Annotated in this window: 54 protein-coding genes, 3 tRNA genes and 1 other RNA gene (1 of these 58 only partly in view); 29 read left to right on the top strand and 29 right to left on the bottom strand. The window is 70.2% G+C overall.

Annotation, left to right across the window (positions count from 1 at the left end):
• A protein-coding gene (gene recO / locus M3B01_RS01520; RefSeq protein ID WP_259789097.1) for a DNA repair protein RecO crosses the window boundary here: on the top strand, nucleotides 1–644 show its 3' portion. It extends 88 nt beyond the left edge of the window; 644 of the gene's 732 nt are visible here — the last part of the coding sequence; the start codon falls outside the window, past its left edge; its stop codon occupies nucleotides 642–644.
• Between the two features lie 148 nt (nucleotides 645–792).
• Nucleotides 793–1,695, top strand: coding sequence for an isoprenyl transferase (locus tag M3B01_RS01515; RefSeq protein WP_259789095.1), 903 nt, complete (start codon nucleotides 793–795; stop codon nucleotides 1,693–1,695).
• Here M3B01_RS01515 and M3B01_RS01510 read toward each other — a convergent pair.
• From M3B01_RS01510 to M3B01_RS01490, 5 genes are read right to left on the bottom strand one after another with little or no spacing between them, the layout of a single operon-like run.
• On the bottom strand, nucleotides 1,626–2,246 hold the full coding sequence (locus tag M3B01_RS01510) for a DedA family protein (RefSeq protein WP_259789132.1): 621 nt from the start codon (nucleotides 2,244–2,246) through the stop codon (nucleotides 1,626–1,628). The genes M3B01_RS01515 and M3B01_RS01510 overlap by 70 nt on opposite strands.
• Entirely contained in the window at nucleotides 2,246–2,674 is a 429-nt protein-coding gene (locus M3B01_RS01505) for a Fur family transcriptional regulator (RefSeq protein WP_259789093.1), read from the bottom strand. The genes M3B01_RS01510 and M3B01_RS01505 overlap by 1 nt, the downstream gene beginning before the upstream one ends.
• 33 nt (nucleotides 2,675–2,707) lie before the next feature.
• Entirely contained in the window at nucleotides 2,708–3,694 is a 987-nt protein-coding gene (locus tag M3B01_RS01500; protein WP_259789092.1) for a metal ABC transporter permease, read from the bottom strand.
• Nucleotides 3,691–4,455 carry a metal ABC transporter ATP-binding protein gene (locus M3B01_RS01495; protein ID WP_259789091.1) on the bottom strand — a complete coding sequence of 255 codons (765 nt, stop codon included), beginning with the start codon at nucleotides 4,453–4,455 and terminating at the stop codon, nucleotides 3,691–3,693. Before M3B01_RS01495 ends, M3B01_RS01500 begins: the two co-directional genes overlap by 4 nt.
• Entirely contained in the window at nucleotides 4,452–5,417 is a 966-nt protein-coding gene (locus M3B01_RS01490; protein WP_259789090.1) for a metal ABC transporter substrate-binding protein, read from the bottom strand. The genes M3B01_RS01495 and M3B01_RS01490 overlap by 4 nt, the downstream gene beginning before the upstream one ends.
• 137 nt (nucleotides 5,418–5,554) lie before the next feature.
• Here M3B01_RS01490 and M3B01_RS01485 point away from each other — a divergent pair, with 137 nt between their 5' ends.
• Nucleotides 5,555–6,946 carry a glycine--tRNA ligase gene (locus tag M3B01_RS01485; protein ID WP_259789089.1) on the top strand — a complete coding sequence of 464 codons (1,392 nt, stop codon included), beginning with the start codon at nucleotides 5,555–5,557 and terminating at the stop codon, nucleotides 6,944–6,946.
• 108 nt (nucleotides 6,947–7,054) lie between these two features.
• Here the strand turns inward: M3B01_RS01485 and M3B01_RS01480 are convergent, their stop codons facing one another.
• Nucleotides 7,055–7,612, bottom strand: coding sequence for a GNAT family N-acetyltransferase (locus M3B01_RS01480; RefSeq protein WP_259789088.1), 558 nt, complete (start codon nucleotides 7,610–7,612; stop codon nucleotides 7,055–7,057).
• Nucleotides 7,613–7,646: 34 nt separating this feature from the next.
• Nucleotides 7,647–8,678 (bottom strand): LLM class flavin-dependent oxidoreductase, encoded by a 1,032-nt coding sequence (locus M3B01_RS01475; protein ID WP_259789087.1) that lies wholly within the window; start codon nucleotides 8,676–8,678, stop codon nucleotides 7,647–7,649.
• A 224-nt stretch (nucleotides 8,679–8,902) separates the two neighbouring features.
• Here M3B01_RS01475 and dusB point away from each other — a divergent pair, with 224 nt between their 5' ends.
• The 3 genes from dusB to dnaG are packed head-to-tail and all read left to right on the top strand — an operon-like array spanning nucleotide 8,903 to nucleotide 13,496.
• Nucleotides 8,903–10,147: a tRNA dihydrouridine synthase DusB gene (dusB, locus tag M3B01_RS01470; RefSeq protein WP_259789086.1), complete on the top strand. Its 1,245-nt coding sequence runs from the start codon at nucleotides 8,903–8,905 to the stop codon at nucleotides 10,145–10,147.
• A gap of 3 nt (nucleotides 10,148–10,150) precedes the next feature.
• Entirely contained in the window at nucleotides 10,151–11,458 is a 1,308-nt protein-coding gene (locus tag M3B01_RS01465; RefSeq protein WP_259789085.1) for a deoxyguanosinetriphosphate triphosphohydrolase, read from the top strand.
• A gap of 4 nt (nucleotides 11,459–11,462) precedes the next feature.
• Nucleotides 11,463–13,496: a DNA primase gene (dnaG, locus tag M3B01_RS01460; RefSeq protein WP_259789084.1), complete on the top strand. Its 2,034-nt coding sequence runs from the start codon at nucleotides 11,463–11,465 to the stop codon at nucleotides 13,494–13,496.
• Between the two features lie 15 nt (nucleotides 13,497–13,511).
• Here dnaG and M3B01_RS01455 read toward each other — a convergent pair whose 3' ends face one another.
• Entirely contained in the window at nucleotides 13,512–14,603 is a 1,092-nt protein-coding gene (locus M3B01_RS01455) for a M48 family metallopeptidase (RefSeq protein WP_259789083.1), read from the bottom strand.
• 417 nt (nucleotides 14,604–15,020) lie between these two features.
• On the opposite strand from M3B01_RS01455, the gene M3B01_RS01450 reads away from it, so the two are divergent.
• The 3 genes from M3B01_RS01450 (at nucleotide 15,021) to M3B01_RS01440 (ending at nucleotide 17,583) form a co-directional block, all read left to right on the top strand.
• Nucleotides 15,021–15,779 carry a DsbA family protein gene (locus M3B01_RS01450; protein ID WP_259789082.1) on the top strand — a complete coding sequence of 253 codons (759 nt, stop codon included), beginning with the start codon at nucleotides 15,021–15,023 and terminating at the stop codon, nucleotides 15,777–15,779.
• A 1,069-nt stretch (nucleotides 15,780–16,848) separates the two neighbouring features.
• Complete coding sequence (locus tag M3B01_RS01445) at nucleotides 16,849–17,325, top strand: DUF2975 domain-containing protein (protein ID WP_259789081.1); 477 nt, start codon at nucleotides 16,849–16,851, stop codon at nucleotides 17,323–17,325.
• 3 nt (nucleotides 17,326–17,328) lie between these two features.
• Complete coding sequence (locus M3B01_RS01440; RefSeq protein WP_259789080.1) at nucleotides 17,329–17,583, top strand: helix-turn-helix transcriptional regulator; 255 nt, start codon at nucleotides 17,329–17,331, stop codon at nucleotides 17,581–17,583.
• A gap of 245 nt (nucleotides 17,584–17,828) precedes the next feature.
• Here M3B01_RS01440 and M3B01_RS01435 read toward each other — a convergent pair whose 3' ends face one another.
• Nucleotides 17,829–19,061: an MFS transporter gene (locus M3B01_RS01435; protein WP_259789131.1), complete on the bottom strand. Its 1,233-nt coding sequence runs from the start codon at nucleotides 19,059–19,061 to the stop codon at nucleotides 17,829–17,831.
• Between the two features lie 190 nt (nucleotides 19,062–19,251).
• Here M3B01_RS01435 and M3B01_RS01430 point away from each other — a divergent pair, with 190 nt between their 5' ends.
• Together M3B01_RS01430 and M3B01_RS01425 are read left to right on the top strand one after the other, a co-directional pair.
• Nucleotides 19,252–19,611: a ClpX C4-type zinc finger protein gene (locus M3B01_RS01430; RefSeq protein WP_259789079.1), complete on the top strand. Its 360-nt coding sequence runs from the start codon at nucleotides 19,252–19,254 to the stop codon at nucleotides 19,609–19,611.
• 225 nt (nucleotides 19,612–19,836) lie between these two features.
• On the top strand, nucleotides 19,837–19,995 hold the full coding sequence (locus tag M3B01_RS01425; RefSeq protein ID WP_259789078.1) for a hypothetical protein: 159 nt from the start codon (nucleotides 19,837–19,839) through the stop codon (nucleotides 19,993–19,995).
• Here M3B01_RS01425 and M3B01_RS14670 read toward each other — a convergent pair.
• The 3 genes from M3B01_RS14670 to M3B01_RS01415 form a co-directional block, all read right to left on the bottom strand.
• The gene (locus M3B01_RS14670) at nucleotides 19,920–20,501 is read right to left on the bottom strand and encodes a DUF4232 domain-containing protein (protein ID WP_396123322.1); all 582 of its coding nucleotides are present in this window, start codon (nucleotides 20,499–20,501) and stop codon (nucleotides 19,920–19,922) included. The two genes, M3B01_RS01425 and M3B01_RS14670, sit on opposite strands and share 76 nt — an antisense overlap.
• Before the next feature lie 71 nt (nucleotides 20,502–20,572).
• Nucleotides 20,573–20,649, bottom strand: a tRNA-Ile gene (locus M3B01_RS01420).
• A 46-nt stretch (nucleotides 20,650–20,695) separates the two neighbouring features.
• Nucleotides 20,696–21,958, bottom strand: coding sequence for a glycosyl hydrolase (locus tag M3B01_RS01415; protein ID WP_259789077.1), 1,263 nt, complete (start codon nucleotides 21,956–21,958; stop codon nucleotides 20,696–20,698).
• A gap of 207 nt (nucleotides 21,959–22,165) precedes the next feature.
• On the opposite strand from M3B01_RS01415, the gene M3B01_RS01410 reads away from it, so the two are divergent.
• From M3B01_RS01410 to M3B01_RS01390, 5 genes are all read left to right on the top strand, one after another.
• Nucleotides 22,166–23,299: a LacI family DNA-binding transcriptional regulator gene (locus tag M3B01_RS01410; RefSeq protein WP_259789076.1), complete on the top strand. Its 1,134-nt coding sequence runs from the start codon at nucleotides 22,166–22,168 to the stop codon at nucleotides 23,297–23,299.
• 66 nt (nucleotides 23,300–23,365) lie between these two features.
• A tRNA-Asn gene (locus tag M3B01_RS01405) sits at nucleotides 23,366–23,441 on the top strand.
• 66 nt (nucleotides 23,442–23,507) lie between these two features.
• Entirely contained in the window at nucleotides 23,508–23,996 is a 489-nt protein-coding gene (locus tag M3B01_RS01400) for an OsmC family protein (RefSeq protein ID WP_259789075.1), read from the top strand.
• A complete protein-coding gene (locus tag M3B01_RS01395) occupies nucleotides 23,993–24,481 on the top strand; it encodes a peptide deformylase (RefSeq protein WP_259789074.1) in 489 nt (162 codons plus the stop codon). The genes M3B01_RS01400 and M3B01_RS01395 overlap by 4 nt, the downstream gene beginning before the upstream one ends.
• A gap of 86 nt (nucleotides 24,482–24,567) precedes the next feature.
• Nucleotides 24,568–25,059, top strand: coding sequence for a DUF3145 domain-containing protein (locus M3B01_RS01390; protein WP_259789073.1), 492 nt, complete (start codon nucleotides 24,568–24,570; stop codon nucleotides 25,057–25,059).
• 9 nt (nucleotides 25,060–25,068) lie between these two features.
• Here M3B01_RS01390 and M3B01_RS01385 read toward each other — a convergent pair whose 3' ends face one another.
• The 5 genes from M3B01_RS01385 to aceE form a co-directional block, all read right to left on the bottom strand.
• Entirely contained in the window at nucleotides 25,069–26,310 is a 1,242-nt protein-coding gene (locus M3B01_RS01385) for a beta-ketoacyl synthase (RefSeq protein ID WP_193865895.1), read from the bottom strand.
• Nucleotides 26,311–26,404: 94 nt separating this feature from the next.
• Nucleotides 26,405–26,653, bottom strand: a complete 249-nt coding sequence (locus M3B01_RS01380) for an acyl carrier protein (RefSeq protein ID WP_017822459.1) — start codon at nucleotides 26,651–26,653, stop codon at nucleotides 26,405–26,407.
• Between the two features lie 91 nt (nucleotides 26,654–26,744).
• Nucleotides 26,745–27,746, bottom strand: coding sequence for a beta-ketoacyl-ACP synthase III (locus tag M3B01_RS01375; RefSeq protein ID WP_259789072.1), 1,002 nt, complete (start codon nucleotides 27,744–27,746; stop codon nucleotides 26,745–26,747).
• A gap of 1 nt (nucleotide 27,747) precedes the next feature.
• Nucleotides 27,748–28,728, bottom strand: a complete 981-nt coding sequence (locus tag M3B01_RS01370; RefSeq protein WP_259789070.1) for an ACP S-malonyltransferase — start codon at nucleotides 28,726–28,728, stop codon at nucleotides 27,748–27,750.
• Nucleotides 28,729–28,845: 117 nt separating this feature from the next.
• Nucleotides 28,846–31,590, bottom strand: coding sequence for a pyruvate dehydrogenase (acetyl-transferring), homodimeric type (aceE, locus tag M3B01_RS01365; RefSeq protein ID WP_259789069.1), 2,745 nt, complete (start codon nucleotides 31,588–31,590; stop codon nucleotides 28,846–28,848).
• 247 nt (nucleotides 31,591–31,837) lie between these two features.
• On the opposite strand from aceE, the gene M3B01_RS01360 reads away from it, so the two are divergent.
• On the top strand, nucleotides 31,838–32,254 hold the full coding sequence (locus M3B01_RS01360; protein WP_193865891.1) for a DUF3052 domain-containing protein: 417 nt from the start codon (nucleotides 31,838–31,840) through the stop codon (nucleotides 32,252–32,254).
• A gap of 76 nt (nucleotides 32,255–32,330) precedes the next feature.
• Nucleotides 32,331–32,407 (top strand) — tRNA-Val (locus M3B01_RS01355).
• 127 nt (nucleotides 32,408–32,534) lie between these two features.
• Here M3B01_RS01355 and M3B01_RS01350 read toward each other — a convergent pair.
• Nucleotides 32,535–32,762, bottom strand: coding sequence for a hypothetical protein (locus tag M3B01_RS01350; RefSeq protein WP_193865890.1), 228 nt, complete (start codon nucleotides 32,760–32,762; stop codon nucleotides 32,535–32,537).
• Between the two features lie 52 nt (nucleotides 32,763–32,814).
• Nucleotides 32,815–33,966: an MFS transporter gene (locus M3B01_RS01345; protein WP_259789068.1), complete on the bottom strand. Its 1,152-nt coding sequence runs from the start codon at nucleotides 33,964–33,966 to the stop codon at nucleotides 32,815–32,817.
• 144 nt (nucleotides 33,967–34,110) lie between these two features.
• On the opposite strand from M3B01_RS01345, the gene M3B01_RS01340 reads away from it, so the two are divergent.
• The 3 genes from M3B01_RS01340 to M3B01_RS01330 are packed head-to-tail and all read left to right on the top strand — an operon-like array spanning nucleotide 34,111 to nucleotide 36,766.
• Nucleotides 34,111–35,400 (top strand): aminotransferase class V-fold PLP-dependent enzyme, encoded by a 1,290-nt coding sequence (locus M3B01_RS01340; RefSeq protein ID WP_259789067.1) that lies wholly within the window; start codon nucleotides 34,111–34,113, stop codon nucleotides 35,398–35,400.
• Nucleotides 35,397–35,870, top strand: a complete 474-nt coding sequence (gene sufU / locus M3B01_RS01335; protein ID WP_193865887.1) for a Fe-S cluster assembly sulfur transfer protein SufU — start codon at nucleotides 35,397–35,399, stop codon at nucleotides 35,868–35,870. The genes M3B01_RS01340 and sufU overlap by 4 nt, the downstream gene beginning before the upstream one ends.
• Nucleotides 35,867–36,766 carry a Nif3-like dinuclear metal center hexameric protein gene (locus M3B01_RS01330; protein WP_259789066.1) on the top strand — a complete coding sequence of 300 codons (900 nt, stop codon included), beginning with the start codon at nucleotides 35,867–35,869 and terminating at the stop codon, nucleotides 36,764–36,766. The genes sufU and M3B01_RS01330 overlap by 4 nt, the downstream gene beginning before the upstream one ends.
• Here M3B01_RS01330 and M3B01_RS01325 read toward each other — a convergent pair.
• The gene (locus tag M3B01_RS01325) at nucleotides 36,744–37,526 is read right to left on the bottom strand and encodes a YaaA family protein (protein ID WP_259789065.1); all 783 of its coding nucleotides are present in this window, start codon (nucleotides 37,524–37,526) and stop codon (nucleotides 36,744–36,746) included. The genes M3B01_RS01330 and M3B01_RS01325 overlap by 23 nt on opposite strands.
• A 107-nt stretch (nucleotides 37,527–37,633) precedes the next feature.
• On the opposite strand from M3B01_RS01325, the gene rnpB reads away from it, so the two are divergent.
• Nucleotides 37,634–37,990, top strand: an RNA gene (gene rnpB / locus M3B01_RS01320) — RNase P RNA component class A.
• A gap of 144 nt (nucleotides 37,991–38,134) precedes the next feature.
• Here the strand turns inward: rnpB and ppgK are convergent.
• Both ppgK and map read right to left on the bottom strand, forming a co-directional pair.
• Nucleotides 38,135–39,079 (bottom strand): polyphosphate--glucose phosphotransferase, encoded by a 945-nt coding sequence (gene ppgK, locus M3B01_RS01315; protein WP_311203187.1) that lies wholly within the window; start codon nucleotides 39,077–39,079, stop codon nucleotides 38,135–38,137.
• Nucleotides 39,080–39,158: 79 nt separating this feature from the next.
• Entirely contained in the window at nucleotides 39,159–40,046 is an 888-nt protein-coding gene (gene map, locus M3B01_RS01310) for a type I methionyl aminopeptidase (protein WP_259789064.1), read from the bottom strand.
• A 38-nt stretch (nucleotides 40,047–40,084) separates the two neighbouring features.
• Here map and M3B01_RS01305 point away from each other — a divergent pair, with 38 nt between their 5' ends.
• Complete coding sequence (locus M3B01_RS01305) at nucleotides 40,085–40,309, top strand: SPOR domain-containing protein (RefSeq protein WP_259789063.1); 225 nt, start codon at nucleotides 40,085–40,087, stop codon at nucleotides 40,307–40,309.
• A 28-nt stretch (nucleotides 40,310–40,337) separates the two neighbouring features.
• Here M3B01_RS01305 and panB read toward each other — a convergent pair whose 3' ends face one another.
• On the bottom strand, nucleotides 40,338–41,165 hold the full coding sequence (gene panB / locus M3B01_RS01300) for a 3-methyl-2-oxobutanoate hydroxymethyltransferase (protein ID WP_259789062.1): 828 nt from the start codon (nucleotides 41,163–41,165) through the stop codon (nucleotides 40,338–40,340).
• A gap of 213 nt (nucleotides 41,166–41,378) precedes the next feature.
• Between panB and M3B01_RS01295 the strand changes: the two genes are divergently transcribed.
• The 4 genes from M3B01_RS01295 to M3B01_RS01280 all read left to right on the top strand — a co-directional run bounded on the left by M3B01_RS01295 (nucleotide 41,379) and on the right by M3B01_RS01280 (nucleotide 47,569).
• Nucleotides 41,379–41,972: a hypothetical protein gene (locus tag M3B01_RS01295; RefSeq protein ID WP_259789061.1), complete on the top strand. Its 594-nt coding sequence runs from the start codon at nucleotides 41,379–41,381 to the stop codon at nucleotides 41,970–41,972.
• A 113-nt stretch (nucleotides 41,973–42,085) separates the two neighbouring features.
• Entirely contained in the window at nucleotides 42,086–43,423 is a 1,338-nt protein-coding gene (locus M3B01_RS01290) for a glutamine synthetase family protein (RefSeq protein ID WP_259789060.1), read from the top strand.
• A gap of 12 nt (nucleotides 43,424–43,435) precedes the next feature.
• A complete protein-coding gene (locus M3B01_RS01285; protein WP_259789059.1) occupies nucleotides 43,436–46,552 on the top strand; it encodes a bifunctional [glutamine synthetase] adenylyltransferase/[glutamine synthetase]-adenylyl-L-tyrosine phosphorylase in 3,117 nt (1,038 codons plus the stop codon).
• A gap of 99 nt (nucleotides 46,553–46,651) precedes the next feature.
• Nucleotides 46,652–47,569, top strand: a complete 918-nt coding sequence (locus M3B01_RS01280) for a PD-(D/E)XK nuclease family protein (RefSeq protein WP_259789058.1) — start codon at nucleotides 46,652–46,654, stop codon at nucleotides 47,567–47,569.
• Between the two features lie 28 nt (nucleotides 47,570–47,597).
• Here the strand turns inward: M3B01_RS01280 and M3B01_RS01275 are convergent, their stop codons facing one another.
• The 3 genes from M3B01_RS01275 to glnA form a co-directional block, all read right to left on the bottom strand.
• Nucleotides 47,598–48,398, bottom strand: a complete 801-nt coding sequence (locus M3B01_RS01275; RefSeq protein WP_259789057.1) for a VOC family protein — start codon at nucleotides 48,396–48,398, stop codon at nucleotides 47,598–47,600.
• A gap of 153 nt (nucleotides 48,399–48,551) precedes the next feature.
• Entirely contained in the window at nucleotides 48,552–49,259 is a 708-nt protein-coding gene (locus M3B01_RS01270) for a helix-turn-helix transcriptional regulator (protein ID WP_259789056.1), read from the bottom strand.
• 303 nt (nucleotides 49,260–49,562) lie between these two features.
• A complete protein-coding gene (gene glnA, locus M3B01_RS01265; RefSeq protein WP_259789055.1) occupies nucleotides 49,563–50,993 on the bottom strand; it encodes a type I glutamate--ammonia ligase in 1,431 nt (476 codons plus the stop codon).
• A 211-nt stretch (nucleotides 50,994–51,204) separates the two neighbouring features.
• Between glnA and M3B01_RS01260 the strand changes: the two genes are divergently transcribed.
• On the top strand, nucleotides 51,205–51,639 hold the full coding sequence (locus tag M3B01_RS01260) for an RDD family protein (protein WP_193865875.1): 435 nt from the start codon (nucleotides 51,205–51,207) through the stop codon (nucleotides 51,637–51,639).
• 310 nt (nucleotides 51,640–51,949) lie between these two features.
• Here the strand turns inward: M3B01_RS01260 and M3B01_RS01255 are convergent, their stop codons facing one another.
• The 3 genes from M3B01_RS01255 to lipB are packed head-to-tail and all read right to left on the bottom strand — an operon-like array spanning nucleotide 51,950 to nucleotide 54,521.
• Entirely contained in the window at nucleotides 51,950–52,711 is a 762-nt protein-coding gene (locus tag M3B01_RS01255; protein ID WP_259789054.1) for a DUF4191 domain-containing protein, read from the bottom strand.
• A 32-nt stretch (nucleotides 52,712–52,743) separates the two neighbouring features.
• Complete coding sequence (gene lipA, locus M3B01_RS01250) at nucleotides 52,744–53,763, bottom strand: lipoyl synthase (RefSeq protein ID WP_259789130.1); 1,020 nt, start codon at nucleotides 53,761–53,763, stop codon at nucleotides 52,744–52,746.
• Complete coding sequence (gene lipB / locus M3B01_RS01245; protein WP_259789052.1) at nucleotides 53,760–54,521, bottom strand: lipoyl(octanoyl) transferase LipB; 762 nt, start codon at nucleotides 54,519–54,521, stop codon at nucleotides 53,760–53,762. The genes lipA and lipB overlap by 4 nt, the downstream gene beginning before the upstream one ends.
• Before the next feature lie 81 nt (nucleotides 54,522–54,602).
• On the opposite strand from lipB, the gene M3B01_RS01240 reads away from it, so the two are divergent.
• Nucleotides 54,603–55,928, top strand: coding sequence for a hypothetical protein (locus M3B01_RS01240; protein WP_259789051.1), 1,326 nt, complete (start codon nucleotides 54,603–54,605; stop codon nucleotides 55,926–55,928).
• Nucleotides 55,929–55,935 lie beyond the last annotated feature (7 nt).

The following is a 55,935-nucleotide window of genomic DNA, read 5'->3' as shown; positions in this document are numbered from 1 at the left end:
GCCACGGAAAGGTGCGGGCCGTGGCCAAGGGCGCGCGGCGCACCGGCAGCCGCTTCGGAGCGCGCCTGGAGCCCTTCGGCCTGATCGACGTGCAGCTGCACACGGGGCGGAACCTGCACACCGTCACGCAGGTGGTCACGATCGACACCTTCGCTCAGCAGATCACCGCGGAGTACGGGCGCTTCACCGCTGCCAGCGCCATGCTGGAGACCACCGACCGCCTCACCGACGAGGTGGTCGATCCCTCCCAGCGAGGCTTCCTGCTGCTGGTCGGGGCGATGCGCACCATGGCAGCCGGACGCATCCCTGCGCCGCTGGTGCTTGACTCCTTCCTGCTGCGCACCCTGGCGCTGTCCGGCTGGGCGCCGGAACTGCAGGTGTGCGCCACCTGCGGTGCCCCTGGCCCCCACCACGCGCTCGACGTGCGCGCCGGGGGCCTCGTGTGCACCTCCTGCCGACGGCCCGGCGCCGCAGCGGTCAGGCAGAGCGCCGTCGAGCACATGATCTTCCTGCTCGCGGGGGACTGGGAGAACGTGGTGACGGCAGAGGACACCGTGGTCCAGGAGGCGGGGCGCCTGATCGCCGATACCGTGACGTGGCACCTGGAGCGCTCCGTGCGCTCCTTGAGCTACGTCGAGCGCTGAGACCGACCGGTCCGGCATGATTCCGAGCCGCCGAGCACCATGCCCACCCCGCCCCACCCCGTCGCACCTCGGCCCCGTACCCGTGCTCACCCCGCTCCGACACCCGACGTCCCATTGCGACACCCCGCCCCGACAGGAGATCCCGCTGATGGCCCGTGACCCCCACCCCCACGAGGAGCCGTTCGAGCACCCCAGCGGCGCACAGCCCCCGAGGCTCCCGCGCCAGGTGGTCCCCGCGCACGTGGCCGTGGTGATGGACGGCAACGGCCGTTGGGCGAACCAGCGCGGGCTGCCGCGCACCGCCGGGCACGAGGCCGGGGAGGCCGCCCTGCTGGACGTGGTCGCGGGTGCCCTCCAGATAGGCGTCACCCACCTCTCCGCCTACGCGTTCTCCACGGAGAACTGGAAGCGCTCCCCGGAGGAGGTGCGATTCCTGATGGGATTCTCCCGCACCGTGCTGCGTCGCCAGCGGGACACCCTCCACTCCTGGGGGGTGCGCATCGTGTGGATCGGCAGGCCCCAGCGACTGTGGGGGAGCGTCATCAAGGAGCTGCAGGAGGCGGAGCAGCTGACCGCCGGGAACACCCGGATGACCCTGTACATGTGCGTGAACTACGGCGGCCGGGCCGAGATCATCGATGCGGTCCGCGACATCGCGGAACAGGCCCGCGCCGGCAGGATCAGCGGGCGCGGCATCACCGAGGCGAGCTTCGCGCGGCACCTGATCGACCCCGACATGCCTGATGTGGACCTGTTCATCCGCACCAGCGGCGAGCAGCGCACCTCGAACTTCCTGCTGTGGCAGTCCGCCTACGCGGAGCTGGTGTTCGTCCCGGAGCTGTGGCCCGACGTGGACCGCGTGGTGTTGTGGCGGGCCATCACCGAGTACGCCCGACGGGACCGACGGTACGGGGGCGCAGTGGATGCGCCCGTGAAGGCACCGCCCGGCGCCGCCTCAGCGGGCCGTGGGGGAGCTGCGGATCAGGAGCCGCTGGAGGTAGTCGGCGCCGACGCCGGGGTCGACCCCACCGCCGACTCGGCCCGCGGCTGAGCCGGCCCGTCGGCCTCGGCCTGGACCGGCCCGTTGACCTCAGCCTGGACCGGGGCATCGACCTCGTCCCCGGTGCCGGTGGGCGCCAGGCCACCGCTGCGGCGCTTGTGCCGCACCAGCTGGATCACCAGCGCGACCACCAGGGCCAGGGCCACCACAGCCGCCCACGGGGAGCGGAAGAACAGCTGCAGCCACAGCCCGATCGCAGCCAGGCCCACCGTGGCGTAGATGATCGCCCAGGCGAATCCGCCCGCGGCGAGCGCCGGCAGGTACCGCTTCAGCGGCATCCCGGTGAGGCCGGCCGCAGCGTTGCAGGCGGTCTGGAAGCCGATGGTGAGGAAGCTGAAGGCGACCACAGGCGCCCCCCACTTGTTGACGATCCGGGTGGCGCGCTCCACACGGGGGGAGACCAGCCAGCCGGCCACCTTGCCGCGATTGGCGGCCTTGCGGGCACCGCGGCCCAGGGCGTACGTGGCCCCCGCCCGGCACAGCACCACGACGTACAGGAACGCCACCGCCGGGACGATCGGCAGCGACTGCACCCAGTCCATCATCGTGCGTCGGACCCGTTCGGATCCTCGAGGTCCGCACCGCTCGGCCGGCCGTGCTCATCGCACAGGCCGAACACCTCGAGGGTGTGGTCCAGGTCGGTGAAGCCGTGCTCCTCGGCGATCGCGGTCATCGCGCTCTCCAGCTTGGGCGCCAGGAACTCGACCGTGCGGCCGCAGGTGCGGCACACCAGGTGATGGTGGTGGCCCTCGGCCTCGCACTGGCGGTACAGCGACTCACCTTCGGCGCTGACCAGCACGTCGAGCCGGCCCGCGGCGGAGAGCGCCTGCAGGTTCCGGTACACGGTCGCCAGGCCCACGGTCTCGCCGTCGCTGCGCATCTGCTCGTGGATCTGCTGGGCGCTGCGGAACTCGTCCTGCCGCCCGAGCGCCTCGAGGATGGCGGCGCGCTGCCGTGTATTGCGTTGCATCTGACGATTGTCGCCCATCGTGGCTGAAAAACTCTAGGCGGGGTGATGCGGGGTACGCGCGGTGCTGCTCACGCCTCGCTCCGCTGCCTGCGTCTCGCGCTGCCCCGGGGTCGACGGGTGGGCCTGCTCCACAGCGGGCTCCCCGCTGTGACCGGGCGCAGGGCGTTCCCGCCCGCGCGGGGAGCCCAGCACGGCGCGGGAGATCAGGCCCAGCGCGTACACGCCGATGCTCAGCAGCACGATCACGCCGCCCGGGGGCAGGTCGACGTACACGGTGATGAGCAGGCCGCCCAGCGCGGCGAGCACGGCGATCGCCATGGCGGTGCGCATGGTGCGCCCGAAGCCCACCACCATCGTCTGCGCCGCTGCCACGGGGACGATCATGAGCGCCGAGACCATCAGGGCCCCCACGATCCGCATCGAGAGGGTGACGGTGAGGGCGGCCATCACCGCGATCAGCACGTTGACCAGGCGCACCGGCAACCCGGAGGCACGGGCGAACTCCTCGTCGGTGGTGACCGCGGCCAGCAGTCCGCTGAGCCCCAGGCCCACCGCCAGCACCACCACGGCGAGCACCAGGGCGATCGTGAGGTCCGTGGCGGTCACGGTGGACAGCGAGCCGAACAGGTAGCCCATCAGGTTCTGGGAGGTGCCGCCGGCCAGCTGGATGATCACCACGCCACCGGCGATGCCGCCGTAGAACAGGATCGCCAGGGCCACGTCACGGCTGGTGTGGCCGATCTCGCGCACGTACTCGATGGCCAGCGCCCCGAGCACGGAGGCGATCAGCGCCCCGGGGATCGCCAGCAGGTCGTGCGGGCTCACGGAGATCCAGGCACCCACCAGCCACCCCGCGGCCACACCGGTGAGCGCCACGTGCCCCAGGCCGTCGCCCAGCAGCGACAGGCGCTTCTGCACCAGGAAGGTTCCCACGACGGGCGCGGTCAGGCCGATCAGCACCGCAATGATCAGGGGGTACCGCATCACGTCGGAGGTGAGCAGGTCGAAGGCTGAGATCATGCGTGGTCGAGTTCCTGTCCGAGGCATTCGTCGATCGGGGTGGCGTGGTGGGTGTGGTCGTGGCCCGGATCCAGCAGGGGCCGATCCTCGACCGCGCCGTCGTGCACGACTTCGCCGTGGTCCAGCACCGCGGCGCGGTCGATGTCCTCGCTCAACGGGCCGATCTCGTGCAGCACCACGAGGATGGTGGTGCCCTGGGCGGAGAGCTCCCGGAACAGTCGGGCGATCATCTCCTGGGTGGGCAGGTCCACCCCGGAGAACGGCTCGTCCAGCACCAGGAAGCGGGGATCGCGGACCAGGGCGCGCGCGATCATCACGCGCCGTCGCTGCCCTCCGGACATCCGGGTGATCGGGCGATCGGCCAGCGCTGCCATGCCCACCGACTCCAGCGCCCGCATCACGCGCGGGTCCCGCAGGCGGGGGCGCCACGTGCGGGCGCCGAGCAGACCGGTGGCGACGGTCTCCCGTGCGGTGGCCGGGATGGAGCCGCCGTCGGTGGCATCCTGCGGGACGTAGCCCAGCCGGTCGTGGGAGCGCGAGCGCGCCACGGGGCTGCCGAACAGTCGTGCATGGCCGCTGTCGAGGGGGAACACCCCGACGATGGTGCGCAACAGCGTGGACTTGCCGGAGCCGTTCGCGCCCAGCAGCGCCACCATCTCCCCGGGGTCGATGCGCAGATCGATGCCGTGCAGCACCTCGGTGCCGCCCAGGGAGACACGGGCCTGCGCGACCTCGACAACGGGTGCGCCGGCCCCGGTCACGTCCAGCTCGCGATGAGCTTGTCGGCGTTCTCTCGCATGACGCGAGGATAGTCGGCATCCTCGGAGAGCTGTGTCTCCAGGTTGTCCAGCTCCTCACTGTCCACCCCGACGTTGTCGGCGAGGGTCTGAGCGACCTTGGGCGAGGCGGTGGTCTCGAAGAAGATGGTGGTCACGCCCTCGTCCTGGATCGCGCGCTCGAGCTCGAGCAGTCGCTGCGGGGAGGGCTCGACCTCAGGATCCACTCCCGAGATGCCGATCTGGTGCAGGTCGTAGCGATCGGCCAGGTACGCGTAGGCGGCGTGGCTGGTCACGAACGGCCGCTCGCCCCTCACGGCCCCGTAGGCATTCGTGAGCTCCTGGTCGAGCTCCTCGAGCTCGCCGCGCAGGGTCCCGGCATTGGCGGTGAAGGCCTCAGCCTGCTCGGGGATCAGCTCGCCCAGGCGCGCGGCGAGCGCATCGCCCAGAGCCGCCATCCGCACCGGGTCGTGCCAGAAGTGGGGGTCGGTGGGGCCGTGATCGTGCCCGTCGTGATCGTCCTCGTCGTGGTCGTGCTCCGCGTGCTCTTCGCTGCTGGAGAGCAGCTCGATCGCCTGGGAGACATCGAGCACGTTCTCGTCGCCGTGCGAGGCGATGGCGTCGTCGATCGCGGCTTGGTAACCGGGGATCTGCACCACCAGGGCCGCCTCCCGCAGCTGCGCGACCTGTCGCACGGACAGCTCCAGCCCGTGGGCATCTGCCCCGGGGGTGGCCAGGTTGACCACACTCAGGTGCGCGCCTCCCACGCGCTCTGCCAGGAAGGCGGTGGGGTAGCAGGAGGCGATCACGGTCGGTGCCCCGGAGCCGCCGTCGCCGTCGCCCGCCCCGCAGGCGGCGAGGGTCGCGGCGCCCGCCCCCAGCCCGAGCAGGGACAGCACGCCACGACGGCTGGCACGGAGCGGGAAGGACGCACAAGGGGTAGACATGACAATCATTCTCACCGCGGGTGGTCGTGGTTCGCAAGCCGATGCCGCCCTGATCACGCTCTTCGTGCGCACGATCACAGGGCGGGCGTGGCTATGCTGGTCAGGTCCGTCATCCCCCGCCCACCAGGAGATCCCCCGTGGCCAAGGCCCCTGCCAGCACGCTGGACAACGTCATCGCTCTCGCGAAGAAGCGCGGCTTCGTGTTCCCGGCGGGTGAGATCTACGGCGGCACGCGCTCGGCCTGGGACTACGGGCCCCTGGGCGTGGAGCTGAAGGAGAACATCAAGCAGCAGTGGTGGCGCACCTTCGTGCGCTCCCGCGCGGACATGGTGGGCCTGGACTCCTCGATCATCCTCCCCAAGCGCGTGTGGGAGGCGTCCGGGCACGTCGCGACCTTCACCGACCCGCTGGTGGAATGCAAGCAGTGCCACAACCGCTTCCGCGAGGACCACCTGATCGAGGCTTTCGAGGAGAAGAAGGGCCGCGCCCCCGAGGGCGGGCTGGCCGAGGTCCCCTGCCCCAACTGCGGCACCCGCGGCGAGTACACCGACCCCCAGCAGTTCTCCGGCCTGGTCAAGACCTTCCTGGGCCCGGTGGACAGCGAGGCCGGTCTGCACTTCCTGCGCCCGGAGACCGCCCAGGGCATCTTCGTGAACTTCCTCAACGTGGTCACGGCCTCCCGCATGAAGCCCCCGTTCGGCATCGGTCAGATCGGCAAGGCCTTCCGCAACGAGATCACCCCCGGCAACTTCATCTTCCGCACCCGCGAGTTCGAGCAGATGGAGATCGAGTACTTCACCCACCCCTCCGAGGCGGGCGCCCACTTCGACGAATGGGTGGAGGCATGCTGGAACTGGTTCGTGGACCTCGGGGTGGACCCGGACAACATGCGGCGCTTCGACGTGCCCGACGGCGAGCGCGCCCACTACTCCGACGCCACCATCGACATCGAGTACCGCTTCGGCTTCCAGGGCAGTGAGTGGGGCGAGCTGATGGGCATCGCCAACCGCACCGACTTCGACCTGGGCAGCCACACCGAGGCCTCGGGCACGAAGATGCAGTACTTCGATCAGGCCAGCGGTGAGCGCTACACCCCGTACGTGATCGAGCCGTCCTTCGGCCTGACCCGCTCGATGATGGCCTTCCTGGTGGACGCCTACGCCGAGGACGAGGCCCCCAACGCCAAGGGCGGGGTGGACAAGCGCACGGTGCTCAAGCTCGATCCGCGCCTGGCGCCGGTCAAGGCGGCGGTGCTGCCGCTGTCCAAGAGCGAGGACCTGGTGCCCCGCGCCGAGCAGCTCGCCGCCCAGCTGCGCGGCCGCTGGAACGTGGACATGGACGTGTCCCAGGCGATCGGTCGCCGCTACCGCCGCCAGGACGAGATCGGCACCCCGTTCTGCATCACCGTGGACTTCGAGACCGCCGACGACCAAGCGGTCACCGTGCGCGAGCGGGACACCATGGCCCAGGAGCGCGTGGCACTGGACCAGGTGGAGGGCTACCTGGCCGAGCGCCTTCGCGGCGCCTGATCGGCCCGCAGGCCCGCCCTCGCGGACCTGCCGGAGCCGGGCCCACGATGACCGAACCGGCACCGCAGAGCAGATCAGCCACACGTGGCGGAGCTGGTGGATCAGCCCTCACGCCACCCACTGGTCGGCAGGTGAGCCTGCGTCAGGAGAGGGGAGGTGCGCGGTCATCTGCACCCTGGTTCCGTACCGCATGAGCCCCTGCTCCCGCTCCGCCTCCACCAGACGCCGCAGGAACGGCGATCCCGGCTGGGACACCTCGAAGCCGCAGGACCGGTAGAAGGGGGCGTTGAAGGGGATCTCGGCGTAGGTGCGCAGGGTTATCGCCCGGTGACCGCGCGCCGCTGCCTCGGACAGGGCAGCCTCGACCAGCGCTCGTCCGTGGCCGCGCCGTCCATGCTCCGGCAGCACCGACAGCTGCTCGAGGTGCGCGAGCCCGGCGGGCTCCAGCACATGCACGAAGCCCACCACGGGGCCGTCGGCCGATTCACGGGCCACCAGCATGAACCCGGGGGCGGAGGCCCGCTGGTGACCGCTGGGCGCTCCGTACCATTCGGGCCTCTCGGCCTCAGGGACGTACGTGTCCACGAACAGGCGATCCGCGGCGTCCTCGATCGGTGCGAGCGCCGGCAGGTCGTCGTCGACGGCGTGGCTGACGAGAGTGGTCACCTGTCGATTGTGCCCGGTGCAGGGGCCTCGTGCGTCAGATGATCGCTGTGACCAGGTGCGGCAGGACCTGCTGACCGAAGGTCTCCAGCACGGTGCGCTGCTCGGCCGGGGTGGCACCGAAGGGCAGGGTCAGGCAGATCTCATCGGCCTGCTGCACGACGGCGTCGGCCACCAGCGCCTGCGCCACCACGCCCGGGGTGTCGATCACGACCTCACTGAACACCGCCCGGTGCCCGCCGATCTCCTCGCCCTTGTGCTCGGCCAAGACGGCGGGTGCCGCCGCCCGCTCGCGGGGGATCAGTGAGACGTAGCGCTCCAGATCCGACTCCTGCGCCACCGGGATCATCTGGCGGGAGACCATCACGTGTCCCTCCCCGTGACCCTCCTCCCGGCTCGCCTCGCGGTAGGCCTCGAGCACCTCCAGCTGCAGGGTCTCGAAGGAGCGTCCCGAGCCGTCGTCGGGAACCATGGTGGCCAGCTGCAGACCAAGGCCGTCCCGACCGGCCTTGGCGGCACGCTCAGGACCCGCCGCGCCGTAGGCGATCCGTGCGCGCAGCCCCTCGGACTGCGGCTGCACCTGCAGGGAGGTGCCCTGCTCCACGCCCTCGATGTGCGCGTCGGCGCTGGAGACGATCTCGCCCTCGAGGAAGGAAAGCATGTCGGCCAGGACCCGGTCCACGTGATCGGCGCGGTCGTCGGCCAGGGCCCCGAAGGCACGCATGTACATCGCATCGTGGGCGGAGTAGCCGGAGCCGAGCCCCGGCCGCAGCCGCCCGCCCAGCAGAAGGTCGGCCGTGGCGAGGTCCTCGGCCAGTCGTCCTGCGTTCTCGAACCGCAGCGGGATCACGGCGGTGCCCAGCTGTATCCGTCGGGCGTACTGCCCGGCGACGGCCAGGAACTGCAGCGGTGAGGACAGGGCGTCCTGCAGGTGGCGGGTGCGGACGTAGCCCACGTCGTACCCGAGCTCGTCGGCGGTGACGAACAGCTGGATGCCCTCCGTGAGCGCGGAATGATCCACCTGGGCGAGGAAGCCGATGCGCGGTGCTGCTCTGCGGGTCGCGGACATGGTCTCCTCCTGGATGCTCCTGGGCGCTCTGACTGCTCCCACCAGTGTGCCAGGCGTGGCCCCGCTCCTTCCGGGCCGGTCGTCCGGACGGGATGCGAACGCCCGGCATGAGCGGCCCGAACGAGGTGAGCATGTAGCCGGGATCACGCTGGGGAGGGACCACGGTGCACATCACCGTGCTGGGGAGCCCGGGCCGCCCGCATCGGTGGGACAATCGAAGCATCATGACAATGCTCGAGGACCCCACGACGCCCCCGGACGCCACCGCCCCGGGGCGTCGTGACGTTCCCGGGCGCGCAGCTGACCGGACCCCGCGCCGCACCCTGACCATCGGTCCTCACACGGTGGACACCCCCGTGGTGCTGGCACCGATGGCGGGCATCACCAACATGGCCTTCCGCCTGCTGTGCCGTGAGTTCGGTGCGCTCCACAGCCAGGACGACGGCGGCCTGTACGTCTCCGAGATGGTCACCACGCGCGCCCTGGTGGAGGACCACCGCGAGTCCTGGCGGCTGGTCACCATGGGGGAGCGGGAGAAGCCGCGCTCCGTGCAGCTGTACGGGGTGGACCCGGTCACCGTGCGTCGCAGCGTGGAGATGCTGCTGGAGCGCGACAAGGCCGACCACATCGACCTGAACTTCGGCTGCCCTGTCCCCAAGGTCACCCGCCGCGGCGGCGGGGGAGTGCTGCCCTGGAAGACGGAGCTGTTCACCCGAATCGTTCGCGGCGCCGTCGAGGCCGCAGGGGACGTCCCGGTCACGGTGAAGACCCGCATCGGGATCGACGACGACCATGTCACCTACCGCGACGCCGGCCTGATCGCCCAGGAGGTCGGGGCCGCCGCGATCGCGCTGCACGGCCGCACCGTGGTCCAGCACTACTCCGGCGATGCCCGCTGGGAGGCGATCAGCGACCTCAAGGAACTGGTCACCGAGATCCCCGTGCTGGGCAACGGGGACATCTGGTCCGCCGAGGACGCCGTGCGGATGATGGACGAGACCGGGTGCGACGGGGTCGTGGTGGGCCGCGGCTGCCAGGGACGGCCGTGGCTGTTCGCCGACCTCGCGGCCGCCTTCGCGGGCCGCCCCGACCGGATCCGCCCCACCTTGGGCGAGGTCGCGGCGATCCTGCGCCGGCACGCCGAGCTGCTGGTGGAGTTCTACGGCGACGAGGGGCGCGGCATCCGGGACCTGCGCAAGCACGTGGCCTGGTACTTCAAGGGCTACCCGGTGGGCGGGGAGATGCGCCACCGCCTGGCCACCATGGAGTCCCTGGAGGATCTGGACCGCAAGCTGGGTGAGCTGGACCTGGACTCCCCCTACCCTGGCGCGGCGGTGGAGGGCCCCCGCGGCCGGGCCGGGTCGCCCAAGCGAGCCGTGGTCCCGGAGGGCTGGATGGACTCCCGTGACCTGACCGCCGATCACGCCGGCCGCCTCCACGAGGCCGAGCTGGACACCTCGGGGGGCTGACTGGTGAACCGTCCCGTCGTGCCCGCCGGCTACGAGCCCGCCGATCTCGAGCGCTGGGCCCCCGAAGCGCCCAAGTCCCAGTCCCGCACCCCGTTCCAGCGGGACCGGGCCCGCGTGCTGCACTCCTCGGCCCTGCGCCGCCTGGGTGCCAAGACCCAGGTCCTCGGCGCCGGTTCCGACGACTTCGTGCGCACGCGCCTCACCCACTCCCTGGAAGTCGCACAGGTGGGGCGCGACATCGGTGCGGAGCTGGGCTGCGACCCGGACGTGGTGGACGCCGCCTGCCTCTCCCACGACCTCGGTCACCCGCCCTTCGGCCACAACGGGGAGAAGGTCCTGGACGACATCGCTGCGGACTTCGGCGGCTTCGAGGGCAACGCCCAGACCCTGCGCCTGCTGACGCGCCTGGAGCCCAAGCTCGTCGGCCCCGATCGCTCCTACGGGCTCAATCTCACGCGGGCCTGCGTGGATGCCGCCATCAAGTATCCGTGGGCCCGGGGCCAGGGGCCGGATCCGTCCTCCTCCAAGTTCGGGGCCTACGCCGATGACCTCGACGTGTACGCCTGGGCCCGGCAGGGTGCCCCCGAGCGCCGCAAGTGCTTCGAGGCCCAGGTGATGGACCTGGCCGACGACATCGCCTACTCCGTCCACGACGTCGAGGACGCCGTCACCGGTGGCACCCTGGACCTGGGCCGGCTCAGCGATCCGATGGAGCGGGCCGCGGCCCTGTTCGTGGTCCAGGACTGGTACACCCCCGATGTGCCCGTGGACGCGCTCGACGAGGCCCTGGCCCGTCTGGAGGGCGAGCCGTACTGGGTGCGGGACTTCAGCGGTGACATGCGCTCCGCGGCCGCCCTGAAGGACCTCACCAGCCAGCTGATCGGTCGCTTCACCCGCTCGGTGGTGTCGGCCACCCGGGAGGCCCACGGGCCCGGCCCCATCTCCCGGTTCGACGGGGACGCGATCGTGCCGGAGACCACCCTGCTGGAGATCGCGGTGCTCAAGGGCCTGGCCGCCGCCTACGTGATGAGCTCGGCCAGCCAGCAGCCCGTCTACGAGGAGCAGGAGCAGATCATCCGCGACCTGTACTCCCAGCTGTGGCACACCGGCACCGCGCACCTCTCACCGCTGTTCACCGAGCTGTGGGAGCAGGCGAGCGACGACGACGCCCGGCGCCGCGTGGTGGTCGACCAGATCGCCTCCTTCACCGATGTGGCAGCCCGCCACCTGCACGCCAGCCTCTTCGAGCGCACCGCCACCCATCTCACCGCCGCGGACACCCCGTTGCCCGGGCTCGGATCGGAGCTGTGAGCGCATGGCCCAGGGACTGATCCGTCGCGCCGACGTGGACCTGGTGCGCGAGCGCGCACGGCTGGACGAAGTGGTCGGCGAGCACGTCATGCTGCGCACCGCGGGCGTGGGATCGATGAAGGGCCTGTGCCCCTTCCACGACGAGAAGACTCCCTCCTTCCACATCCGGCCCCAGCTGGGCCACTGGCACTGCTTCGGCTGCGGCGAGGGGGGCGACGTCATCTCCTTCGTGCAGAAGATCAACCACCTCAGCTTCGTCGAGGCCGTCGAGATGCTCGCCGGGCGCTACGGCGTCCAGCTGCACTACGAGGAGTCCGGCCGCGGCGGGGACGGGGACCGGCCCGACTTCGGCACCCGGCGCCGCCTTCTGGACGCCCACGCGATCGCCGAGGAGTTCTACCGCGAGCAGCTCTCCGCTCCCGCCTCCGAGGTGGGGCGCCGCTTCCTGGCCGAGCGCGGATTCGACCGCGCCGCCGCCGAGCAGTTCGGGGTGGGCTTCGCCCCTGAGGGCTGGGACGCGATCAGCTCCGAGCTGCGCCGGCGCGGCTTCACCGAGGCGGAGCTGAAGGCCAGCGGTCTGGTCTCCGAGGGCCAGCGCGGGGTGTACGACCGGTTCCGGGGCCGGCTCATGTGGCCCATCCGCGACATCACCGGCAGCACCATCGGCTTCGGTGCCCGGCGCCTGCTGGAGACCGACAAGGGCCCCAAGTACCTCAACACCCCCGAGACCGCCATCTACCGCAAGTCCCACGTGCTGTACGGGCTGGACCTGGCCCGCAAGGAGATCTCCTCCCAGCGCCGCGTGGTGGTGGTCGAGGGCTACACCGACGTGATGGCCGCCCACCTGGCCGGGGTGCGCACCGCGGTGGCCACCTGCGGCACCGCCTTCGGTGCCGAGCACGTGAAGATCGTGCGCCGTGTGATGGGCGACTCGAACCCGTCGGCCGGCCTGCGGTTGAACACCGATGGCCGGGGACTGGGCGGGGAGGTCATCTTCACCTTCGACGGCGACGCGGCCGGGCAGAAGGCCGCCCTGCGCGCCTTCGAGGAGGACCAGCGCTTCGTCGCCCAGACCTTCGTGGCGGTGGAGGGATCCGGCATGGATCCGTGCGATCTGCGCCTGGCGCAGGGGGATGCCGCCGTGGTGGACCTGGTGGAGTCCCGCACCCCGCTGTTCGAGTTCGCCATCCGCTCGGTGCTGGCCCAGGTTGACCTGGACACCGTCGAGGGCCAGGTCAGCGGGCTGCGCATGGCCGCTCCCGTCGTTGCCCAGATCCGCGACCGGGCCATGCGCCCGGAGTACGCGCGCAGGCTCTCCGGCTGGCTGGGGATGGACGAGCGCACCGTGCTGCGCGCCGTGCACGACGCGGCTCGCAGCCAGGGGCACGCCGAGCGCGGCACCCACCGCGGCGACGATCCGTACCAGCCCCGCAGCGTCCCGGATCACCGGCTCGACGGCCACGGAGACCCCCGTCCGGGCGAACGGCCCGCTGAGGGAGAGGGTCACGATGCCGACGAGCCGATGATGCCGGTGGCGCGCCTGGCCGACGTGGTCAGCCGCCGCGATCCCGTGGGGCAGGTCGAGGTGCAGTCCCTCGCTGTCATGCTGCAGGCCCCGCGCCTGCTCTCGGTGGAGCAGGTCGGCGCGCTGCCCGATGACGCCTTCCACGTCCCGGCTCTGCAGGGCGTGTGGGACGTGATGCTCGCGGCCGGCACCCTGCTGGAGGCGGTGGACGGCACACTGACCCCAGCTCGCTACCTCGATCAGGTGCTGGAGATCGCCGGGGAGACGGTGCGACCCCTCATCGTCGAGATCGCCAACCTGCAGCTGCCCGCCCGGGACGAGGAGTCCCTGGGGCGCCTGGCTCGCTCCCTGCTGGACCGGCTCAGCGAACTGTCCATCACCCGGGAGTACTCGGTGCTCAAGCAGCGACTGCAGCGCACCGATCCTTCCGATGCCGAGCGCTACCAGGAGATCCTGCGGCGGCTCAGCGAGGTGCAGGAGAAGCGGCGCGCCCTGAACGCCCGCGACAGCTGACCTCCCGCCCCGCCACTACAGCACCGGCGGCGCCGTCTGCAGCTGCCGCGTGCTGGGCTGTCCGCTGTAGTCCACGCCCGGGAAGCGACCGAACTGGTTCGTGGCCCCCGCGGGCCGGCTGGCATCGGCCCGAGCGAGCAGGTCCAGAGCCTCCACGGGCGTGGGGTACGGGCGGGAGAAGGAGCTGCCCGCGGGCAGGGCGGACGAGTAGGTGGCACCGGGGGAGCCCAGCAGGCCGGGCCGCAGCCACAGGTGGCCGGGGCGGCTGCGGTCGCGCAGTGCATGGGTGCGCCAGGTCAGCACCGGATGGCTGGCCCGCCAGTTGACGATGTGCAGCCACAGGCCCTTCTCGGTGGCGGCACGATCCGCGAACTCGTGCACGTTGACGTGGGCATTGAGGTACTTGCCAGCCCCCAGCACGGCCATCGCGCCGGCGGCCCCGTCGGGCGTGAGGGCGTAGCCGAAGTTGTCGGCGGTGTACTCCTGGGCGCGGGAGTACGCCGGTCCCAGCACCGGCACCTGCATCATCAGGTTCGTGAACAGCAGCCGGAAATAGGAGGTGTGACCGGCAGCGATGTGACCCACCTCGTGGCCGATCACGAAGCGCAGCGCCTCCGGGTCGCGCACCGCGCCGCCCACCTCGAACAGATCCGAGTACACGGTGACGAAGCGTCGGAAGCCGTGCCCGGAGGCGAAGGCATTGATCGTGCCTCCACCGGAGACGACGTAGGCGTCGGGCACGCGGCGCAGGCCCTGCTGGGCTGCGGCCTCGGCCACCATCCGGTACCCCTCCGGGAACTGCGTGGGGCTCATGCGGACGGACTGGGCGCGCAGATCCGCGTACATCACCGCGCGAGCGATCCACAGGATCAGCGGCAGCAGCATAATCACGGCGAACAGCTGGTACAGGAACGTGGCCAGCGGGCCCTCGCCCAGGTCCAGCAGGGTGGGGCCGTTCCCGCGGATGGCGTTGACCACGCTCATGACGACCAGGGCCAGCCACAGCAGATAGGCACCTGTGGTGATCAGGCTTCCCACCACGAGCAGGGGGATCTCCCACGGGTGCCTCATGCGCTGCTCGCCGAGCAGTCCCTGGGGTGGTGGCACCGTTGATGAGTGTCGGTGCCGGGGTGCGACCGGCTCGCGACGCCCCCGTGGGCTGAGGTACGGTCGCCCCGGGGCCATTCGGTCCCGGAGGAGGGGGAGAGTACGACTGCGACATGGCTGCTCCTGATCGTGCGTGGGCGGCCCGTCGCCGCCATGCCCCACGCTACGAGCACCGGGCAGCTCCGCACCGGTGCCATGGTCGATGATCCGGTGTCGATGGTCGAAGCATCGCCTGCTCGCGCATCGACAGTTCGGATGAGTCGGGGGTCTCACAGACGTATCAGGCGCGGCCCCCGGGTGCGAGCAGCGCGTGAGACCAGGCCCGCATCGAGACCTCCCCGGGGTACAGGATGCCGGCGTGGGTAGGCGGGCACTTCGGCCCGCTGCGGGCCGCTTAGGGGGTGCATCATCGTGCCCATGAGTGCTCTCCCCACCCCATCACGTCGTTCCCTTCTGCTGGGCGGCGGCGCCGTCCTCACCTTCACCCTGGCCGCCTGCGGCGGCAGCGCCGATGAGCCCGGGGAGAACGACGGCGGGACCGCCACCGGCGATGACGGAGCGTCCACGGGCGACGGCGGATCCGCGTCCGACAGAGGGGGCGCCTCCGACGGCGGGGGCGCCGCGGCGGGTCGCGACATCGACCGCTCCGTGCCCTACCTGGAACTGGCCGGGGCGAGCAGCGGGAAGATGGTGGACCTGCTGCTGGACTTCCGGTGCCCGCCGTGCCGCGGCTTCATGGAGACCTTCGGGACCCTGTTGCGCGACCTCGTGGAGTCGGAGGAGCTGGTGCTGCGCATCCATCCGCGCCCCATGCTCGATCTGGGCCGCGACTCGACCTACTCCCAGGACACCGCCGGTGCCGCTGCCGCTGTGTACGCCCAGGACCCGGCGCTGCTGCTGGACTTCGAGGAGGCCATGTACGCGGCCCAGCCGGAGTCCCCGGACGAGCCCGAGGCCGACATCGAGGAGATCGCGCGGATCGCCCAGGGCGTGGGCGGCGACGAGACCTGCCTGCAGCAGATCCGCGACCGCGTCTACGTGCCGTGGACGCTCGAGGTGGTGGAGCCCGCCGCCCAGGAGCTCGAAGTGGGCACCCCCACACTGATCATCGACGGCGAGATCTGGGAGGGCGACTGGACCCAGCCCGGAGCGGTGGAGGATGCGCTCGGGGTGTGACCCGGCATCGGCGTCGCAGCCCAGGCGGGGCATGAACCTGGGAGCGACGGATTATGGCTTCGAATCGGGCATCGCTGAGACCAGCCGAGCCACTAACAGTACAGGTCAAAACACGTTTCAAGGCTGGTTGACATCAACCAGCGGGAGGGCGTTCTCGGAGCTGCAGCGTGTCCTCTTCGCATCCGGTCATCCGTTCTTGGGCCGCTCTCTCTTGCGCCTCCGCGACGGCATGAACAGGCCGACCACGAACTCGTCCACGATGTCCACGAGTATGCCTATGCGGTGATGGTACTGGGCGGGTGGGCCAGGGAGTGGGGGACGAAGCGTATGAGTAATGAGGGGCTCAAAGGGGGCGCAAGCTCGAGTGAGAAGAAGGGCTCTCCCGCGTCACGAAAGTCGCGAACGACATCGGGGGCGATCCAGGACTTGTAGGTCCCGTCGAGGTCGGCTTCCCGGGGCGGCAGCTTGCACACATCCGCATCGGCGTTCAGAGAGGTAGACGCCGAGCGCCCGCCCAGGTTTCGAGAGTCGCCGGACCGTCTCGATATGTTGAGCGATCGCTTCAGAATCCATGCTGACGTTGGATCACGGACTCGTAGATGTCGTCGTCAATGAGGCCTCAACGGACAGCCGCCGAGACCTCGGCCCACGTGCCCGGCGGGTCCACGACCAGCCCGTCGTAGCCGTCGCTCGCCCCTGCTCCGCATAGGGGAAGCGCCCGAGTTCAAGAAGACAGGCGCGGCTGCGGAGCGCCTGGCCGAGCCAGAGATGCAGGTCGGCTCGACGCGTCGCGGAGTTCCATGACCTCACCGTAGGACGCACAGCACGCCGGCGACCGTTTTCCGCAGCCGTATCGACAGGATCTTCATCAACGGGCGCTTTCAGCAGCCCGTCGACGGGGCACCCATCCCGTACGGATGTGTCTCACTGGCTCAGCTGTCACTCACGGCTGAGGCGTCGGACGCTGCCTGCTCCCTGCCGCCCCACCCCATCTGCGGTCGCTGAGACGTCGAGGGGGCGGGCGCGGCTATCGATTGACTTTCGATAGATAGCGATTGATACTCAACGCATGACTCGTGGCCTCGCTCGAACCCTTCAAGCCGTTGCCGTCCTCTCGGGCCTCGGCCTCCTCTTCGCCCAAGTCGTGGTCGTGCCGGTGGCCTCCGGGTGGATGGCAGACGCGTACCCGGAGTTCACTTGGGCGCGATGGCAGCTGGCCATCTCGCTGATCGCCTTCCTGGCCTGCATCCAAGCCACGCTGTTGGCCACGTGGGAACTGCTGGGCCGCGTTGCCCGAGACGAGATCTTCGACGCTGAGGCGCGGCGGTGGGTCGATGTCATCCTTGGCGCCCTCGGTGCTGGATGGTGCATCGCTCTGGTCACCGCCGCATGGCAGACGATCCAGGGTGTTTCTGCTCCGTGGATCGTCCTGACCGAGTTGCTCGGTCTGATGGTCGGTCTCGCCGTCGTCCTGCTGATCGTCGTCCTCAGGGGCCTGCTTGTCCGAGCGACCGCGCTCAAGGTCGAGATGGATGCGGTTGTCTGAGTGATGGCCATCGTCAGTCGCATCGATGTGGAACTCGCTCGAAAGAAGATGAGCGTCGGGGAGTTCGCCGATCGGGTGGGCATCACGCCGGCCAACATCGCAGTGCTAAAGAACGGTCGCGCCAAGGCCGTCCGCCTGTCGACGCTGGATGCGATGTGTCGTGTCCTCCAATGCCAGCCGGGCGACCTGTTCGAGTGGATCGACGACGAAACTGAAGGCGCGGATGCCGGCGATCCCGGCATCAATGACTCCCGGTGACCAAGAGTCGAGGCGACGCAGACCCGAGCGGGCCGAACGGCGCGTCCTGAATGGGTATACCCGAGTGAGCAGATCTGTGTCAGATCGGCCATTTTGGACCCTGAGGGACGGGTAAACCTGCGGTGCAGTAGCTGTCACGCAGGGTAGTGCTCAATGTGGCAGATGTGTCTGATTGAGGTGTCACCAACTGGTGCAGCGGCCCCTATTGCAGGGCTTCGAGCATCTATGCGGCGGCTCGGCGATGCTCAGGTGAGTCCATTGGCCGGGGGCGGGGACCAGTGACGGACGGGGATCAGGGGTAGGCACGCCAGCGCAGCGACTGCCGCGGCGCCGAGCAGCGCCGCGACGGGGGAGGTCAGGGCAACCAGCAGACCCCCGAGGATGCTCGCCACCGGCATCACGCCGATCGTCAGTAGGCGGATCGCTGCGAACGCACGGCCGAGATGGCTCTGCGGGATCAGTCTCGCGGGCACGTCAGAACCGACCACCGCTGCTGCGGTGGCACTGGCGGCGATTAGGAGCTCTCCGGTCCCGAGCATCACAGCCTGCCCGGCCGGCAGTAGCAATGCCGCCGGGGCGATCAGGCTGCTCAGTGCCACTCCGAGCGTGGCGAGGAGTTTCGCGGAGCCCGTAGGCAGGTGCGCGCGCAGGGGTGTGGAGCAGGCGGCGCCGAGGAGCGCCCCAAGTGCCCCGGCTGCGGTGAGCAGAGCGACCGTCGAAGGAGCCAGGTGCAGTGTTTCCAACGCGAAGAGCACCAGCGCGGTGCCCGAGACCATCGCTGCGGCGTTCAGAAGCGTGGTGGCGAGCGTGAGGTTTCCCAGTCCGGGGGTGGACACCACCTTGCGGACGGTCCATTCCGGCTCGAACGCCAGCGCACCGTAGGGCGTGGCCCGCGCGTAGGGATCTCGGGCTGGCGCGGGCGTCCCGCTAGCCCGGGGCGGCAGCGTGGCCAGGGTGAACAGGCTAACCAGATACGACGCGACCGCGAGACCAAGCGCTACAGCTGGTGAGGTGAGCCGCAGCAGAGCGGAGACCACCACCGGAGCGGAAATCCGTGTAATCGCACTGACCGCCTCGATGCGCTGGTAGCAGTCAGCGGTGCGGTCCCGGCCAACGATCGCGGGGACCATGGCGCTGTGCCCGGTTGTGAACAGGGCATCGCCAAGCCCGAGGGTCGCGGCGAGGACGAGCAGGGCGGGTACGGAGAGGTGGCCGGCGGCAAGCAGCACGATCAGCAGGCCCGCCGTGAGGACGCGGAGAGTGTTGCCGAGGGTGACCGAGCGGCGATACCCGAGCGCGTCGACCGATGAGCCGATCTGTCGGTGAGCGAAGAGGTACCACAGGAACGGCAGCGCGTTCAGGAGGCCCAAGAGGCCGCCGCCCACCCCAAGGGTGGTGACCGCGATCAGCGGCAGCAGCGTCCGGACGGCATCGTCGCCGGTGGCCTCGCTCGCCGTGGCAACCAGAATCCTGCGCATGGTCACCTCGCTTCCAAGATCAGGGGGTGGGCCATCGCCTCACCGGTGTCTGCGACGACTTCCGTCAGGCCATCCTGACACAATGTCGTCAGGATATCCTGACATACAGGGAGTGGTCGAGGATGGCAGAGGCGGCGCCGTCGTCACGGATCAAGAGATCGGATGGAGCGACTCGCTGTAGACTTAGTCCATGCGCCAACCCAGCGATATTTCCGCGATGCACTGCGGATTCTGCGGACTTTCGGGCGCTGTCGATCGCCCCCTCCTCGGCGGTCTCGGCGTGATGATTTGCAGTGAGTGTGCACGCGAGGCAGCGCAGTCCTTCGCCGAGGGCACCCCCGTCGCCACAGCGGCCTTCGAGGCGCTCAGCGAGGAGGATCTGGTGCGGATGCTTCGCGGAGTCACCCAGCAGCGGCCGCAGCTTGATCGCTTCCAGAGCGATCTGGTCGCCTACATGCGCGCGCGTGGCACATCCTGGGAGACCATCGGCGCTGCTCTTGGCGTGACCCGCCAGTCGGCGTGGGAGAAGTTGCGGCATCTCGAAGCCTGATCCACCCGTCAGCGGATTAGCATCCGCGCCCGCATCCTTAGGTGCCTGTTGGCTAGCCGCCCCGGGGCCAGCTCTCGCACTGAGCACCTGTCTCATTGGGTTATACCCCAACATGACAGTTGGGGGCCATGACCGCCACGGTTGCCAATAGGGCCCGGATCCGCTGTTTCGTGACACTTCTGCGCACATCCCGGCTCGACGACCTCAATGTGGCACTATCGCTGCATGGCCATCTCGCTGTCCGATTTGCCGCCCCGCGGCGCCGCCGTCAACGCCGGCTTTGATGTCGAACGGAGCGGGGAGCGGGGTCACGGTTCCGTCGAGGCTGCGCTGCTCGCTCCCGGGGGCGATCTGGAGCCGGTAGAGCGATCGGCGATGACGTAGAGCTGCTGTGGGGTGCCGTGGCCGGCTGCCGTGCCGTATCCGGGCCAGCGGAGTTCGGCGTGGGAATGCCCTCCGGGCTCGAGCACGGCGCCCAGGTCAGTGCACCCCAGGGGCAGTTCGTTGTAGTCCGCGACCGGGCAGAGGTCGATGTGCTTCCCGCCCTGCATGAGCCGTACGGACCCGTGCCCTCTCAGCGCGCACGGGTTCTCGCTGAGGTTGGTGGCGACGAGCTTGGCGTATTCCGGACCATCGCCCAAGGCGACGATGTCGAGCCAGCGGGGATCGCAGGTGTCGACCGCCTCGGGCGCCGGCCGGGGTGCACCGGATTCCCACGTGGCGCCATCGTCGGGATCGCCTGGCCATGGCTGGGCAGTGATTGCGGGAACCGGGACGGGTTTGTCCTGGAACGGTGGGGCACCGTGTGCGCGAGCGGGGCCGGCACCGGCTGCGCCACCCAGGGGGCTACCGTTGCGGCCAGGGCCACGAGGCTCACCGTCAGCACCCACTCCACTGCGCTGCCGATGCCGCGTCCAAGCCCTGTCACGCCGCGGACGGCGAGGGCGCTAATGCGCTGCTCTGGTAGCCCAGGCGGGGCTTGAACCCGCGACCGACGGATTATGAGTCCGCTGCTCTGACCGGCTGAGCTACTGGGCCGTGCCCTGTCCAGGGCGCGCATGAATCTATCAGGTTGCAGCCGCTATCAGCGCGTCGCGGCCGCCCCGCCGGTGCGGGTGGCGCCCGCACGCGCCGGGGCATGGTCGCGCACCACTGTGATCGTCGGCCGTTCCCCGGCCCGGGAAGCCTCCATCCACTCCTCGAACACCGAGCCGCCGGGGGCTGCGGCGCTGCGCTGCAGCAGGGGGTCGGGCCCCACGTGCAGCTCGATCGCCCTGCCGCGCGGGTCAGGCACCGGTGCCTGTCGCGCAGCCGCGACCGCCTCGCTCAGCGCGGCCCCGGACTCCTTGATGCGTCCGTGGCTGTCGATCAGGCCCAGGGTGTGCTCCAGCGGCGGGAAATCGGCCAGCTCGGTGGAGACGTCGTGGGAGCACCACCACGTGATGCCGTACAGGTCCGGGCAGTCCATCGCCGTCTGCACGGTGCGCTGGACGAACCAGGTCACGTCGTCCTGCTCGAGGATGTTGCGGGGGGCGCCCACCTCCTGCAGCCACAGTGGACGCTCCGGGGCGGGGGAGAAGCCGCGAGCCAGCTCCAGGTAGTACTCCGCCCGGTGCTCCACCTCGTAGGAGCGGGCGCCGTAGCGCTGCCCCGTCCCATCGAAGATCCAGCTGTGCACCACGGTCGCATCACCCAGCTGCGCGGACTGGTCGGGCGTGAAGGCGTGATCGTCCATGAACCAGGCCGCGTCATAGTTGGAGACCGTGTGCAGTCCCGTTGGCACGGAGTTGCGCGCCGCCTCCAGCATGGTGCGGGTCCATTGCTCGGCCTGCGGGACCGTCAGCGGATCTGGATCGGGATGGTTGGACGCGGAGAACTGGTTGATCTCGTTGCCCACGCTCAGACCCAGCAGGTTCGGTGCGTCAGACAGGTTCTCGCCTAGTGCGCGCACCAGATCGGCAATGGCGCCCACCACCTCGGGGTCGGTGAACATGTTGCGGCGGTGCCAGGTCAGCAGCCAGCTGGGCACGAAGTCGAAGCTCGAGAGGTGCCCCTGCACGACGTCCACCACCACCTCCAGGTCCACGGAGGCCGCCACGTCCACCACGGCCCGCACGTCGTCCAGGGCGCGGGGGCGGATCAGAGTACGGTTGGGCTGCAGCAGCGGCCACAGCGGGAAGATCCGCACATGGTCCAGGCCCAGCTCCGAGATCGCCCGCAGATCCTCGCCCACGGCGTCCAGGTCCAGATCGTGCCAGGCGTGGAACCAGCCGATGCGCGGCGTGTAGTTGACCCCGAAGCGGGGGCGCGCCGGGGCCACGGAGGCGGCGGAGGGATCGGAAGACATCGTTGTCCTTCTCGGGTAGCTCGGTCACGTCGGGGGAGATCGGTGCGGCGCCGGAACCACCGATGATCGACGAGCCGGCCACCGACGCCCGGGAATGCACCTCCCGTCCATCCCCGCCTGGTACTATAGCGCTTTAGTAGGAGTGGCGCGCGGGCCTGTGCCTCTAGGGGCTCGGCGACCACGTGCTTCTATGGGGAAGGCCTCGTGATGACCAGCTCCAGGCCCGAGCAGCCCCGCGGGACAGGTCGCGGCAAGCGCGTCACCATCGCAGACATCGCCCGCCGTGCCGGGGTGACCTCCGCTGCCGTCTCCCTGGCCGTCAACGGCCGTCCCGGCGTCTCCGATGCCACCCGTGAGCGGATCCTCGAGATCGCCCGCGAGCTGCGGTGGGAGCCGTCCCACGCCGCCCGGGCCCTTGCCGGCGCCCCGGTCAAGACGGTCGGGATGGTGCTAGCGCGCCCCGCCGAGGTGCTGGGCGCGGAGGCCTTCTTCGGAGCGTTCGTGGCAGGGCTGCAGGAGGTGCTCAGCGCCGCGGACTACTCCCTGCAGATGAAGATCGTGGAATCCACCGAGGCGGAGATCGACACCTACCGCCGCTGGTTCGGACAGCGCCGGGTGGACGGCGTGGTGCTGGTGGACCTGCGCCTTCAGGACCCGCGCATCGGCGCCCTGGAGGAGCTGGGCCAGCCGGCCCTGGTGGTGGGAGGCCCCGGGCACCACGGATCCCTGCCCTCGGTCTATGTCGATGACGCCGAGGCCACACGGCTGATCGTGGAGCACCTGGCCGAGCTGGGACACACGCGCATCGCGCGCGTCGCCGGCACAGCGGAGTTCCTGCACACGATGCAGCGCAACACCACCTTCCGTCGCCTGGGGGAGGAGCTCGAACTGGAGTGCGTGCAGCAGGACGCCGGCTTCGGCGCGGCCGGCGCCGCCCGCGCCACAGCCGAGGTGCTGCGCCTTCCCGCCCCTCCCACCGCGATCGTCTTCGACAGCGACGAGATGGCGCTGGCCGGCGCCGCGGTGCTGCGCAGCCGTGAGGTCCCCATCCCCGAGGGGGTCGCGGTGGTCAGCTACGAGGACTCCCCGCTCACACGCGGGCACACCCCGCCCATCACCGCCATCCGTCGCTCCGCAGTCGAGTACGGGCGGGCCGCCGCCACGCGCATGCTCGAGGTGATCGACGCCGCCGCCGGGCAACGGACCACCGCCACCGGGGATCCCGGCACCTCCGCGGAAGCCCGCGTGATCGAGCCGCAGCTCGCCGTTCGGGCCTCCACGGACCCGTCGCTGGGTGGCACCACGGGAGCCGATCTGGCCGCAGGGTTAGATGCGTCATAGACGGCCCCTCCGCACCGTTTAGACGTGCGCCGGGCTCCGGAGTTTTGCTAGAGTCGTCCAGGTCGATCCCGCGTAGCTCAATCGGCAGAGCATTCGACTGTTAATCGAACGGTTACTGGTTCAAGTCCAGTCGCGGGAGCCAGCATCACCTCTCAGCCCCGGCCTCGGTCGGGGCTGAGTCGTATCCGCTGCCCCTCGAGGAGACCCCATGCCCACCGTCCCGGACGACAGCTTCGAGCGCCCCGACGCCTACGGCCCCGGCAGCGTCTGGGCCGATCGCGTGAGCAGGCGCTCCCTGGTGGGGCGCAATCAGCGGGGCGTGGAGATCCCGATCGGCATGGGGGAGGGTGAGATCTCGCCCGGCGAGTTGCTGAAGATCGCCCTCATCGGCTGTGCCGGCATGAGCGCCGACATCCCCCTGGGGCGCCGCCTCGGCGAGGACTTCGCCATGCGTCTGTGGGCCCACGGCACCGCCGACGAGGAGCAGGACCGCTATCTGCGGATCGACGAGGAGGTCCAGCTGGACCTCTCCGGGCTCAGCACCGAGGAGATCACCCGGGTGGTCACCGTGTTCGAGCGCGCCGTGGCCGCTGCCTGCACCGTGGAGCGCACCATCGTCCCCGGTGTCGAGGTGACCCACACGATCTCCGGGAACCCGAAGGTCGAGGGGAATGCGGCCGGGCAGGAGCAGCGATGAGCATCCGCCCCATCCGCATCGTCGGAGACCCCGTTCTGCGCACCCCCTGCGATCCCGTGGGCGACGTCACCGACGGTGTGCGCGGTCTGGTCCAGGACCTGCTGGACACCGTCGACCAGGAAGGCCGCGCCGGTGTGGCCGCCAACCAGATCGGCGTGAGCCTGCGGGCCTTCTCCTGGAACCTCGACGACCACGGGATCGGGTGCATCCTCAACCCCGTCATCGTCGAGCTCTCCGAGGACACCCAGGACGGCGACGAGGGCTGCCTGTCCGTGCCGGAGCTGTGGTTCCCCCGCACCCGCGCCGCCTACGCCCGCTGCGTGGGCACGGACGTCGACGGCGAGGAGATCGAACTGGCAGGCGAGGGCATCACCGCCCGGCTCATCCAGCACGAGGTGGGGCACCTCGACGGGGCCCTCTACATCGACGGCCTGGAGCGCTCCGTGAAGAAGCAGGCGTTGCGCCAGATCAGGGAAAGGCTCTAAGCTCACCACACACCCCGCCGGGCATCTCGCGCCGGGGCGGCCACCGATTCGTTGGGGAAGACGCATCGGAGACCGGAAGGAACGAGATGACCCAGGGTGTCGTGTACATCCACTCCGCTCCCCGCGCCCTCGCACCGCACATCGAATGGGCCGCGGGCGGAGTGCTCGGCACGCCCGTGCGCATTCGCTGGGAGGACCAACCCGCACGGCGCGGCCAGCTGCGCGCTGAGTTCACCTGGCGCGGTCGCGCCGATACCGGAGCCTCCCTCGTGAGCGCCCTGCGGGGGCTGCACGAACTGCGCTTCGAGGTCACCCAGGACCCCACCACCGTCACCGATGGCTCCCGCTGGAGCCACACCCCCGAGCTCGGCATCCATCACGGTGTCACCGACCGCGCCGGGAACCTGGTGCTGACGGAGGATCATGTGCGCGGATGCATCGAGCGCGCCGGCGGCGACGCCCTTGCCCTGCAGCGGGAGCTGGGCGTGGCTCTCGGCGAGCCGTGGGACGAGGACCTGGAGATCTACCGGCACGCCGGCGAGGGCGTTCCGATGCGCTGGCTGCACCGGGTGAGCTGAGCAGCGAGATCAGGCGCTGGTGACCACCACGGCCACGTCGTGGCCGCCGAAGCCGAAGGCGTTGTTCAGCACCGCGATGTCGCCCTCGGGAAGGCCCACCGCTTCGTTCTGCGCGATGCGCAGCGGCACCTCGGGGTCGAGGTTCTCGATGTTGATGGTGGGCGGGGAGGTGCGGTGGTGCACCGAGAGCACTGAGAACAGCGACTCCAGCGCGCCGGCGCCTCCCAGCAGATGCCCGGTCATGGACTTGGTCGAGGTCACCACCAGCTGGTCGGTCACGCCGTCCAGCGCTGCGGCGACGGCGTGCAGCTCGCCGATGTCTCCCAGGGGCGTGGAGGTGCCATGCGCGTTGACGTGCACCACGTCCTGCGCGGTGACACCGGCGTCCGTCACGGCCTCGCGGATCGCGCGGGCCTGGCCCTCCTGCGAGGGGGCCGAGATGTGGTGGGCGTCCGAGGCCATGCCGCGGCCGGAGACGTACGCGTACACGCGGGCACCGCGGGCGCGGGCGTGCTCCTCCGTCTCCAGCACCATGATGGCGGCACCCTCGCCCAGCACGAACCCATCGCGATCGCGATCGTAGGGCCGGGAGGCGCTCTGCGGGTCATCGGTGCGAGTGGACAGCGCGCGCAGGTTTGCGAAGGCGGCCAGGGGCAGCGGGTGGACGCATGCCTCGGTGCCGCCCACCACGACCACGTCGGCCCTGCCAGCGCGGATCATGTCCAGGCCCACCGCCACGGCCTCGGCACCCGAGGCGCAGGCGGAGACGGGGGTGTGGGCACCGGCCTGGGCGCCCAGCTCGAGTTCGATGTGGGCGGCAGAGGAGTTCGCCATCAACATCGGGATGGTGAACGGGTTCACCCGGCGGGCGCCCTTCTCCTGCACCAGGTCCCACTGGTCGAGGATCGTCCACACCCCGCCGATACCGGTGCCGACCACCACGCCCAGGCGGGCCGGGTCTACCTCGGGGGAGCCGGCGTCGGCCCATGCCTCACGAGCGGCGATCATCGAGAACTGCCCGGAGGGATCCAGCTTCTTCGCCTCGGGGCGCGCCAGGTGGTCGAGGGGGTCGATCGGGACCCGGCAGGCGAAGTCGACGCTCAGTCCGTACCGCTCGGTCCAGTCGTTCTCGAGCGTGCGGGCGGTGGAGGTGCCGGCGAGGGCGGCCTCCCAGGTCGAGGCGGTGTCACCGCCGAGCGGGTTGACGGTGCCCAGGCCGGTCACGGCGACACGGGTGCGGGGAGCAGACATGGGGACCTCCGGGGGAACGGTCGGGAACGGCCGGGCAGGGAACGAAGGGAATGACGACGCCCGGGACGCGAGCGGTCCCGGGCGTCGTGCGGTGTCAGGCCTGTGCGCCCGCGATGTACTTCACGGCATCGCCGACGGTCACGAGGTTCTTGACCTCTTCGTCGGGGATGCGGACGTCGAACTTCTCCTCGGCGTTGACCACGATGGTCATCATGGAGATGGAGTCGATGTCCAGGTCGTCGGTGAAGGACTTGTCGAGCTTGACGTCCTCCGTGGCGACACCCGTCTCCTCGTTGACGATCTCGGCGAGGCCCTCGAGGATCTCGTTCTCGGTGTGTGCCATGGGGTTCTCCTTGGATTCGTGGATTGTGTGGCGGGGACAGACTACCTGCGACCGGGCCCTGTGACGTGCTCGTGCAGGCGCATGTCGTGTCTCAGGGCAGGATCAGGACCTGCCCCGCATAGGCGAGCCCGGCTCCGAAGCCGAACTGCACCAGTACGTCCCCGCTGGAGACCGCACCCTCCTGGATGAGGCGGTGGGTGGCCAGCGGGATGGATGCGGCCGAGGTGTTGCCCGTCTCGGCGATGTCCCGCCCAATGACGACGTCCTCGGGCAGGCCGAGCTGCTTGGCCAGCTCGTCGATGATGCGCATGTTGGCCTGGTGGGGGACGAACGCGTCGACGTCCTCGATGCGCAGGCCGGAGGCCTCGAGCATCTCGCGGATCTTCTTCGCGGTGTGCCACACGGCCCAGCGGAACACGGTGCGGCCGTCCTGCTCGAGGGTGGGCCACTCCACCTTCCCGTCGCGGAAGTCCACCAGCGAACCGGTCATGCGGATGGTGTTCCAGTTGTCGCCGTCGCTGCCCCACACAGTGGGACCGATCAGCGGCTCGTCACTCGGGCCGACGACGGCCGCACCGGCCCCGTCGCCCAGCAGGAACGAGATGGAGCGGTCGGTGGGGGAGACGAAGTCGGAGAGCTTCTCCGCCCCGATCACCAGCACGTTGCGGGCACCGCCGGAGCGGATCAGCGCATCGGCCTGCCCGATGCCGTAGCAGAACCCGGCGCAGGCGGCGGAGATGTCGTAGGCGATCACGTCGGGCCGACCCAGCTCGCCGGCCAGCAGGGTGGCCAGCGACGGCGTGGGGTAGGGGAACGAGATGGTGGAGACGATGATGGCATCCAGCGTGTCCAGCTCGATGCCGGAGGTCTCGATCGCCTCACGGGCGGCGGTCAGCGAGAGGTCCTTGACCCCGACCCCCTCGCTGGCCCGGGTGCGGGTGATGATGCCGGTGCGCTGGCGGATCCACTCGTCGGAGGAGTCGATGGGGCCCACGAGGTCGTCGTTGGGGACGCTCACGTCGCCGCGGGCCGCGCCGTAGGCGAGCACCCGGGAGCCGGGGACGGTGGGGTGGGGGCGAAGGGTGACGGCCATGTCAGTTCTCCTCGTCGTGGTCGACGGCGTCGACGCGGTCGGCGGCCGACCCGTGCTCGCGGATGAAGCCCCCGGCCGCATCGAGGTCCTCCGGGGTGTTGAGGTTCATCAGGGCCACGCCCTTCAGCTCGCGCTTGGCCAGTCCGGTGAGGGTACCGGCCGGAGCGACCTCGAGGATGCCGGTCACGCCGCGGTCGGCGAACACGCGCATGCAGGCCTCCCAATCCACCGGGGCGGCCACCTGGTTCACGATCAGCTCCAGGTACCGGCCGCCCTCGGTGACGACCTCCCCCGCAGCGTTGGAGACCAGCGGGCACTGCGGGTGCGGGTCGGAGGCGGTGAGCTGGGCGACCAGGGCCTCGAGCTCCTGACGCGCAGGAGCCATGTACGAGGTGTGGAAGGCCCCGGCGACCCGCAGCGGGATGACCCGGGCCTTCGCGGGAGGCGTCGCTGACAGTGCGTCGATGCGCTCCTTGGCGCCGGCGGCGACCACCTGAGCGGCGGAGTTGATGTTCGCCGGGGTCAGGCCGTGCTCCTGGATCGCGGCCAGCACCTCCTCGCGGGTGCCGCCGACGACGGCCGCCATGGAGGTGGGCTCGGCAGCCGCCGCCGCAGCCATCGCGCGTGAGCGGACAGCGACCAGGCGCATCGCATCCTCGCGGTGGAGCACGCCGGACAGCGCCGCAGCAGTGATCTCGCCGACGCTGTGCCCGGCGAGAAGGTCGGCCTGCGGGCCGGCGCCGGATCCGGCTGCGCCCACCAGGGGGTCGAGCGCGACGATGCCGGCGGCCACCAGCAACGGCTGGGCCACGGCGGTGTCACGGATGGTCTCCGCATCGGACTCGGTGCCGTGGTGGATGAGATCCACACCGGAGGCCTCGGACATGGCGACCAGGCTGTCACGGACACCGGCGACCTCCAGCCAGGGGGCGAGGAAGCCGGGCTTCTGGGCGCCCTGGCCGGGGCAGACGATCGCGAGCACGGGGGACCTCCGTGGTGGTGACGTGATGTGGTGGGGAGAAGTCGGCGGGCAGTATCTGCGGGTGGGCGAGAACAGTACCGGGCCGCCCCGTGCGTGCAGAGGACGGCCCGGTTGCTGTCAGGACTCGCCGCCGAAGGAGCCGGACTCGCCGGCGTTGACGTTGCCCAGGTCGTACTTGTCGATCGCCTTGCGCACGGTGGAGGCATCGACCTTGCCCTCGCGAGCCAGCAGCTGCAGGGCCTTGACCACCATGGAATGGGCGTCGATCTTCAGGTAGCGGCGGGCAGCCGGACGGGTGTCGGAGAAGCCCCAGCCGTCGGCACCGAGCACGCCGTACTGGCCGGGGATCCACTCGCGGATCATGTCGGGCACCAGGAAGTCGAAGTCGCTGGAGGCGACGAACGGCCCCTCGACACCCTCCAGGCGCTGGGTGATCCACGGGGTGCGCTCATCCTCGGGGTTGAGGAGGTTGTGCTTCTCGGCCTCCAGGGCCTCCTTGCGCATCTCGGTCCAGGAGGTCACCGACCACACGCTGGCGCGCACGCCCCAGTCCTCGGCCAGCAGCTCACGTGCGTGGCGCGCCCACGGCACGCCCACGCCCGAGGCCATCAGCTGCACCTCGGGGCCGTCGCCCTGCTCGGCGGCCTCCAGTACGTACATGCCCTTCAGCAGGCCCTCGACGTCCAGGCCCTCCGGCTCCTTGGGCTGCACGATGGGCTCGTTGTAGACGGTGAGGTAGTAGAAGACCTCCTGCAGGCGATCGTCCTCGCCGTACATGCGCTGCAGGCCGTCGCGGATGATGTGCCCGATCTCGTAGCCGTAGGCCGGGTCGTAGATCACGGTGCCGGGGTTGGTGTAGGCCAGGATCGGCGAATGGCCGTCCATGTGCTGCAGGCCCTCACCGGCCAGGGTGGTCTTGCCGGCGGTCGCGCCGATCACGAAGCCCTTGGCCATCTGGTCACCGGCGGCCCAGAAGAAGTCGCCGGTGCGCTGGAACCCGAACATCGAGTAGAAGATGTAGAACGGGATCATCGGCAGGCCATGGGTGGCGTACGAGGTCCCGGCAGCGGTGAATGCGGCGGTGGAGCTGATCTCGTTGATGCCCATGTGCTTGATCTGGCCGGAGGTGGCCTCCTTGTAGGCCAGCAGCAGGTCGCGGTCCACCGAGAGGTAGTTCTGACCGTCCGGGTTGTAGATCTTCGCGGTCGGGAACAGCGAGTCCATCCCGAAGGTGCGGGCCTCGTCGGGGATGATCGGCACCCAGCGCTTGCCGCTCTCCTTGTCGCGCATCAGGTCCTTCAGCAGCCGCACCAGCGCCATCGTGGTGGCGATCTCCTGCTTGCCCGAACCTCGCTTGACGACCTCGTAGGCCTTGTCGCCGGGAAGCTCGATGGCCTTGTGCTCCGTCCTCCGGGTGGGAACGGGGCCGCCCAGCTGGGCGCGGTGGCTCTTGAAGTACTTCATCGCCGGCGAGTCCTCGTCCGGCATGTACAGGGGCGCGTCGTACACGCTGCCCGATTCGAGCTGCTCGTCGCTGACCGGGATGTGCAGGGTGTCGCGCAGGGCCTTGAGGTCGTCCAGCGTGAACTTCTTCATCTGGTGGGTCGCGTTGCGGCCCGCGAAGTTCTTGCCCAGGCGGTAGCCCTTGATGGTGTGCACCAGGACCACGGTGGGCTGGCCCTTGTGCTCCGTGGCGGCCTTGAAGGCGGCGTAGATCTTCTTGGTGTCGTGGCCGCCGCGGTTCAGCTTCCACCAGATGTCCTCGTCGGACATGTCCTCGACCAGCGCCTTGGTGCGCGGATCGCGACCGAAGAAGTTGTCGCGGATGAACCCGCCGGACTCCGCGCGGTAGGTCTGGAAGTCGCCGTCCGGGGTGGCGTTCATCAGGTCGATGAGGGCGCCGTCCTCGGAGGCGGCCAGCAGCGGGTCCCAGCCCGAGCCCCAGATCACCTTGATGACGTTCCAGCCGGCACCGCGGAACTGGCTCTCCAGCTCTTGGATGATCTTGCCGTTGCCGCGCACCGGGCCGTCCAGGCGCTGCAGGTTGCAGTTGACCACGAAGGTGAGGTTGTCCAGGTGCTCCTTGGCCGCGATGTGCAGAGCGCCGCGGGACTCCACCTCGTCCATCTCGCCGTCGCCCAGGAACGCCCAGGTGTGCTGCTGGCTGGTGTCCTTCAGGCCGCGGTTGTGCAGGTAGCGGTCGAAGGAGGCCTGCTCGATCGCTGCCACGGGGCCGATGCCCATGGACACAGTGGGGAACTCCCAGAAGTCCTGCATCGCCCGGGGGTGCGGGTAGGAGGGCATGCCGTGCTCGCTGGAGACCTCCTGGCGGAAGCCGTCCAGCTGCTCCTGGGAGAGCCTGCCCAGCATGAAGGCGCGGGCGTAGATGCCGGGGGAGGCGTGGCCCTGGAAGAAGACGTGGTCTCCGCCGCCCTCGTGGTCGCGACCGCGGAAGAAGTGGTTGAAGCCGACCTCGTACATGTTCGCGATCGAGGCATAGCTGGAGAGGTGACCGCCGACCGAGACGCCCGGGCGCTGCGCGCGGTGCACCAGCATCGCGGCGTTCCAGCGGATCGCGTTGCGGATCTCCTTCTCGAGCTCGGGGTCGCCGGGGTACTCCGGCTGCTCATCGGCAGGGATCGTATTGATGTAGTCGGTGGTGAGGGAGTCCGGCAGGTGCAGGTCCGAGCGACGGGCGTGCTGGATGACGTTCTGGATCACCTCGGAGGCGCGGTCCTCGCCGCGGGCCTCCACCAGTCCGTCGAAAGAGTCGAGCCACTCCCGCGTCTCCTCGGGGTCAGGGTCCTGCGCGTGGCTGGGCAGGTTGATTCCGATCGGGCGGGGCGTGATGTGCGAGCTCACACTGTCCTTCTCTCTCAGAAGTGCGGATCAGGTCACGGGGCGGGCGAACACCGCTGAGCCCCGCGCCGTCGGCCTCGGTTCCGTCCAGACTACAACCGGGAACCGAGGCCTGAGGGGTGAGGGTTCGCTCCGATGTGGTGACACCCGCAACACCCCCGGTGCAACTGTCATAGGATTAGCCGCGCGATGGGAGCACTGCGGTGTGACCAGTCGTGTTACTGCACCGTCACCTCGAAGGAGCCCGTTCTTGTCATCGTCGGCCGACCCCCGCCAGCAGCGCACCCCTGCGGAAGTGCTGGGATTCACGACCGGTCAGCTCGTGCAGGAGATCGGGTACGACGACGACGTCGACCTCGAGCTGCGCGATGCGATGGAGGACCTCATCGGTGCCGAGCTGGAGGACGAGGACTGCCAGGAGATCGTCGACGCCGTGGTGCTGTGGTGGCGTGAGGAGGACGGCGACCTCACCGACGCCCTCGTGGACTCCCTCACCACTCTCGACGCGGGCGCGCCGATCTGGCTGCTGAGCCCCAAGGCCGGGCGTGACGGCCACGTGAGCCCCGCAGAGGTGCAGGAGGCCGCGGAGACCGCGGGACTTCGCGTGATGAGCTCGATGAGCCTGGCCAAGGACTGGACCGGGACGCGCCTGGCATCGCGCAACTGAGAGGCCCTGCCTCGCACACCGACCCGCCGTCTCACACCGGTAGGATCCGAGGGCGCCCCAGGAGGGTGCCCGCCCGGGGTCGTTAGCTCAGCTGGTCAGAGCGTCTGGTTTACACCCAGAAGGTCGGGGGTTCGAGCCCCTCACGACCCACCAGGTATGAAACGTATGTCGGCCCTCGCCCCGTTCGTGGCGGGGGCCGAATGCGGTTGTTGTGCACTTGACCTCTCAGTCCAGTCGCCGGAGGGGCACGACGCTCGCGAAGGCGGGATCAGAGGCCGGATCACCGGGTGAGGGTGTAGGCGAGGACCAGGACAGCGGGAACCGCGAGCGCCAGGCAGCCCCAGATCATCATCGTGCGGCTGTCGCGCTCCTTCTGCTGCGGGGTGCGCTCGGCCTGGTCCGAACCGCCCCACCCGCCGCTGCGCCTGCTCCGCAGCACGGTCACCAGGGTGACCACCAGTGCCGCAGCGATGGTGAGGCCGAACAGGATGAGGATGATCGTGTCCATGGAGTCACTCCTGGGTGGGGCGTCGACGGGGCAGGGCGCGTGCCCCAGGCTCTCATGCCGGGGTCGCGGGTAGGCGCTGCTCGGCCCGTGCCAGCAGCATCGCAGCGGGCAGGGCGGGCACCACGCACAGCACCATCGCGGTGAAGGTCAGCACCGGGGAGATGTCGAAGAAGTGCCCGGCGATCGCCGTCATCACCGCCGTGCCCGCCCCGGTGCCCAGCGCGGAGTACAGCCCCTGCGCGGGGACCATCAGGTCAGGGGCGACGTGTCGACGCATCGTCTGGATGAAGCCCACCTGCATCATGCCGAAGGTGAGACCGTGCAGCAGCTGCGAGGCCAGCAGCATCGGCACTGTCGGATCCAGCACCCACACGCCCCACCGCACCAGCGCACCGACGGTCGCGATCAGCATCAGCACAGCCAGGGGCCACCTGTCGGCCACCCCGGCGGTGAGACGGAACACCAGCATCTCCGACAGCGGCGCCAGCATCAGGAACAGGGCGATCACCAGCGGATCCACCTGCAGCCTCTCCAGATGCAGCGCTCCGAAGGCGTAGTACGCCGCGTGAGAGCTCTGCACCAGCACGCAGATCCCCAGGGCCAGCATGAACACCCGGTGCCCGAACAGCGGGCCCCACGCCCCGATCGAACCGGACCTCTGCGCCGCCACCACCTCGTCGCCGATCCGGGACAGCGCGGTCAGTGCCAGAGCCAGCAGCGCGAGCAGGAACACCGGCAGCAGCGCCCCGTTGCCCAGCTGCCGGGCCACCAGCCCGTTCACACCGGCGCCGGTGACGAACCCGAACGATCCCCACAGCCGCACCGGCCCGTACACCAGTGCTCCCCGCTGCGCCCCCAGGGCCGCGGTGGTCTCCAGCAGCGGCATCAGCGTGGGGTACAGCACGCCGAATGCGGCCGAGAGCACCAACAGACCGGTCAGGCCGGTGTGCGGAAGGAAACCCAGGCCCAGCGCGAAGCACAGCCAGGGCAGCCACCGCGTGAGGGAGCCGATGGGCCACAGTCGGTTCGCCAGCGGGAACAGGGTGACCACCGCGATCGCGCGGGTGACCAGCGAGACGGTGATCGACAGCCCGATCTCTGCGCCGTCGAAACCGCGGGCATCGAAGATGACACCCCAGTAGGACAGGAAGGTGACCCAGCTGAAGAAGAAGAGGAAGAACTGCACGCGCATCCAGGTGCGCACGGCGGCTCCCGAGGTCGTAGGGAAGGACCTTCCTATACTGGAGCGACACGCCGCATCGGCGCGCCCTGCGGGGGTGTGACATTCCTGCCCCTGGGCCGGAGCGAGGGCGGCGGCACACCGACCACCCGTGGAGGCCAGCCCGGCATGACGGCACCGTTCCATCCGACCCGACCGTTCGATCTCGAGTCCATCCGGAGGGACTTCCCGATCCTGGATCGCCGCCTCGATGCGGACACCGCCATGGTGTACCTCGACTCCGGCGCCACCTCGCAGCGACCCCGCCCCGTGATCGACGCCGAGGTGGCCTTCCTCACCCACGACAACGCCGCCGTCAAGCGCGGCGCCCACCGGATGGCCGAGGCCGCCACCGACGCCTTCGAGCATGCCCGCACCACCATCGGCCGCTTCATCGGCGCGCCCCGCAGCGAGGAGGTGGTGATCACCCGCGGCGCCACCGAGGCGCTGAACCTGGTGGCCCGCTCCCTCGGCGACGGCGACGACACCACCCCTGCGCGGCTGCGCGTGGGCCCCGGTGACGAGATCCTGGTGACGGAGATGGAGCACCACGCCAACCTGGTGCCCTGGCAGGAGCTCGCCCGCCGCACCGGCGCCACCCTGCGCTGGATCCCCCTGACCGACGAGTTCACGCTGGACCTCACCGGTCTGCCCTCCCTGCTCACCGAGCGCACGAAGGTGCTGGCGCTGACCCACCAGTCCAACGTGCTGGGCACGGTGAACCCCGTCCGGGAGCTCGCCGAGGCGGCCCGTGCCGTCGGCGCCCTGACGGTGCTGGATGCCGCGCAGTCAGCGCCGCACATGCCCTTCGACGTGTCCGAGCTGGGGGTGGACTTCGCAGCTCTGTCCGGTCACAAGATGCTCGGTCCCACGGGGGTGGGCGTGCTGTGGGGCCGCTACGAGCATCTCGCGGCGATGCCGCCGTACCTCACCGGCGGCTCCATGATCGAGACGGTCACCATGGACCGCTCCACGTACGCCGCGCCTCCGGCACGCTTCGAGGCCGGCACCCCGCCGGTCTCCCAGACCGTGGGCCTGGGGGCCGCCTGCGACTACCTGAGCGCACTGGGGATGGAGCAGATCGCCGCCCACGAACAGGCGCTGACCACCCGGGCCCTCGAGGGGCTGTCGGGGATCGACGCCGTGCGGGTGCTGGGCCCCGGAGCGTCCCCGCAGCGCAGCGGCGCGGTCGCCTTCGTGATCGACGGCGTGCACGCCCACGACGTGGGCCAGGTGCTGGACTCCTTGGGCGTCCAGGTGCGCGTGGGCCACCACTGCGCCTGGCCGCTGCACCGCCGCTACGGCGTCACCGGCTCCACCCGCGCCAGCTTCTCCGTCCACACCACCGAGGCCGAGGTCGACGCGTTCGTCGACGGCGTGGCCCGTGCCATCGACTACTTCCAGGCGGCGTCCCGGTGACCAACCCTCTCGATTCCCTCTACACCGAGCTCGTGATCGAGCACGACAAGCGGCCCCAGAACGCGGGCCTGCGCGAGCCGTTCGACGCCGAGGTGCACCACGTGAACCCCACCTGCGGTGACGAGATCACCCTGCGGCTGCACCTGGATCGCGATGACCGCGCGGGGGGCAGCCTGCGGATCCGCGACATCTCCTATGAGGCGATCGGCTGCGCCATGAGCCGGGCCTCCGCCTCGATCATGAGCGACCTGCTGATCGGCCGCACCACCGAGGAGGCGCTCCCGGTGATCGAGCATCTGGAGACCGTGATGAGCTCGCGCGGCACCGTGGAGGCCGACGAGGAGCTGATCGGAGATGCCGTCGCCCTGATGGGGGCCGCGAAGTTCCCGGCCCGCATCAAGTGCGTGCTGATGGCCTGGAAGGCGTACCAGGCGGCCCTGGTCGAGACGCAGGCGATGGGGGAGCGGTGAACCTGCCCGTGCACGATCCGAGCGCTCACCGGCCGTCCGTGCTCGCTGACGTGATCGGGGTGCTCGAGGCCGCCTACCCGCTGCGGTGGGCGGAGGCCTGGGACCGCGTGGGCCTGGTGCTGGGAGAGCGCAATGCCGAGGTGAGCAGGGTGCTGCTGGCCGTCGATCCCACCGTCGCGGTGGCCCGCGAAGCCATCGACCGCGAGGCACAGCTGCTGGTCACCCACCATCCCCTGCTGCTTCGGGGCGCCAGCTTCCTGCCGGCCGACGACGGCAAGGGACAGGTGGTGACATCCCTGATCCGTGCCCGCATCGGACTGTGGTGCGGGCACACCAACGTGGACCGCTCCACGCTCGGCACCGTCGGCGCCTGGGTCCGTGCACTCGACCTGCAGGATGCCCGCCCCCTGGTCCCCGGGAAGGAGAGCGGCGAGGCGGCCGCTGCCGACCACGGATCGGAGCTGTTCGGGCTCGGAGCCGTCGGCCAGGTGCCCTCCCCGATCACGGTAGGACAGCTCGCTGCACGCCTCGCCGGGATCGTGCCTGCCACCGCGCGCGGCATCGCGCACACCGGCCCTGCCGAGCGGGAGGTGCACACGGTCGCGGTGTGCCCCGGGGCGGGGGACTCGTTCCTGGAGGCCGCCACCGGTTCGGGGGCCGACGTGTACATCACCTCGGACCTGCGCCATCACCCGGCGCTCGAGCACATCGAGGACGCCGCAGACCCGTCGGCCGTGCCCGCGCTGATCGACGTGGCCCACGCCGCGAGTGAGGCCCTGTGGCTGCCGCTGGCCCGCGAGCTGCTGAACGAGACCCTGCCCGGCATCGAGGTGCTGATCAGCGAGCAGAGCACGGACCCCTGGCGCGGGCAGGTCAGCTCACCCTGTCCACGATAGCCAGCCGGTCCCCTTCCAGTTCGACCCCCAGCGTGCCGCCGAAGCCCGCCCGGAGCTGATCGACCACCTCGTCGGGCGTCGAGGCCGGCGCGGCGGCGTCGAGCAGCACGCGGGTCACCCAGCCTCGATAGCGCTTCGCGTCGTGCGAGACCACCTTGCGGGTGCCGCTGCGCTCCTGCACCGGGGACACCTCCAGCACCGTCACCGTGGGGGTGGAGTGCATCGGCATCATCGTGCGGTATGCACCGGAGCGGGAGTCGATCACCACGGGGGAGGGGCCCTCGGCCTCCTCGCCGAGCAGCCTGGAACCGAGGGGGCGCAGGTGGCGGGCCCACCATGTGGCGGCCTTCCCCAGCCGCGCCACGGTGGAGCCGGCGGAGAGCCGATAGGCCGGGATCCGGTCCGTGGCGGCATCGACCACCCCCAGCAGGGCGCTCTGCACCAGGACCCGCCTGTCAGCCGGGATCTCGATGGAGGGGTCCAGCTGGTCGAACAGCACGCCGGAGTAGACGGTCAACGGCGGGCCCACCGGCTCGTCCTCGAGAGCGATCATCCGCTCCACCAGCTCTGGGGCGGAGGCCGGGACGCCCAGCCTGGTCGCCGCGTCCTTGCCGGCGGCGGTGCGCTGGACCGCGCGAAGCATGGTTGCGCGCTGTTCGGTGAGCTCCGGGAAGGCGAGTGCCCCCAGATCGAGCGCGCCGGCGGCGACGCCGGGGTCGGGCCGGGTCTTGGTCTCCGAGGGAGGCAGCAGGATCAGCACCCCACCATTGTGGATGGCAGCGCACGGCCGCGGAGGGACCGACGGTGGAGAGCTGCCGCACGTCCAGGAGGGCGCAGGAGCAGGCCCCGCGTAGAATCGTGCGCGGACCAGTCGGCCGGGCAGTCGCGTCCCCGGTGCACGCACCGGGGCCGAGGAAAGTCCGGGCTCCAACCGGCACGGTGGTGGGTAACGCCCACCCGGAGCGATCCGCGGGACAGTGCCACAGAGAGCAGACCGCCGCAGCCGCCTCGGCGGCGCGGTAAGGGTGAAAGGGTGGTGTAAGAGACCACCGCGGCCTCGGTGACGAGGACGGCACGGCAAACCCCACCGGGAGCAAGGTCAGACAGGGAACGCTGAGGGCGCCGGCCCGAGTTCCCGGGTAGACCGCTGGAGGTCGTCGGCAACGGCGATCCGAGATGGATGACTGCCGATCACAGAACCCGGCTTACAGGCCGACTGGTCCGCTCCCGGCATCCCGTGCGTTCGATGTGGTCGCAGTCCGGCTGCGGTTCTCCCGCGATCGCTGCTCGTCCACACCGCGGCTCCCGGATGCACGACGAAGGAGCGCGGCTGGGCCGAGGTCCGTCGTGGATGACGGGCGTGCGGTGTCAGTCCTTCGAGGTGGATTTCTTGGCGGAGTTCTTCTCCGTTTTCTTCTCCGCCTTCTTGTCGCTCTTCCTGGCCTTCTTGTCGGCCTTCTTGTCGCCCTTCTTCGCGGACTTCTCGAGCTTCGCCTGGGCCTTGTCAGCAGCGAGACCGGTCTTCTTCCGGCCGTTCCCGCCGGCGGCAGCACGGGTCTCGTCCTCCGCGTGGCGTGCCAGGACGGCGGCACCGATGATGCCGGCCTCGTTGCGCAGCTCGGCAGGCACGATCGGGGCCCGCAGGTCGAGCTCGGGCAGGTACTTCTTGTGATGCTTGGAGACCCCGCCGCCGACGATGATCAGGTCGGGGTTGAACAGGAACTCGATCAGCGAGTAGTACTCCTGGAGGCGCTCGGCCCACTGCGACCAGTCCAGCTCCTCGCGCTCCCGCACCGATTCGGCCATGTACTTCTCCGCGGAATCACCGTGGAGGGGGATGTGGCCCAGCTCGGTGTTGGGCACCAGATGACCGTCCACGAACAGCGCCGTGCCCACCCCGGTGCCCAGCGTGGTCATCAGCACCACACCCTTGGCATCCCTGCCGGCACCGAACTCCATCTCGGCGATGCCCGCCGCGTCGGCATCGTTGACCACGAACACGTCATGGCCGGTTCGCTCCGTGAACAGGGCGTCCACGTCCGTGCCGATCCAGGCGTCGTCCACGTTGGCGGCCGTCTTGGCCACACCGTGCTGGATCACGGCGGGGAAGGTCACGCCCACCGGCACCCCCGCGGCGATGTCGAAGGACTCGATCAGCTCGCGCACCGTCTCGGCCACGGCATCCGGTGTGGACGGCTGCGGGGTGGGGATCCGCAGGCGGTCCGTGGCCAGCTCACCAGCCTTCAGGTCCACGGGCGCGCCCTTGATCCCGCTGCCGCCGATATCGATGCCGAAGGCCGTCGTGCTGCTCATGTTCTCTCCTCGATGCGGTGCACGAGCCTGCGAGTGCGCGGCCGTGCCGAACGTGCGATCGCCCCAGTGTGGCAGAAGCTCACACCACGGTCAGCAGTTCCGGACCCTCGGCGGTCATCACCAGGGTGTGCTCGAACTGGGCGGTGAAGGAGCGGTCCTTGGTCACCACGGTCCAGCCGTCGTCCCACTGCTCCCACTCCTGCGCACCGATGGTCACCATGGGCTCCACCGTGAAGGTCATGCCCTCGGCGATCTCGTCGTCGAACATGGGCGCGGAGTCGTAGTGGGGGATCACCAGGCCGTTGTGGAAACCCTCGGCCACGCCGTGGCCTGTGAAGTCACGCACCGACTCGTAGCCGAAGCGGCCCACGTACTTCTCGATCACCCGTCCGATCACGTTGACCTGCCGACCGATCTTCGCCGCCCGGATGCCGCGCATCATCGCCTCGTGGCTGCGCTCGACGAGCTCCTCGATGCGCGGATCCACGTCTCCCACCAGGAAGGTGGCGTTGGTGTCGCCGTGCACGCCGTGGATGTAGGCGGTGACGTCCACGTTGAGGATGTCCCCGTCCTGCATCACGGTGGAGTCAGGGATGCCGTGGCAGATCACCTCGTTGAGACTGGTGCAGCAGGACTTCTCGAAGCCCAGGTAGCCCAGCGTCGAGGGGTAGGCACCCTCCGTGACGAGCACGTCGTGCACGACAGCGTCGATCGCGTCGGTCGTGATCCCGGGGGAGGCGGCTTCGCCGGCGGCCTGCAGCGCGAGGGCCGCGATCCGGGACGCCTCTCGCATCCGCTCGATCACATCGGCGCTCTGCACCTTCGGGCCGGAGTCCGAGACCGCCTCGTCCTTGTCGACGTACTCCGGCCTCTCGATGCATGCCGGAACGGCTCGACGGGGGCCGATGGTGCCGGGCACCAGTGGGGCGCGGCCTTCGGGACGGATCCAACCCTGCTCTACAGTCATGGGTGCAAGTCTCTCACCGACGAGGAGAGGAGTCCGCCGTGGCCGGATCCGCCGAGTACTACTACAACCTCACCAACGGCACCGTGGAGGAGGGTCGGCAGTCGCACGGCAGCGAGCTGATGGGCCCCTACGCATCCCGTGAGGAGGCGCAGCGCGCACTCGACAGCGCCGCCGCGCGCAACGAGAAGTGGGAGGACGAGGACGAGAAGTGGGAGGAGTGGGGCGAGCCCCCTGCCGAGGGCGTGAGCCCGGAGGCGCGCTGACGCCTCTGTCCAGCGGGGTGTGCGCCCCTCACTCGAACGAGTGCTCCGCGGCGGGGTACGAGCGGGAGGTGACCTCCTCGCGGTACTCCGCCGCTGCACGCTGCAGCTCCGCCCGCAGGTTCGCGAACCTCTTCACGAAGCGTCCCTCGAAGCCCGACAGCCCCGCCATGTCCTGCCACACCAGGACCTGGCCGTCGCAGTCCGGCCCGGCACCGATGCCGATCGTGGGCACGGCGAGCACCTCGGTGATCCGGGCGGAGACGGCAGCGGGCACGAGCTCGAGCACGATCGCCGAAGCGCCCGCCTCCTGCAGGGCCAGGGCGTCCTCGGCGAGGCTGTCCGCAGCGGCCTGATCGCGCCCCTGCACCCGGTGCCCCGAGAGCGCATTGACCGACTGCGGGGTGAAGCCGAGGTGCCCCATCACAGGGATCCCGCAGTCCACCAGTGCCCGCACGTGCTCGGTGAAGGCCTGCCCGCCCTCGAGCTTGACCATCTCCGCGCCCGCGCGGACCAGATCCACGCCGTGCCGCACAGCATCGGCCGGACCCGTCTGGTAGGTGCCGAAGGCGAGGTCGGCGACGATCAGGGGGCGATGCACGCTGCGCGCCACGGCGCCGGTGAACGTGACCATGTCCTGGTGCGTGGTGGCGGTGGTGGACTCGTGCCCCAGCACGGTGGTGCCCACGGAGTCGCCCACCAGTAGCACATCGATCCCTGCCGCTTCGAACACCTGCGCCGTGAACTGGTCGTACGAGGTGAGCATGGTGAAGGGCCTGCCGCGCCCCTTGGCGTCCTGCAGGTGACGGATGCGCACTTTCGCGGGGCCGACGGTTCCGCTGCCGGAAGCGGTGGTCATGGGGAGCTCCTGGGGGATCGGAGGACTGATCTGCTGGCCCTGCGCGTCGCCGGATCGCTGCGCCGGGGGACCTCCAGCCTACGTCCAGCACGGTGCCCGAGCCCCGTCGGCGCGGGCCGATGCGCGGCGGCGACGATGCGGGACCCCGTGACTGTGGCAGTCTGGCGACGGGGCCGCAAGGGCGAGCCCCGGTACAGAGGGAGGGACTGACCGATGTCGAGCACCATGCGCGGAACCATCCGCAGCGTCGCACAGCGTGCGATCCGAGGCACCGCCGTCGGGCTGGGAGGCCTGGCCCTTGCCGTGGGGGCTGCGGCCTGCAGCGGCGATGAGGAGCCTGCTGCGCCGACCACCGAGGAGCAGCCTGCGGAGCAGGAGCAGCCCGCCGAGGTGGAGACCACCGGGGAGGAGACGACGGAGGAGTCCTCAAAGGACTCGGCAGCCAGCGACGGCGGCGGAGACACCGCGGGCGAGGCGAACCTGGACGGCGCCAAGGAGCGCTTCGTCGAGTTCCTCCAGGTCGTCGACGACGGCGACTACGAGGCTGCCTGCGGCTTCACCCTCGATCCGACCACCGGGGAACCGCCCGCCGGCGAGACCCTCCAGCAGTGCGCCGAGAGCCTCGAGGCGGAGATCGGCGCGAACGGCTCGATCCAGCCGGGCACCTTCGACGCCGTCGAGCCGTCGATGCTGCAGGCCGAGGAGAACGCTGACGGCACCGTCACGGTGATCATCGGCGGGGAACCCTTCCCGCTGCCCATGGTCGAGCACACCGACGGGCAGTGGTACTTCCACATCGAGCTGTGAGGCTCGCTGGGGAGCGTGTTCCACAGCGAACCTGACGCGCCCTGCCGCAGCTCCGCGTCCGCGCCGGGCCGGGATCCGAGCGGCATCCCGGCCCGGTGCGGCACACTGGCGACATGGAACACTTCCACGACGACGTCATCCGCCAGGTCGCCGAGCGGGACGTGCGCTTCATCCGCCTGTGGTTCTGCGACATCGCCGGCACCCTGAAGTCCATCGCGATCTCCCCGGCGGATCTGGAGACCGCGTTCACCGAGGGCATCGGCATCGACGGCTCCACCATCGAGGGCCTCACCCGCAGCTACGAGTCCGACATGATCCTGCGCCCGGATCCGGGCACCTTCGAGGTGCTGGCCTGGCGGGGTGACTCCGATGCATCCGCGCGCATGATGTGCGACGTGCTCACTCCCGACGGCGAGCCGGCCGCCTCGGACCCGCGTCGCGTGCTGAAGGAGGCCCTGAGCTCCGCCGAGCAGCAGGGCCTGGAGCTCTACGCGCACCCCGAGATCGAGTTCTACCTGTTCCAGGAGCCCTACGAGCCGGGCAGCCAGCTGCGCCCCATCGACAATGCCGGCTACTTCGACCACGTCCACCGCGGTCAGGGCCAGGACTTCCGCCGCACGGCGATCCAGAACCTGGAGGCCATGAACATCCAGGTCGAGTTCTCCCACCACGAGAACGGGCCGGGGCAGAACGAGATCGACCTGCGCTATGCCGACGCGCTGACCACCGCCGACAACATCGTCACCCTGCGCACCGTGGTCAAGGAGGTGGCCCTGTCCATGGGACAGGTGGCCACCTTCATGCCCAAGCCGATGATCGACCAGCCCGGCTCGGGGATGCACACCCACCTGTCGCTGTTCCAGGGCGGCAAGAACGCCTTCCACGAGCCCGGTGCCGAGTACGGCCTCTCACGCATGGGACGGCAGTTCATCGCGGGGCTGCTGAAGCACGCCCCGGAGTACTGCGCGGTCACCAACCAGTGGGTGAACTCGTACAAGAGGCTGTGGGGCGCGCAGGAGGCCCCGAGCTACGTGTGCTGGGGGCACAACAACCGCTCCGCCCTGGTGCGCGTCCCCTTCCACAAGCCCACCAAGGGCACCAGCTCCCGGGTGGAGTTCCGCGGCGCCGACTCCGCCACTAATCCCTACCTCGCCTTCGCGGTGCTGCTGGCCGCGGGAATGGCCGGCATCGAGGGGAAGTACGAGCTGCCCGAGGGTGCGGAGGACGCAGTGTGGGAGCTGACGGAGAACGAGCGCCGCTCCATGGGGATCGAGCCGCTGCCCACGGACCTGTTCCGGGCGCTGGAGAGCTTCGAGTCCTCGGAGCTGATGGCGCGCACCCTCGGTGAGCAGGTCTTCGAGTTCTTCCTGCGGGACAAGCGCAACGAGTGGCACCGCTACCGGGAGCAGGTCACCGAGTACGAGCTGGCCTCCACCTTCGGACGGATCTGAGCGGGTGCAGCGATGAGTGAGCCGCCCACCACCACCGGCGCCCTGGCGCGACTGGGATTCAGCCGCACCGATCGGGTCCAGCGCTTCCTGTCCGAACCCGCGCTATCGGGCCTCGCGGAGGGAGCGGCGGGGACCATCGGCGCCACGGCAGATGGTGACGACGCCGTACTGGGACTTCTCAGGCTGGCCGAGGCCGCACAGAAGTCAGGACACCAGCAGCTCATGCAGCAGTTCCTCGGCCAGGTGGGGGAGCCGGGCAGCCCCGGAACGCGCCTGGTGGCGCTGCTGGGCACCTCGATCGCCCTGGGGGACTTCCTGGCGCGGCACCCCGAGCAGCTCGCCTTCCTGCAGGAGAGGCAGGACGCCCTGGCGGTCCCGGTGGGATCGGTGCGGGAGGACCTGCTGCGCGCTGTCCAGGCGGATCCGAGCGATGACGTCCCGGTGGCAGGAGCGACCGGGAGGGAGGCACGGGACGCCCTGCGCGTCGCCTACCACGCGCGACTGGTGCAGATCGCGGCCGCCGATGTCAGCGCGGAGGATGCCACACAGGTGCAGCCTGCCGTGTCCCGAGCGCTCGCGGACCTCGCCGATGCCGCGCTCGATGCCGGGGTCGCGGTGGCACGGGCCGCCGTCGACGGGCACCGGGCGGTGCGCTGGACGGTGATCGCTATGGGCAAGACGGGCGCACGGGAGCTCAACTACATCTCGGACGTCGACGTCATGCACGTGATCGCCCCGGCCACGGATGCCGATCAGGACGTGGACGAGGACGAGCTGGTGCGCATCGGCTCCGCGCTGGCCCGTGAACTGGCGCGAGTGTGCTCGGACCGCACCGCCGAGGGCACCCTGTGGCAGGTGGACGCCAATCTGCGGCCCGAGGGCAAGGACGGCCCCCTGGTGCGCACCCTGGACTCCTACCGCCAGTATTACGACAAGTGGGCGGAGTCCTGGGAGTTCCAGGCCCTGCTCAAGGCCAGGCCCGCCGCCGGCGACCGTGCACTGGGGGAGGACTTCGCCTCCATGGTGGCGCCCTGGGTGTGGAAGGCCTCGCAGAGGGACGGCTTCGTGGAGGACACCCGGGCGATGCGCCGCCGCGTGGTCGCCCACATCCCCCGCTCCGAGGTCGAGCGGAACATCAAGCTGGGCCCGGGAGGGCTGCGGGACGTCGAGTTCACGGTCCAGCTGCTGCAGATGGTCCACGGCCGCACGGACGACGACATCCACGCCCGCTCGACCCTGGAGGCACTGGCGCGTCTCGGCGAGGGAGGCTACATCTCCCGCGACCACGTCGCCGAACTGGACGAGGCCTACCGCTTCCTGCGCAGCATCGAGCACCGCATGCAGCTGCACCGACTTCGTCGCACCCAGGTGATGCCCACCTCCGAGGGTGATGTCAGGCGCCTGGCACGCACGATGGGGCTCGGCGCCGAGGAGTTCACGGCGCGCTACGACCGCACCCGGCGCCGGGTGCGGCAGCTGCATGAGGAGATCTTCTACCGTCCCCTGCTGGTGACGGCCTCGCAGCTGAGCGACGGGCAGATCCGGCTGAGCCCGGAGGACGCGCAGGCCCGACTGGCGGCCATCGGCTACCGGGACCCGGGCCGGGCCCTGGCCCATATCGAGGCCCTCACCGAGGGGATCTCGCGCCGTGCCTCGATCCAGCGGCAGCTGCTGCCGGCGATGCTCGAGTGGTTCGCCGGCGGCATCGATCCGGACCTGGGGCTGCTGGCCTTCCGGCGGCTCTCGGACGAGATCGGTTCGGCGCACTGGTACCTGGGCCTGCTGCGCGACTCCGGTGTGGCCGCCAAGCGACTGACGCGCGTGCTGGCCGGCAGCCGCTTCGTCGGCGAGCAGCTCGAGCAGATCCCCGAGGCCGTGCGCTGGCTGGCAAGGGACGAGGATCTCACCCCCCTGGACCGGGACGTGCTGGGGCGGGAGTTCCTGGCCGTCATCACCCGGGTCCAGTCGGTGGAGGAGGCGCAGGACCTGCTGCGCCGCACGCGCCGGCGGGAGCTGCTGCGGATCGCACTGGCACACCTGGTGGGCCTGATCGAGCCGATGGAGGTGGCCCGTGCGCTCACCGACCTGGCCGAGGCCGTGCTCGAGGCAGGCCTGCTGGTGGCGTACCACGCCGTGGCCAAGGAGCGCGAGGTGATTGGGGAGAGCACGGATCCGCTCGATGTCGAGGGCGACCCCGGCGGGGAGGGCGAGGTCGACGAGAGCACTGCGCACGAACTGCGTGAGCGGCGCTCGGACCCGGCCCGAGCGCTGGGCGTGGAGATGGCGATCCTGGCGATGGGCAGCTTCGGGGCCCGCGAGATGGGCTACTCCTCCGATGCGGACGTGCAGTTCATCGCGGTGGACCGCGGTGCGGGGGAGGAGACAGGGCAGATCGCGGTCGCGATCGCCAGCCAGGTCCAGCACATCCTCAACGCCCCCGCAGCCGGCGCCGACATGAAGGTCAACGCCGATCTGCGCCCCGAGGGGCGCAACGGGCTGCTGGCGCGCAGCCTGGAGGGCTGGACCGAGTACTACCGGCGCGACGCGCTCACCTGGGAGAAGCAGGCCCTGCTGCGTGCCCGCCCGGTGGTGGCCTCCGAAGCCCTGGCCGCGCAGCTCACCGAGGAGCTGGATCGCCATCGCTACCCGACCGACGGGCTCGACCCCGCCCGGCGACGGGAGATCTCCCGGATGAAGGCGCGGATCGAGTCCGAACGGCTCCCCCGCGGGGCGGATCCCTCCCGCCACGTGAAGCTGGGCCGAGGCGGGATGACCGACGTGGAGTGGACCGCCCAGGTGCTCGCCCTCGAGCACGCAGGTGAGCACGAGCAGCTGCGCCGCACCGACACCCTGGGGGTGCTGCGCGCCGCCTCGGAGACAGGACTGCTGTCCGACCGGGAGGTGCGCGAGCTCGCTGACGCGTGGATGCTGGCCTGGCAGGTGCGCCGGGGACTGTTCCTGTGGAAGGGCCGGGAGGGCGCGGTGCTGCCCTCGGACCGCATCGAGCTGCGGGCGCTGGCCCACCTGATCGACGGGGACGCCGGCTCGGCCTCGGAGCTGGAGGAGCGCTACCTGCGTCAGACCCGTCGTGCGCGCCACATCGTCGAGCGCGTCGTGTTCGGCATCTGAGCCGGAACGCCCCGGTCACGGCGTACCCTGGGGCGCGTCCCCGCCGCCTGTGCGCGGTCAGAGCCCGCCCGTTTGTTGCATCCGTCCGCCCGAGGAGCCATGACCAGCCCTAAGCTCAGCGCCGACACGCCGCGCGGCCGCATGTACCGACTCGAGCCCGACGGGCCCCTGATGTACCCCTCGATCACCACGGTGGCGGGGATGCGGGCCAAGGATCATCTGCAGGGCTGGTACGCCACCATGGCCTCGAAGCGGGCGTTGGAGATGTACGCCTGGCTGGACCGCAACCCCGATCGCGCCCCGGCCGAGATCGCTCGGGTCTCCCGCGACAGGTGGGGCACCCAGAAGCGCATCGCCGCTGCGGCCGAGGAGTACACCCGCAGCGCAGCCGACTTCGGTACCTTCGTCCACTCCCTGTGCGAACTGTGGGGCACCAGCGGTTCCCGGCCGTCCCGCGCGACGATGACGGAGGTCGCCGCCCAACAGCGGGAGGCCTCCGGAGCCTTCGCCGCCGAGCGGGACCTGGACTCCCTGCTGGGGCGGGCCGACCAGCGCCTGGACGGGTACGGCGCGTTCCTGGAGGACTTCCAGCCGGAGTTCATCGAGGTCGAGCAGACGGTCGTCAACCACACCGTCGGCTATGCGGGGACCACCGATGCCATCGTCAAGGTGGGCGGGTCGCTGCTGAGCGCTGACATCAAGACCTCCAAGAAGGTGCGCGGCGACTACGCGCTGCAGGGGGTCGCCGTGGTGCGCGCCGAGCAGCTGCTGGACGACGACGGCACCACCCGCGAGATGCCGGAGCTGACCGGTGCGTTCATCGTGCACCTGCCCGAGGGCGGTGGCTACAGTGCGGTGCCTCTGCGCACCGGGGACGCAGAGTTCGAGGTGTTCCGCTCCCTGCGGCGCTCGTGGTCCTTCGAGCCCGACGACTGCGCCCTGCAGAAGGCGCAGGACCCGAAGTCACTGCTGCTGTCCCTGCTGCGCACCAAGGACGGGCTCGACGGCCTGGTCTGACACGTGCCGGGAGCTGAGCACAGCGGCTTCAGCTGCCCTCGGGGGTGCTCTCGCGCATAGCGCAGATCTGGAACGAGGCGCCGGTGGGATCGGCGACCGTGGCGATCCGTCCGAACGGCGAGTCGATCGGGCCGTCCAGCAACGATCCGCCGAGCTCCCGGATGCGCTCGACAGCAGCATCGCACGCCTCGACCGCGAAGTAGATCCGCCAGCCGCCCTCGCCCTCGGGCATCACACCCGTGGCATCGCCCAGGCCCCAGGTCGCCGTGTCCTGGGCACCGTTGGTGACGTAGCGGAAGGAGTCGTCCTCCATCTCCTCGGTCATCGGAACCAGCTCGGCGTCCAGCACCTCGGTGTAGAAACGGGCGGCGGCATCGAAGTCGTGCGTCATCACCTCGAACCACACCGGCGAGCCGGGGGCGGCGGTGAACTCGTAGCCCTCGGTCTGACCGGCCTGCCACAGGCCGACGGGGTTTCCGGCGGGATCCAGGAGCACGGCTTGGCGCCCGGCCTGCCCGGCATCGGTGGCAGGCACGATCACGTGAGCCCCAGCGGCGAGGGCGCGATCGACCCGGGCGTCGATGTCGTCGACCGCCAGGAACACGCTCCACTCGCTGAGCAGCGGCTGGCCGTCCGGGCAGGTCATGCCGGAGACGTCCATCGCCCCGGCCACCAGGGCACCGCCGTTGCGGACCGTGTGGTAGTGGTGGTACGCCTCTCCCGCGTCCTCGAACTCCCAGCCGAACAGCTCGGTGTAGAAGGCCTGGGTTGCCCTGAGATCGGTGGAGCCGAGGTCGAGCCAGGTGGTGGTGCCGGTGGGTCGTGACATGGTTCCTCCAGAGGAGCGGGACCGGGATGCCCGGTGCGTGGGTTCCGTCGGTCTCGACCGTAGACGGGGCACGGCCCGCATGTTTGTCCGATCCTGCGCTGCACCGGAACCGAACCGGGTGCGGATCGCATGGTCGCGACCTCATGCCCGACCTCATGCGCGGCACAGGCTCGGCAGGGCCGAGAGCAGCGGCACCCCGAGGCCACCCCGGTCGCTGAAGTGCAGGGTGAGGTCGCCGGGGGCGTGCAGCGGCAGCGGGTGCGCGGCGACGACGGGACGCTCGGGGGCGAGGTGATAGAGGACGTCGGCACGGGAGGGGATCGCGAAGCCGAGCAGCCACGGTGCTGCCGGGCACAGAGGAACACTCAGCCTCCTCTCGCCCCGCACCAGGATCCCGGCGGCCGGCAGACCGATGGGAGCAGGCTGCGGGTACCAGCCCACCCACACCAAGGCATCGCCACGCTCCTCCACCGCTGCCGGCAGGTCCAGGCGCACCCGGACGGCCCGCGCATCCGCACCGGGCAGCGCGAAGGGCGCGGGCTCACGGTCGGCCACCCGATCGGCGAGTCGGCGCAGCTGGCCCGGGGGCACGCCCACCGTCTCCCTGAAGCGCCTGCTGAAACTGGACAGGGAGTCGAACCCCACCGCCGTGGCCACGTCCACGACGGGATCCGAGTCGCCGAGCAGCAACCGCTTGGCCGCATCGATCCGCAGCGCCGTGAGGTACTGGCCCGGGCCGATCCCCAGCCGTGCCGTGAACAGGCGCGAGAAGTGGAAGGGGCTGTAGCCCGCCTGATCGGCCAGATCCGTCGCGGTGAGGGTGGGGGCCGCGGACCGCGCGAGCTCGAGGACGGAGGCCAAGGCCGGGCCGTCCAGAGGACCCGTTGCCCCTGGCTGATGCGCGGCCGCCACTCGGTGCGTGGGCGGAGGCCGATCCATGGCAGCCTGCTGGTCCCTCGTCATCGTTGCCTCCGGGGTGCTCCTCGCCCTCCGCGGTCTGCGCTGGACAGCATGCCGCACACCGCCCGGCTTGTACATGGCTGCAGCCGTGCTGCACGTCGAGGGCCCGCCGCGCTCGTGGACGGACGTGCCGTCACGCGCGGGGCGGGCCCTCGTGAAGTGCGCGCGACCGGTCGGGTCAGGCGCTCACCGGGTGCGAGTGGCTCAGATGTCGTAGTAGAGCTCGAACTCGTGCGGGTGGGGACGGAAGCGGAACGGATCGATCTCAGTGGTGCGCTTGAGCTCGATCCAGGTCTCGATCAGGTCCTCCGGGAACACATCGCCCTCGGTGAGGTAGTCGTGATCCGCCTCCAGGGCGTCCAGCGCAGCGCCCAGGGACTCCGGCAGCTGCTTGATGAGCTTGTGCTCCTCCGGCGGCAGCTCGTACAGGTCCTTGTCGATCGGCTCCGGCGGCTCGATGCGGTTGCGGATGCCGTCGATCCCGGCCATCAGCTGCGCCGCGAAGGAGAGGTACGGGTTGGCCGAGGGGTCCGGGGCACGGAACTCGATGCGCTTGGCCTTGGGGGAGGTGCCGGTGACGGGGATCCGGATCGCCGCCGAACGATTGCGGGCCGAGTACACCATGTTCACCGGAGCCTCGAAGCCGGGCACCAGGCGCTTGAACGAGTTCACGGTGGGGTTGGTGAACGCCACCAGCGAGGGCGCGTGCTCGATGATGCCGCCGATGTACCAGCGGGCGATGTCCGAGAGCCCGCCGTAGCCGCGCTCGTCGTAGAACAGCGGCTCGCCGTCCTTCCACAGGGACTGGTGGGTGTGCATGCCCGAACCGTTGTCGCCGAACAGGGGCTTGGGCATGAAGGTGGCGGTCTTCCCCGCCTCCCACACCGTGTTCTTCACGATGTACTTGAACTTCATGACGTCGTCGGCGGCCTGCAGGAGCGTGTTGAACCGGTAGTTGATCTCCTGCTGGCCGGCGGTGCCCACCTCGTGGTGCGCGCGCTCCACCGAGAGACCCACCTCGTCGAGCACGGCGCAGATCTCATCGCGCAGATCGGCCATCTGGTCGTTCGGCGGGACCGGGAAGTAGCCGCCCTTGAGACGGGTCTTGTAGCCCTGGTTGCCGCCGTACTCGGACTCGTCGCGATCGGTGTTCCACACCGCCTCGTCGGAGTCGATCGAGTAGAAGCCGGAGTTGACGCCGGTCTTGAATCGGACGTCGTCGAAGATGTAGAACTCGGCCTCGGCGGCGAAGAAGGCGGTGTCAGCGATGCCGGTGGACTTCAGGTACTCCTCGGCCTTCGCCGCGACGGTGCGGGGGTCGCGGGAGTAGGGCTCGTCCGTGAACGGATCCACGATCGAGAAGTTCATGATGAGCGTCTTGCGCTCCCGGTACGGGTCCAGGTAGGCCGTCTCCAGGTCCGGGATGAGCTTCATGTCGGACTCGTGGATCGCCTGGAAGCCCCGGATCGAGGAGCCGTCGAAGAGCTGACCCTGCGCGGTCGCCTCCTCCGTGAAGGTGCTGGCCGGGATGTTGAAGTGCTGCATGACGCCGGGAAGGTCGCAGAAGCGGATGTCGAGGAACTCGACGTCCTCCTCCTCGATGTACTTCACGACCTCGCTGGGATTGCTGAACACATCTCCTCCATCTGCACCGTGCGGTGCGTCCTCTGGTGTCTCGAACCCCGTGGGGCGGTCGCCGCGCCCCGCTGTAGCACGGGCCGCTCCCGGGTCCTCGCCCGGGTGCATCAAGTCTAGGGGCGGTCACGGCGGAACCCCCGGGAACAGGCACCCGAGGGCCGGCAGCAGCGCGACGGGCGCGTTCAGGGCCCCCCGATAGGGTGATCCCGTGATCGACCGCAACGACCTCGGCGCCTGGATCGAGGGCACCCCCCAGGATCCCGACTATGTGCCCGGATCATCCCTCGGGCTGCCTGCGACCGGCCCTGGCTCGGTGGCCGGCACGGGGCGTCGGTTCGTCTCCCTGCTGATCGACTGGGGCCTGTGCGTGGTCACCTCGATGGTCTTCTTCCAGTACGACCCGCTGGCCACACTGCTGCTGTTCGTCGGGATGAACGTGCTGTTCCTGAGCGTTTTCGGGGCCACCCCAGCGCAGTTCGCGCTGGGACTGAGGGTGCTGCCGGTGGCGCGTCGCTGGCCGATGGTGGTGCGGGCGCTGGCCCGCACCCTGGCAATGCTCACCGTCGTCACCGCGGTGGTGTGGAACCGCGACCGGCAGCCGCTCCACGACGTGCTGGCCGGCACCGCAGTGGTGCGCGCCTGAGACGACGAGCCTCCAGCGGCCGGCCCCCACGGGGCGTCTCCGGAGCGCTTGGACCGCCGATAACGGTTGGGTCACGAAGATAACGAGCGGATCACGCCGCCCAGGTCGAGGGGCATCAGGGCCAGTGGGCCGGCGTCCCCGACAGCACGAGGGCGCCATGGGTTGCTGGTACGACGACAGTCCCCTCGATCGCTGGCACGACCAAGGCCCCATCGGCCTCTGGCACCACGACGCCCCCATCGGCCGCTGGTACGACGACGGCCCCGCCGAGCGCGTGCGGTACGCGCCGACGGGGCCGTGGCAGAGAGGATCAGCGCCCGCGCATGGCCTTGCGGTTGGGGCGGGCCCGCATCGGGTCCACACCCTTGGGCACGGACTGGCGGATGGAGCGGTGCAGCGCAGCCAGGCGCTTGTTCACCTGCGAGGACTCCTCCTTGGTGAGCACGCGCTTCATGCGGGTCATATGGGTGGGGAGCTTGTGCAGGGGCACCTGGCCCTCGCCGTCGCCCACGATGATCTGGTGGATCGGCACGCCCTCGTGCTGAAGCACCCGGCGGATGCTGCGGCGCTCCTTCTCCAGCAGTTTCATCGACGGGCCGGTCTCGTCCTCCGCCACCAGGGCGATGCCGGCACGACCGGCCGCCCGGAACACCATCTTCTGGCTGCGCGGATCAACCTGCACAGGCTCCTCGTACACGTTCCAGCCGCGTCGGATCGACTGCATCGCCGCCAGCGCCGCACCGGGCTGGCCCTTGATGCGGGCGAAGGCGGCGCGCTCCGCCTTGCGTGCCAGGATCAGCATCGCGGCCAGCACACCGAAGCCGACGCCGATGAAGATGCCGTACCACGGGCTGTTGAACACCAGCCAGCTGATCAGCACGCCCAGGAGGATCGCGATCGCCAGGGCGCCCAGCATCATCGGGGCGGTGGTGCGGTCGATCTCCTGGGTGTACTTGTACACCTCGACCATCTGCTTGATCCGGCCGGGCTTCTTGGTGCCGTCGGGGTTTCGCTTGTCGCGCGCGGGGGCGTCCTTCGCGCGGGTCGAGGTGGTCTCGCTCTTGCGGGCCATGGGGGTCTGGGGGTCCTTCCGGGTGCGTGTGGTCAGCTCGCGGCTGCCTGGCTGCGGGCCACGACGCTCGCGGCCTCCTGATGGGCGGGGGTCTGCTGGTCGAGGTGCTGGAGCTGTTCGGGGATGGGCCGGCCCAGCTTCTTCATGGCCTGGGCCCAGAGCCGGCCGGCGCGGTACGAGGAGCGCACCATGGGGCCGGCCATCACGCCCAGGAAGCCCATCTCGTAGGCGGCCTCGGAAAGCTCGAGGAACTCCTCGGGCTTGACCCAGCGGTCGATCGGGTGGTGAAGCTTGGAGGGCCGCAGGTACTGGGTGATGGTGATGATGTCGCAGCCGGATTCGTGCAGGGCGTGCAGGGCGTCGAGGATCTCCTCACTGGTCTCGCCCATGCCCAGGATCAGGTTGGACTTGGTGATCATGCCGGCGTCCTTGGCCTGGGTGATCACGTCCAGGGAGCGCTCGTAGCGGAATGCGGGGCGGATCCGCTTGAAGATCCGCGGCACGGTCTCCAGGTTGTGGGCGAACACCTCCGGCCGGGAGTCGAACACCTGCTGCAGGGCGCCGGGATCGCCCTTGATGTCATCGATCAGCAGCTCCACCCCGGTGCCGGGGTTCACCGCGTGGATCTGGCGGCAGGTCTCGGCGAACAGCCCGGCGGCGCCGTCGGGCAGGTCATCGCGCGCCACGCCGGTGATGGTGGAGTAGCGCAGGCCCATCTCCTTGACGGACTGGGCCACCTTCATCGGCTCCATCGGGTCCACGGGGTTGGGCTTGCCGGTGGCGATGTCGCAGAAGTCGCAGCGGCGCGTGCAGGTGTCCCCGCCGATCAGGAACGTGGCCTCCCTGTCCTCCCAGCACTCGAAGATGTTGGGACAGCCTGCCTCCTCGCACACGGTGTGCAGGCCCTTGCCGTGCACGCGCTTCTTCATCGCGCTGTACTCCGGGCCCATCACGGCGCGGGTCTTGATCCAGCCCGGCTTGCGCTCGATCGGGACCTCGGCGTTGCGGGCTTCGACACGGAGAAGACGACGGCCTTCGGGAGCGAGTGTCACGCGCATGCCTCCTTGCTCGACAGTCCTGGCAGTCTATCGAGGTGGGGCGGCGTCCGAGTGGCGGCGGCGGGGGTGCCGAGGGTGCGGTGCGCCACCAGTGCGCGCATGGCCTCCTCGGCGGCGTCGATCACCGCGGCCACGGGGATTCGCCGTCCCGCCTCCCGGCTGAGGGTGGTCACGCCCGCGTCGTCGATCCCGCAGGGGATCACGTTGCGTGACCAGGTGAGATCGTTGTCGCAGTTCAGCGCGAAGCCGTGCATCGTGGCGCGTTTCGACACGCGCAGGCCGATGGCGGCGAGCTTGCGCTCCCCGGCCCCGTCCCGCATCCAGACACCGCTGCGCCCGTCCACCGTGGTGCCCTGGACGCCGACGCTCGCGCACACCTCGATCAGCGAATGCTCGAGGGCGCGCACGAAGCCCACCACGTCGATCGGCGCGGGCAGAGCCACGATCGGGTACCCGACGAGCTGCTGGGGTCCGTGCCAGGTGATCTTCCCTCCCCGGTCGATGTCCACCACCGGCGCCCCGTCCCTGGGGCGCTCGTGCAGGGCGGTGAGCTTGCCCGCGGTGTACACCGGCTGGTGCTCGAGCAGCAGGAGCGTGTTCGGACGATCACCGGCGACCACCTGGGCGTGGATGCGCCGCTGGAGGTCCCAGGCGGCCATGTACTCCACGGGCCCCGGAGGAAGGGAGAACTCCTCGTGGCGGTCCCCGCCGGGAAGAGGTTCGCTGAAGCCGAGACGGATCACATCGAGCACAGGCCAAGGGTACGCCCGGTGCTACCTGCGCGTTGTGGATGACCGGGGCCGGGACCCGCCGTTGTGCGCTTCACTGCGGGCATGGACATGACGGAGGGAACCATCCTGGTGGCCACCGCAGACCGTGAGGACCTGCTCCTCGCAGCGGGGGGTGCCGAGGTGGTGCGGGTGCGGGCGCTCACCGGATTGGGGGAGCAGCTGGTGCGTGCCGAACTGCAGCTGCTGGCCTCGCTCGAGGTGGCCGGGGTGCGCGCGGCGCCGGCGGTGCTGGAGATTGAGGACGACGGCTATCTGCGCGAAGCCGGGAATCCCGTCGGGCCCGGGAGCGCGGATGGTCCGCGGGCAGCGCAGGCCCGTCGCAGGGCCCTGGAGACGGCCCCCGGAACGCAGGAGCGCCAGTACCTGGCCCGGGCCCGTGAGGACCTCGACGCCCTGGTCACTGCCCTGCACGATCGGGGGTGGGTGCTGGGGGCGAGCCCGGGGCATGGCCTGGCTGCGCGTGCCGACGGCAGCGTGACCGTGCGGGACCTGAGCGGGCTGAGGGAGGAGCCCACCTCCATGGCCCGGCTGGATGACCGGATATGGGTGGATTCCGTGCTCCATGACCAGGACCGCACCCTGCGTCGTCGCATCGACCAGCACGGTCCAGGACCGCAGCTGATTTCCGCGCAACCGGTCCGCGATCCGCAGGACCCACCGGACCTCGCTGAGGGGGCCGGGGGCGCAGCGCTCGCCCCCGATCCGCTGCCGGCTCCCCGGCGGGTCCAGGCGCGCCGGCGCCAGGGCGCCATGCGGATCCGGCCGCGGGGCGAGCTGCTGCTCACCACGGCCACCGTGGTCCTGGCGGGCCTGGTGCTGGGCATCGGCGGCTGGGCTCTGCAGCGGCCCGATGCGGGGGCCCCGCCGCCGAGCGCGCATCGGGGGCCGGCCGCGGCCGCACCCGATCCGGAAGCACCGGTGTCCCAGGACGACAACGTTCCCCCCGGGTCGCCTGATGCGCCCGCGCGCAGGAACGGGCCGGTGATCGAGGATCCGGGCGCCCTGGCCGCTGAGCTGGCGGCTGCGCGCCACCTCTACGTCACGGGCGAGAGCGAGACGCCTGTGGCTGCGCAGGGCAGTCCCGCCCAGGAGCAGGACGATGCGGTGCGCGCCGCGTATGCGCCCGTCACCGTCAGCGGGGGCGAGCCTCGCATCCACGGGGCCGGCCTGGTCGAGCACTCCGCCACGGAGGGCACCGCTGTGCTCGGCCTCGAGACCTCCACCGCTGAGCTCACCACCGTCGGCCAGGACGGCACCACCCGTCGCATCCCTGCCACCGAGCGCGCCACCGTGCACCTGCAGCTGCGCTGGGACGGCAGCTCCTGGTGGATCGAAGCGGCCACCCCCGTGCCCGACGCCGTGGGCTGAGCTCTTA

This window comes from Brachybacterium sp. p3-SID957, from assembly GCF_025144775.1.
In the GTDB taxonomy this organism is placed as follows: domain Bacteria; phylum Actinomycetota; class Actinomycetes; order Actinomycetales; family Dermabacteraceae; genus Brachybacterium; species Brachybacterium epidermidis.
The sequence above is the reverse complement of the archived record's forward strand: the minus strand, read 5'-3'. Positions and strand labels throughout refer to the sequence as shown.

Coding starts and splice junctions, on each gene's coding strand:
- M3B01_RS01515 (WP_259789095.1), top strand. CDS start 793: ATGGCCCGTGACCCCCACCCCCACGAGGAGCCGTTCGAGCACCCCAGC.
- M3B01_RS01510 (WP_259789132.1), bottom strand. CDS start 2,246: ATGGACTGGGTGCAGTCGCTGCCGATCGTCCCGGCGGTGGCGTTCCTG.
- M3B01_RS01505 (WP_259789093.1), bottom strand. CDS start 2,674: ATGCAACGCAATACACGGCAGCGCGCCGCCATCCTCGAGGCGCTCGGG.
- M3B01_RS01500 (WP_259789092.1), bottom strand. CDS start 3,694: ATGATCTCAGCCTTCGACCTGCTCACCTCCGACGTGATGCGGTACCCC.
- M3B01_RS01490 (WP_259789090.1), bottom strand. CDS start 5,417: ATGTCTACCCCTTGTGCGTCCTTCCCGCTCCGTGCCAGCCGTCGTGGC.
- M3B01_RS01475 (WP_259789087.1), bottom strand. CDS start 8,678: ATGTCCGCGACCCGCAGAGCAGCACCGCGCATCGGCTTCCTCGCCCAG.
- dusB (WP_259789086.1), top strand. CDS start 8,903: ATGACAATGCTCGAGGACCCCACGACGCCCCCGGACGCCACCGCCCCG.
- dnaG (WP_259789084.1), top strand. CDS start 11,463: ATGGCCCAGGGACTGATCCGTCGCGCCGACGTGGACCTGGTGCGCGAG.
- M3B01_RS01450 (WP_259789082.1), top strand. CDS start 15,021: ATGAGTGCTCTCCCCACCCCATCACGTCGTTCCCTTCTGCTGGGCGGC.
- M3B01_RS01445 (WP_259789081.1), top strand. CDS start 16,849: ATGACTCGTGGCCTCGCTCGAACCCTTCAAGCCGTTGCCGTCCTCTCG.
- M3B01_RS01440 (WP_259789080.1), top strand. CDS start 17,329: ATGGCCATCGTCAGTCGCATCGATGTGGAACTCGCTCGAAAGAAGATG.
- M3B01_RS01435 (WP_259789131.1), bottom strand. CDS start 19,061: ATGCGCAGGATTCTGGTTGCCACGGCGAGCGAGGCCACCGGCGACGAT.
- M3B01_RS01430 (WP_259789079.1), top strand. CDS start 19,252: ATGCGCCAACCCAGCGATATTTCCGCGATGCACTGCGGATTCTGCGGA.
- M3B01_RS01425 (WP_259789078.1), top strand. CDS start 19,837: ATGGCCATCTCGCTGTCCGATTTGCCGCCCCGCGGCGCCGCCGTCAAC.
- M3B01_RS01415 (WP_259789077.1), bottom strand. CDS start 21,958: ATGTCTTCCGATCCCTCCGCCGCCTCCGTGGCCCCGGCGCGCCCCCGC.
- M3B01_RS01410 (WP_259789076.1), top strand. CDS start 22,166: ATGACCAGCTCCAGGCCCGAGCAGCCCCGCGGGACAGGTCGCGGCAAG.
- M3B01_RS01400 (WP_259789075.1), top strand. CDS start 23,508: ATGCCCACCGTCCCGGACGACAGCTTCGAGCGCCCCGACGCCTACGGC.
- M3B01_RS01395 (WP_259789074.1), top strand. CDS start 23,993: ATGAGCATCCGCCCCATCCGCATCGTCGGAGACCCCGTTCTGCGCACC.
- M3B01_RS01390 (WP_259789073.1), top strand. CDS start 24,568: ATGACCCAGGGTGTCGTGTACATCCACTCCGCTCCCCGCGCCCTCGCA.
- M3B01_RS01385 (WP_193865895.1), bottom strand. CDS start 26,310: ATGTCTGCTCCCCGCACCCGTGTCGCCGTGACCGGCCTGGGCACCGTC.
- M3B01_RS01380 (WP_017822459.1), bottom strand. CDS start 26,653: ATGGCACACACCGAGAACGAGATCCTCGAGGGCCTCGCCGAGATCGTC.
- M3B01_RS01375 (WP_259789072.1), bottom strand. CDS start 27,746: ATGGCCGTCACCCTTCGCCCCCACCCCACCGTCCCCGGCTCCCGGGTG.
- M3B01_RS01350 (WP_193865890.1), bottom strand. CDS start 32,762: ATGGACACGATCATCCTCATCCTGTTCGGCCTCACCATCGCTGCGGCA.
- M3B01_RS01340 (WP_259789067.1), top strand. CDS start 34,111: ATGACGGCACCGTTCCATCCGACCCGACCGTTCGATCTCGAGTCCATC.
- ppgK (WP_311203187.1), bottom strand. CDS start 39,079: ATGAGCAGCACGACGGCCTTCGGCATCGATATCGGCGGCAGCGGGATC.
- map (WP_259789064.1), bottom strand. CDS start 40,046: ATGACTGTAGAGCAGGGTTGGATCCGTCCCGAAGGCCGCGCCCCACTG.
- panB (WP_259789062.1), bottom strand. CDS start 41,165: ATGACCACCGCTTCCGGCAGCGGAACCGTCGGCCCCGCGAAAGTGCGC.
- M3B01_RS01295 (WP_259789061.1), top strand. CDS start 41,379: ATGTCGAGCACCATGCGCGGAACCATCCGCAGCGTCGCACAGCGTGCG.
- M3B01_RS01290 (WP_259789060.1), top strand. CDS start 42,086: ATGGAACACTTCCACGACGACGTCATCCGCCAGGTCGCCGAGCGGGAC.
- M3B01_RS01285 (WP_259789059.1), top strand. CDS start 43,436: ATGAGTGAGCCGCCCACCACCACCGGCGCCCTGGCGCGACTGGGATTC.
- M3B01_RS01280 (WP_259789058.1), top strand. CDS start 46,652: ATGACCAGCCCTAAGCTCAGCGCCGACACGCCGCGCGGCCGCATGTAC.
- M3B01_RS01275 (WP_259789057.1), bottom strand. CDS start 48,398: ATGTCACGACCCACCGGCACCACCACCTGGCTCGACCTCGGCTCCACC.
- M3B01_RS01255 (WP_259789054.1), bottom strand. CDS start 52,711: ATGGCCCGCAAGAGCGAGACCACCTCGACCCGCGCGAAGGACGCCCCC.
- M3B01_RS01240 (WP_259789051.1), top strand. CDS start 54,603: ATGGACATGACGGAGGGAACCATCCTGGTGGCCACCGCAGACCGTGAG.